The sequence below is a fragment of the Lederbergia sp. B243.17 genome (assembly GCF_057657925.1).
The window spans coordinates 1-48676 of record NZ_JBWBKF010000089.1 but is presented as its reverse complement, the minus strand read 5'-3'; the positions used below and the strand labels follow the sequence as shown (position 1 = coordinate 48676).

Here is a 48676-nt window from a genome sequence, read left to right as displayed (position 1 = left end):
CGGGTCTGTTGTTGATTCCTTCATTTCCTTATATTCTTCCTTTTCGAATTTCTCAGGAGGGAACGGTTTCTTTCCGTTCTCCATACGGTCCAGGTTGAGCTCTTCCTGCAGCTTCTTCTCATAGGCACGGGCCTCTTTTCGTGCCGGCTTTCTTTACCGCTTCGATCTCTTCATCTGTCAGTGGAAGCATCTCCTGGTCAATATAGGATTTCAAAACGGATTCCGCATCTTTTCCGCCGGCAATTTCACCAGCCATGAATTCTGGCGTCCTTTTGGCAGCTTTGATGGCATCCGGATTCCATTTGTACTCGCCGTCCGTTCCAATCGAGAATCCGCCAGTTGAATGGTCCGCTGTTGCAACGACGAGAGTCTGTTTATCTTCTTTGGCAAAATCAATTGCCGCCTTAAATGCTTTCTCAAAGTCTTCCATTTCACTCATTGCCCCAACAACGTCATTGTCATGGCCCGCCCAGTCGATCTGGCTTCCTTCCACCATCAGGAAAAACCCGTTTTCATTTGAGTCCAACCGTTCAATTGCTGCTCTTGTCATGTCTTCGAGTGAAGGTGTGCTTCCGGTCCGGTCGATCATTTTCGGCAGGCCGCCGTCTGCAAACAGACCGAGGATTTGAGTGTTCTTATCCTTTGCCAGATCCTCTTTTGATGTTACATAGCTGTAGCCGTCTTCTGTGAAGGCGGAAATGAGGTCAGCATCCGAACGCTTGAAATTGGATTTTCCACCGCCGAGTAGAACGTCGACCGTATGGTGTCCGTTAATGCGCAAGTTATAGTAATCATCGGCGATCTCATCCATGTTTTTCCGGCTTTCATTATGGGCACCGAAAGCTGCAGGAGTAGCATGGGTAATTTCAGAAGTAGCCACCAAGCCAGTCGCTTTACCGGCTTCCTTTGCCGCTTCCAAAACCGTCTTCACATTTTTTCGTTCTGTGTCAACAGCGATGGCATTGTTATAGGTTTTGACTCCAGAGGACATTGCAGTCGCTGCAGAGGCAGAGTCGGTAATCGTTTCTTCCGGGTCATCCGGATAGGTCATCTGCTGCCCTACGAGATATGGATCGAATTCCGTGAGGTCGACACCGGTTGTTTCTGGATTGTCTTTAAGATAGCGATAGGCAGACGTATACGAAGCCCCCATTCCGTCCCCGATCAGGAAAATTACATTTTTCACCTTTTCCTTGCTTTCCGTTTCTGCCGTGACACTGCCAGATGTCCCTGCCAGACTTGCGGCTAAAGCAGCAGATAGTACAGCAGCTGGCAGTGCCCGCTTGAAAAATTTCTTGTTCAACAACATGAAATCCCTCCTCGTTATATGTACGTTCAATGTAACTGTAACGGGGGCATGTTAAGTTGAAATGAAGAGGGTGTTAGGGAATGGTAATGAGGTGTAAATCTTTTGATAAAGTAAGGGGGGCTGGATTTCCCCCTCAGACCTCAAACTTGCTAAAGGGCTGGAATAGTTTGACGCCCTTGCGGTTCCCCGGTAGCCATTTCATATCGAGGATCAGATGGCTCGCATAGCTAAGCGTGCATGTGAGCAGTACACCGCCGATTTGCAAATCATTCTCCAAGCTGTATGCGATCCAACTGAAAAACAGAAGCCCGATGATTGAATGTGTGAGAGAACGGTGGGGCAGCCGGGAAGCGATGGTTGTATAGATGCCAAACAGCAGCAGCCAGAATAAGTTGAGGTAAAGCCCGGCAGCAAGAATGGCAAGGCCTGACAACAGAAGCATCGTTTTTTGCTTGATCACAAGTGGAGGCACGGTGATCAGGCAGGCGCCGATGAGAATGCCAATCCATCCAGCCTGGGCCGTACCTGCTGAAGTCAGGCTGTATGTAATAAGCAGAATGCCGAACAGCCCCAATAAAAGGGTGAGCCACTTTTTCTTCAGTGTAAGAGTATGGGCCAGCTTTCCGCCGACATCCAGGTCGGGCACGAGACCAGAAAACCCGCCGAGTATCGTAAAAACCGTGCTTTCCGCGAGACTTGCGCCGGTATAACTGGCAACAGCGAACCCGGTCAATCCGCCGGCAAGCAAATGCATTTTTCCATCCATGATGATCTTCCTTTCTTTTGCTAGCTTTCTAGTATATCATGGGAGCATCTGTTTGGGGAGGCGGTTATTTCCTATAGACGGAGCTTGCTCCCGGATGGGCGGGGTTATTCACGGATGGTGAGTGTTATTCTCGGATGGCGAGCGTTTATTCTCGGATGGCGAGCATTTACTCACGGATAGCGAGCACATTCTCGAAAGGGCAGATTTATTCCGGATAGACTGCATTTATTCTACGAAGGATCTAGTTTACTATTGCCAGTTTGATAGTTTTTTCGTTTCAGGGTATAGGGCGAGCAATGGATTTTAACAAAAGGGGGGCCGATTACATGGAGGGCCTGCGTAAGGCAGAGGCGAAGGTTGTTACGGTATTGACGATCATGACGACATTTTTAATGGGATTTATTGATGCTTATACATTTATGGAGAAGAGTGGTGTATTTGTAACGGCACAGACCGGGAATATGGTCGTATTCAGTGTCAAGCTTTTCACCGGTAATTGGGCGGCGGCCGGAGGCCATGTGACTGTTTTCGCCGGGTTCGCTTTAGGAGCTTTTGTCGCTCAGGGTGTCATTGAGCGCTACTCAGAACATGGATTAACGAGGTATCGGTATTTCTTGCTTCTGCAAGCATTTTTGCTTTTCGTTCTGGCATTGTTCCAGCATTCGATGGGGAATTCTTTGATGGTCTTCTGTCTCGGGCTCTTGGCGGGTTATGAACTGACGGTCTTTCGTAAAATTGGATCTACCGCGGTCAATAACGGCATTATGACAGGTAATGCGAAAAATGCGATGAACAATTTGTACAAAGCTGTTTTCAACAAGGATGCGGAGGCGAAAAGAGAATTTTTCAATTTGGTCTCGGGCTTATCTATGTTTGTTATCGGTGCCGGTACAGGTGCTTGGGTCGTGAAGCTAAACCCGCATTATTCATTGTGGGCCTCGTTTTCACTTGTTACGGTTTCTGTTCTTTGGCTGTTTTATACGGAAAGCAGAATCCGTCATCATGCAAGACAGAGGGAATAGCGCGAAGAACTCAGACTGTCCGGTATGCGATGGGGAAAGAAGAGGTTCAAAGCCGCACAAGGCTTGCTTGGATATATAAGTTGTCAGAATAGAATGTGGAGTCGGATTTTTCAAAGGGAGCGGTTTTGCTGAGAGCCTATTTCTATCAACCATGTTCCGGCTTACTTTTTGAATATGAACAAAAAAGAGCCAGCTCCTCAACCAGGGAACTGGCCCTTTCCATATCCGCTTAGGCAGCGGCTGCAAGTTTCACAGTTGTACGCTGCTTCAAAGTGAGCATGACGGCGAAAGACACGATGTACAGGACGCCGAGATAAAGCATTGCTGTCAGCATCGTATAGTTTTGCAGCAGGTACCCGACCATGATTGGGGAGAGTCCGCCAACTGCACGGCCGAAGTTGAAGATCGTGTTTGTTGCAGTGCTGCGGATGTGGATCGGATAGAAGCTGCTAATCAGCGCTCCGTAGCCGGCGAACATTCCGTTTGAGAAGAAGCCGACAATCGCTCCGCCGATCAGAACACCGGCAGCGCCTGTTGCGAACGAGTACAAAAAGACTGCGCTGGCGGAAGCGAGCAGGAAAATCCCGTAGGAACGCTTAGCGCCGAACCTGTCCATGAATTGGCCGAATGTGAGCATGCCGAGAATCATGCCGACCGCTGTGCTAATCGTCCAGATGGCGGAGCTTGAAACGGACAGCCCTTGGGATTGTTGCAGCATTGATGGCAGCCAGATCATCAGACCGTTATATCCGGCGATTTGAACAGTCGCCATCAAGGCAAGTCCGAGTGTGGTGAAGGCAATTCTTGGCGTTTTGAAAAGCTCGCTCAGTTTGCCGCTTTTTTCTTTCATCGTGCCATTTTTCTTATTCTTGGCTGCCACCCATTCAGGGGACTCAGGCAGGTTTTTACGTACAACAAAGGCAAAGATGACAGGGATGATGCCGACAAAGAACAACGCTCTCCATCCGAATGTCGGTAAAATCATCGCGCTTAGCAGGGCGGCAATGATGACGCCGAACTGGGCACCGATTGAGACGTAGGAAGAAGCGCGGCCTTGCTTGTTTTTCGGCCAAGCTTCGGCGACGAGCGCCATTCCGATGCCGTATTCTCCGCCTGCCCCGATTCCGGCAATGAAGCGGAAGATGTACACTTGTTCAATATTTTGAGCAAGGCCTGTCAAAGCAGTTCCGATAGCGAAAAGAAACACAGTATACGTGAAAATCCGGACACGGCCGTATTTATCAGCGAGAATTCCAAATAGGATTCCGCCGAGCAGCATGCCGATGTTGGTGATGGAAGAAATCAGGCCGCCTTTTGCCAAGTCAATGTGAAACTGGGAAATAATCATCGACATGGCGAAGGAGATGAACATGATATCCATGCCTTCCAATGTTAATCCGGATACAGATGCGACGACAGTTTTTTTGCGATAATCCATGCTGTTTCACCCTCCAATGGTATTTTTGCTTGCTGCGTAAACATGCTTTTCTGAGGGAATGGAAGAAGCAGCCATTCTCTTTTCAAGCCTCACAGGACTTTGTTTAAAAGAGTCATGCTTTCTGCAAGCAAAATTGAAAATGCCCTTCTGTCGCAGGAGGACAAAAGGGCATGGGCAGATATGGTCATAATGCAGCCATTGTTTACTCATCCTTTTCGGCCTCTCTGGACCGTAATTAAAGGCAGGTTATTTTTTTAGTATTATATCACGCTGAAAAAACGGATGACAATAGAAGGATGCAAGTTTTTTATAGTCGCAATTTTCACAGTAAAACGTGTTGGTTTTTTCTTTGGTTCACTCGCTTGGGACAAACGATTATAATAGGAATCATCAGCAGTTTTACACGCTAACAACAAGAATAGCAGAGGTGGACGATGGATTTTGATGTGCTGTTTTTATCATTTAACCTAATTGAAGCGGAGGATGAGGAATCGAAAAGATACCGTCATTTTCAGACATTGGATGCGGACGAGTACGAGGAGCATGCGATCAAGGATTTTCTTGACGGGGAGCTGACGAAAATTGTGAAGCGAAAAGCGGACCGGCATCCGAAATCGGAAACGGTACCGACGAAGATCGGCCGCTTTATCGTAGAGGAAGGCCATGCGCTCAGTTCGAATCCGAATTACAATCTGCTCTATAAATTAAAGAATGCACAGACGAAGGAGCTTTTCGAAAAATCGGGCGAAGAGCTGCTCCGTGCCTATCTTGATACGAGCGCTGTCAGGAGCGGGGCGTTCCTGATTGTTTCAGCCAAGCCGGAAAAGTATTTTGATGATCGGTTCCTGTTCATTCTGAAGTGCGACTTTGAGCCGAAGGTCGTGTCAATCACGGACGAATCGACGCTGATCCGCAATGTTGAAATGGCGATTACAACGAAAAATATGAAGTCGATCCAGTATCCGTATATGCAGGAAGAGGGAATGACCGACGAGGCTGAACTGAAAATCCATCAGGCTTCCCATGCCCGCTATTTCGAGGACTTTTTAAAGTTTGTCGAATACGGCGAGTCGATGCCGGAGATTTTGCGCACGCAGGTGAAGACGATGGTGGAGGAGCATTTCCACGAGGTATACGAGGAAAACAGCGAGGAACGGGAACAGTTTGAAAAAGAGATGGAAGTGTGGGAGGTGAGTCCCCAGCGGGAAATCCGGGAACGGCTCACCTTGCCGCAAGTCGTCGAGGCGGCTGCCCAGATCGTTGAGCTTGCGCCGGAAACCGAGCTGAAGATGAAGGTGGGCGATACATCTGTCAAAGGCCGACTTTCTGATTTCGGCGAGACGATTCATCTCGCAAAGGTAAATGACAAATATGTTTTGCTAGTGGAAGCGGATGCCGTCACATTTGAAAAAGGCGTATCACCAATCGAATTCCACAAGCCTGAGACGCTGCAGGCAGTTGTTGATTCGATTGTGAGAAGGAGCAGAACCTGACATTACATATAAAGGGGGAGTGTCATTATGAAAAATAAAGATTTTCAAATTCTAATTTATCATCCGATTCCAGGGGAAGCGGATGCCTATGCGGATATTATCCGGGCGGAGGGCTTTTCTTCGATAAAGACCGCCTTCAGCCGGGAAGAGGCGGAGAGGGAGCTCCCGGGAACGGAAGTGATTTTGGCATGGAAGTTTCCGGTCGACTTATTGCACGGAGCTGGTGCGAAAAAGGTTCGCTGGTTCCAATCGATGGGGGCGGGAGTTGATGACCTCGCAGTCGAAGGAGCAATTCCCGCTACGATTGAGCTGACACGGGTTGTCGGCCAGTACGGGGGCTATATTTCGGAGTATGTTTTTGCGTATTTGCTCTCTATCGAAAAGGATCTTCAGCAAATGAACATGGCCCAGGAAGAAAAACGCTGGGCACCATTTTTGACAGGAACGCTTGAAGGAAAGGTGATCGGGGTAGCAGGCCTTGGGTCAATCGGAGAGGAAGTTGTCCGCAAAGCGCGCGCATTTGATATGAAGGTGCATGGACTCAGCGCGAGCGGCAAGAAAAAGGAGATTGTCGATGTTCACTTTGGGCAAGACCAATGGGCGAAGTTTGTAGAGGAACTTGATTACCTGGTTCTCACCTTGCCGCTGACCAAAGAGACCCGCCATATCCTCAATAGGAAAACCTTACTGAATATGAAAAAAGACGCCTGTCTTGTCAATGTCGGGCGCGGGGCTCTCATTGAAGAAGCGGATTTGGCAGAAGTGATGGCGGGCGGTCATTTGCGGGCAGCTGTGCTGGATGTTTTTGAGCAGGAGCCATTGCCGGCTGACCATCCATTTTGGACCTTGCCGAATGTGCATGTCACACCGCATATTTCCGGCCCGAGCACAGCGGAAGGGGTAGGGCGTTATTTTGCAGACAACTTGAAACGGTATTTAGAAGGACAGCCGCTGAACGGTGTGGTTGACCGGAAACAGGGATATTAAATAAGGAAAAGCCTCCACTCTTTGCTTCAGCGCAGAGTGGAGGCTTTTTTTCATGTCCAGTTGCGGGCGGTAGGGGCTCGAGGTCATAAGGCGAGAAAGGATAAAGGCTGGAAATCGCCTTTTTCCTTTCTCGCCTTATGCTTGTCGCCCCTGACCAACCGCCCTCGCTTTTAGTTAATGAAGTTGATCAGGTTCGGAAATCTGGCTTAGTGCTTCTCCTGCTTCATTGATGTGGATATCTACCGTAGCAAGGTCCCCGATGGCGCAGATGCCGACAAGTTCCCCGTTTTCTACGACCGGAATTCTGCGGATCTGGTTGTCCGACATCAAGCGGGCGCACTCGTGGACATCAGTATCGGGGGAGCAAGTAATGACATTGCGTGTCATGTAATCATGGCAATGAGCTGAGGAAAGATCCTGCCCATCAGCCACTCCGTTAATGACGATGTCGCGGTCAGTAATCATTCCAACGACTTGTTTCCCTTCACATACAGGTATCGCACCACAGTTAATTTGGCGCATCAATTGAGCTGCTTGGACGACAGTGTCATGGGGAGCGCACACTTTGACGTCTTTCGTCATGGCTTCGCGTACAGTTGTCATACATATCACCTTTTTCTCTTGATTTTTACGTCGCTTGTAGCTTTTCACCGGTCGGCAATATTATTCATTCCCCCCCTGGTGTAAATGTCAGAAATCTCTTGACAGCGAAAGATGAAAGGGTTATCTTTTCGTTAGAGAAAACTTTTAGTAAAACTTTACTTAAAGAATCGTCAGGGGGACTTATTTTGAATTTTCAAAGGCTGGAAAAAATGTTTGCAGAACAGTTTGGACAGAAAGCTAATCGGTTTTTCTTTGCGCCTGGGCGGATCAATTTGATCGGGGAGCACACGGATTACAACGGAGGACATGTATTTCCATGTGCTATCACCTTTGGCACATATGCCTTCGCCAAAAAAAGAACGGACAATCGGGTGCGGATGTATTCGGCCAATTTTCCTGATAAGGGCGTTCTCGAGTTCAAAGTCGATGAAGAGCTCCGTTATGAACAGAGCGATGATTGGATGAATTACCCTAAAGGGATGTGCCATTTTTTTAAAGAGGCTGGATATCCGATTTCCTCCGGGCTAGATGTGCTGTACTTCGGTAATATCCCGAATGGTGCGGGGCTATCTTCTTCCGCGTCAATCGAGCTTGTGACGGGTGTTATGCTGGAAGAACTGTTCAAGCTGGAGATTGACCGGATTGAACTTGTGAAGATCGGCAAGAAGGTTGAAAACGAATTTATTGGCGTGAATTCCGGGATTATGGACCAGTTCGCAATCGGCATGGGGAAAGCGGAACGAGGTATTTTGCTTGACTGCAATACCCTCGAGTACCGATACGCGACCCTGGATATGAAAAATCATAGCATTATTATCATGAATACGAACAAGCGGCGTGAACTGGCAGGCTCCAAATACAATGAGCGGCGGAGCGAATGCGAGCAGGCCCTGTCCGAGCTGCAGAAAGTGAAACGGATCGGGTCGCTCGGGGAACTGACCGGGGAGGAGTTCGAGGAACTGAAACATGAAATTAAAGACGAGACCGCGAGGCGCCGGGCAAAGCATGCCGTCTACGAGAACCGTAGGACATTGGCGGCACTTGATGCGCTTCAGTCCGGTGATCTCGAGGAGTTTGGCAGGCTGATGAATGAGTCGCATGTGTCGCTCCGGGATGACTACGAAGTGACGGGAGTCGAGCTTGATACGCTGGCGGAAGCAGCTTGGAAGCAGGACGGGGTGATCGGCGCCAGAATGACGGGAGCAGGGTTTGGCGGCTGTGCAATCGCCATTGTAGAAAATGATGCGGTCGATCATTTTATTGAAGAAGTCGGGGACGCCTATCGAAAGAAAATCGGCTATGAAGCGAAATTTTATGTCGCGAGCATCGGCGATGGGGCCCGGGAAATTACTGAGGAGGAGGCAGCAATATGAGTTTATTGGTATTGGGAGGAGCAGGATACATCGGCTCCCATGCAGTTTATCAGCTGATCGATAAGGGAGAGAAGGTTGTCGTCGTCGATTCATTGCAGACCGGTCATAGGGAGGCGGTCCATCCGGAAGCGGTGTTTTATGAAGGAGACATTCGTGACAAAGCCTTTCTCCGCTCGGTTTTTGAAAAAGAGAAAATCGATGCTGTTATCCATTTTGCGGCCAATTCACTCGTCGGCGAGTCGATGGAAATCCCGCTCGTCTATTTTAACAACAACGTATTCGGCACCCAGGTCCTACTCGAAGTGATGAATGAATTCGATGTAAAGCATATTGTCTTTTCCTCGACGGCGGCTGTTTACGGCGAACCGGAGGCAATCCCGCTTACCGAAAAGATGGCGGCACACCCTGAGAGTGCCTATGGCGAAACGAAGTACATGATGGAGCGGATCATGCACTGGTGCAGCGTGGCATATGGCATCAAATTCGTGTCGCTCCGTTATTTCAACGTGGCGGGTGCGCGAGAGTCGGGGGAAATCGGTGAAGATCACAACCCGGAGACGCATCTTATCCCTGTCGTTCTGCAAGTTCCACTCGGCAAGCGCGAAAAAATCATGATCTTTGGTGAAGACTACGATACGCCTGACGGAACGTGCATCCGTGACTACATCCATGTAGAGGACTTGATCGAGGCACATCTGCTCGCCATTGATTATTTGAAAAATGGCGGAGAGAACAATGTTTTCAACCTGGGTAGCAACCAAGGCTTTTCAGTGAAGGAGATTGTCGAAACAGCGAGAAAAGTGACGGGGCACCCTATTCCTGCTGAGGTAGGGAAACGACGGGCAGGTGATCCAAGCATCCTCGTCGCTTCGTCCGAAAAGGCACAAAGAGTGCTCGGCTGGAAACCGGGCAGAACTGAAATCGACAAAATTATCGAAGATGCGTGGAATTGGCACAAGGATCATCCTGAAGGATATAAACGATAAGGAAGTGGCGGCGACATGGGGATTTTTGATACAATTCGGCAATTGGCGGATGCAGCGGAAGCAGTGCAACTAATTGAAGCGGAAGATAAAATCTATGCAAGAAACCGGATTCTCTCAATTTTACAACTCGACGAATATGTTCCTCAGGGAGAGCAGGAGATCGAACGAGGCGACATCCCAGGCCTTCTCGATGAGATTGTGGCGTATGCAGCGGAGCAGGGGATCATTGGCGATGCAGATTATGAAGAAGAGATGCTGACAAGCCGGATCATGGACTGCTTTCTCTCAAAACCAAGTGAAATCAATCAAGTTTTTTATGAAAAATACAAAGTAGATCCGAAAGCTGCTACCGATTATTTTTATCAGCTGAGTCAAAACAGCACGTACATTCAGATGAGAAGGCTTGCGAAAAATATCCGCTATAAAGTGGGCACGGAATACGGTGAGCTCGACATTACGATCAATCTGTCGAAGCCTGAAAAGGATCCAAAGACGATTGCGCTTGAGAAAACGGTGAAAAAGCTGGGCTATCCAACATGCCTGTTATGCGTGGAGAATGAAGGATACGCCGGAAGAATCGGTCATCCGGCACGGGCCAATCACAGGATGATCCGGGTCAACCTTGAGAGCGGAAACTGGCTATTCCAATATTCGCCATACTTGTACTACAATGAGCACAGCATCCTGCTTGCCGAGGAGCACCGCGACATGAAAATCAGCCGCCGGGCCTTCTCGAACCTGCTTGAATTCACCGGGAAGTTCCCGCACTATTTCATTGGATCAAATGCAGATCTGCCGATTGTCGGCGGCTCGATCCTTTCTCATGACCATTACCAGGCGGGACAGTATACATTTGCGATGGCGGAAGCCGAGGAAGAGCATTCGTTTGCCCTTGATGCTTTTCCGGATGTGCAAGCGGCAACGATCAAATGGCCGATGTCCGTCATCCGGCTGAGAGCGGAAAGCAGGGAAACGCTAGCAGATGCCGCAGAAATGATTCTTGATAAATGGAAAAGGTACAGCGATCCAACTGTTGGCATTGAAGCGTTCACCGGGCAGACGCCGCATAACACGATTACACCGATTGCGAGAATGCGGAATAATTTGTATGAGCTTGACCTTGTGCTGCGGAATAACCGGACAGATGAAGCGCATCCGCTCGGTATTTTCCATCCGCATGAAGATGTCCAGCATATTAAGAAAGAGAACATCGGTCTGATTGAAGTGATGGGGCTTGCTGTCCTGCCGGCGCGTTTAAAAGACGAACTGCGGGAAATCGCCAACATGCTGGCCGGCAAGCAGGCTGACGTCGCCAGTTATCATCTGCCGTGGGCAAAGGAGCTTGCGGAAAAGTATCATGGCATTATAAGTGAAGAAGAGGCCGAGGAGATCATCCGCCAGGAAACAGGCAAGAAATTCCTCAGGGTTCTTGAAGATGCCGGTGTTTTTAAACGGAACGGGCAAGGCTCCGAAGCTTTCCGGAAATTTATTACTGCTTTGAATGGGTGAGGTGGAAGGATGAAGATCAAGAAAGAGCATTTTGGAGAAACAGTGGACGGAATAGTGAAAAAGTATACGATAGAGAATGAGAGTGGTTTTTCCGTTTCCTGCTTGAATTATGGTTGCATTATTACGGAAATTCTTGCGCCTGACCGGGATGGAAAGCTGGAAAACGTGGTACTCGGATTTGACAATATCGAAGATTACGAGCAGCATTCACCATACTTCGGAGCAGTTGTGGGCAGGGTGGCCGGCCGGATTGGTGGAGCGGAGTTCGAGCTGAACGGGAAAAGTTATCATTTGGCGAAAAACGAAGGGGAAAACCAGCTCCACGGAGGGAAGAAAGGGTTTAGTGACGTCATTTGGAATGCGGAAGAGCTTGCCGACGGTATCCGCTTTTCCTATTTCAGTGCGGACGGGGAAGAAGGCTATCCAGGCAATCTGAACATCACCGTTACCTATACGGTTACGGACGGGAACGAGCTGGTCATCCGGTATGAAGCAGAATCAGACGCGGATACATTGCTCAATGTGACCAATCATTCCTACTTCAATTTATCAGGGAGCGCAAAGCGCGATATACTGGACCATGAGATAAAGATTGCAAGCGACCGGTTCGCTGAATTGGATAGGAGCCTGCTTCCGACCGGCAACATGCTGGACGTTACCGGCACCTCATTCGATTTCAGAGAGGGGCGGAAAATTAGGAGCGCCCTATCTTCAGACCACCCGCAGCATGCGATTGCAGGCCGGGGTTATGATCATCCATTTTTGTTGAACAAAGAAAGGGAAGTGGAGATTTCAGTTTCCGACCATGAGAGCGGCAGGATGCTTGAGATTGAGACAGACGAGCCGGGTGTTGTCCTGTATACGAGCAACCAGCTGGAAGATGACTTTTTACTGCAGCAAGGTGTGCAGTCACGGCCATTTCTCGGTATCTGCCTCGAAACTCAGGGGCTGCCGGATGCTATCCATCATCCACATTTCCCATCCTTTATGTTGCCGGCTGGACGCAAGTTCCTGTCGGTCACTAAATATTCGTTCGGGATAACAAACTAAAGGAGTCGTGATACGTGGCAACGATCAAAGATATAGCGGAAAAGGCGGGCGTGTCGATTTCCACCGTTTCGAGAGTGCTCAATTATGATTCGACCCTGTCTGTCTCTGACGAAACGAAGAAGCGGATTTTTGAAGCTGCGGAGGATTTATCTTACAAAAAGCGGAACAATCGACGGACAGAGGCGCAAAAGAAGATCGCTTTCGTCCACTGGTATACAGAGAAGGAAGAACTGGACGACCTGTATTATATGTCAATCCGGCTTGGGGTAGAAAATCGCTGCGAGCCGCATGATGTCCAGCTCGTCAAGTTTTTCCAGGACTTTGAAGACCAAGAGTTGGACAACGTCGAAGGGATCATTGCCGCCGGAAAATTCAGCTCTGAGCAGGTTGAAAGGCTTTCCGGCATTACAGAAAACCTCGTATTCGTTGACTTCTCACCAGAAGATGACGTTTTCGATGCCGTTGTTGTTGATTTTGAAAAAGCGGTCAAAAAGGTGCTAGATTACTTTATCGAAAAAGGGCATCAAAAAATCGGCTATATCGGCGGACAGGAAGTGTTCAAAGGGACGACGGCAAGCATTGAGGATCCCCGGGAAAAAACATACAAAGCCTACTTGCAGGAGAAAGACCTGCTGGATGAGAGATTCATCTACACTGACCGATTTACGGTAGAGGGTGGCTATAAGCTGATGAAAAAAGCGATCAGCGAGCATGGAGACGATTTGCCGACTGCCTTTTTCGTCGGGAGTGATTCAATGGCGATCGGCTGCCTCCGCGCGCTCCATGAAGAAAAAGTGGAGGTGCCTCAACGGGTTTCAATTATCGGGGTCAACGATATTAGTGTTTCCAAATACGTGTACCCGCCGCTAAGCACGGTGAAAGTATACACAGAATTGATGGGGGAAACAGCTGTCGACCTGCTGATGGAAAGAATCAGCGGTGAAAGGACAGTCGCCAAAAAGATATTCATCTCAACCCAATTAGAGATTAGGGAAAGCAGCTAACAGCGGGATGCGGAGTATGTACCGCATTCCTCCTGTTATTTTTAGGAGGGAAAAGAATGGGCTGGCAAGCAGTTTATGAAAAATGGAACACATTCGGCGGTCTCGACCCACTGCTGAAAGCAGAGCTTGATGGTATCGCTGGAGATAACGTGCAGCTTGAAGATCGTTTTTGCAAGGTGCTCGAATTCGGCACTGCGGGAATGCGCGGGGAAATCGGCGCGGGCACGAACCGGATGAACGTATACACTGTAAGAAAAGCGGCTGAGGGGCTTGCGCGCTATATCGAAGCGAACGGCGAGTTGGCAAAGCATCGTGGAGTGGTCATCGCCTATGACAGCCGCCATCAATCCCCGGAATTTGCTCTGGAGGTGGCAAGAACGGTCGGAAAGCACGGGGTGAAGGCTTATTTGTTTGATGGGCTGAGGCCGACGCCAGAGCTCTCTTTTGCTGTCCGTTATTTATATGCTTTTGCCGGTGTTGTCATCACGGCAAGCCATAATCCTCCTGAGTACAACGGCTTCAAAGTGTATGGGCCGGACGGCGGCCAGCTGACACCGGATGTCGCAGATGAACTCGTCCGGTATGTGGACGGCGTGGAAGATGAATTGCTGATCGAAGCTGCAGATGAGGAGGAGCTTGTTTCAAGCGAAGTCCTTACCTATATCAGCGAAAGGGTCGACAAGGCTTACTTGGCTGCATTGAAAACGACACAGCTTGATTCAGAGCTCGTCAACCGGGTCGCCGATTCACTGAAAATCGTCTACACTCCGCTGCATGGAACAGGGAATCTGCCGGTCCGCCAAGGGCTCGAGGCATTCGGCTTTAAAAATGTGGAAGTTGTAAAAGAGCAGGAGCTTCCAGATGCCGATTTTTCGACCGTCACCTCGCCGAACCCGGAAGAACGCGACGCACTGGCGCTTGCAATTGAGTACGGCCACCGGTTTGATGCGGACCTGCTAATCGGAACCGACCCGGATGCGGACAGGCTTGGGGCCGCGGTGAAAAATGCAGAAGGAGAGTTTATCGTACTTTCCGGAAATCAGATCGGCGCCCTCCTGCTCCATTACATCCTTCTAAAAAAGAAAGAAAAAGGAACCTTGCCGGAAAACGGCGTCATGCTGAAAACCATCGTCACGTCTGAACTCGGCCGTGAGATTGCCCGCTCCTTCGGCGTTTCTGTTATCGATACATTGACAGGCTTCAAATTCATTGGTGAAAAAATCGCCGAATTTGAACAAAGCGGCGAGCATGCCTTCCTCTTCGGCTACGAAGAAAGCAACGGATATCTGGCAGGAGACTTCGTGCGCGACAAAGACGCCGTCCAAGCGGCTGTCCTCTTGGCAGAAGCTGCGGCATACTACAAAGATAAAGGGCAAACACTCTATGACGGTTTAATGGAAATCTATGATCAATACGGCTATTACACAGAATCACTGCAATCCTTGACACTGAAAGGCCAGGCCGGAGTCGAGGAAATTGCCCGTATCCTCAACAACTGGCGCGAAAACCCGCCAGCGAGCATTGCAAGTATCGAGATTGCGGTCATGGAGGACTACCTTTCCGGAGAGCGCAAAAACATGCGCACGGGTGAGACGGAAACCATCGATTTGCCTAAATCAAATGTACTTAAATTCCACCTGGAAGACGGCTCCTGGTTCTGCGTCCGCCCATCCGGCACAGAACCGAAAGCCAAATTCTACTTCGCCACCAAAGCCGACTCCCCGGAAAAGAGCCGGGAACTGATAGAACAACTGGAAAAGGATGTAATGGCGTATTAAGTGCGGAGGTGCCTTGTTTAGCCCCGACAAGCATAAGCCGAGCCGGGAAGAAGGCGCTTTTTGCCTTCCTCCCGACTTGGCTTATGACCTCGAGGGGCTAGGCACCGGAGCCGGATAGATTAAGTGCGGAGGGCGGCTGACCAGGAGCGACAAGCATAAGGCGGAAACAGGGGAAGGCGCTTTTGGCCTTTCACTGTTTATGCCTTATGACCTCGAGCCCCTGCCGCCCGGAGCCGGATAAATTAAGTGCGGAGGTGCCTCGGTTAGCCCCGACAAGCATAAGACGAGCCGGGAAGAAGGCGCTTTTTGCCTTCCTCCCGGTTTGGCTAATGACCTCGAGGGGCTAGGCACCGGATCCGGATAGGTTAAGTGCGGAGGGCAGCAAGTGCTTAGACACCTGAAAGATCATCTTTTCGAATTCTTCCGGTGTCAAAGGGTGTGATAGACACGTGAAGTTTCGCCTTTTCGAATACCTCCGGTGTCAAAGCGTGTGATAGACACAGGAAGTTTCGCCTTTTCGAATACTTCCGGTATCAAAGAAGAAAGCAACAATTTTTTTCAAGGTTCCCAAGTCTTTTTATCTCGATCTGGTAACTTTTTCTCCTCTTTCACCGTCAAATAGGGAAAGGAGGGGAGCTTGTGTGAAAAAATGGTGGCTTCCGATAATTGCATTTGTCTTAATTTTTTCACTGGCGGGCTGCAGTTCAAGTGAGTCGAGTGATACAGCGAAAAGCATAGAGATGGATTCAGCTGCAGGTTCCGAGTCTGAGGCGAAACAGGAGATGGCAGCCGATACGGCAGAGACTGTGGAAGACGACCAGGTCGTAGGGAAAGAAAGAATGGTTATCCACCGGGCGACCCTCGAGCTGAACGTCAAAGATTTGGAGAAGGATCGAAAGGAAATCGAAGAAAAGACGGCTGGATACGGGGGATACATTGTCGAATCGAATGTATTCAGAGATGATCGGGAAATGCTCAGCGGCATGATGGTGATCCGGGTTCCAGAAAAGCATTTTAAGCGTCTGCTTGAAGATGCTGAAAAAAGGGCCGAAAAGGTAGTAGGGCGGAATGTTTCAGGCGAAGATGTCACCGAACAATATGTCGATCTCGAATCCCGCTTGAAATCGAAGAAGGCGGTGGAGGAGCGGCTGCTTGATTTCATGAAGGATGCCCAGAAAACGGAGGATCTTCTTAAAATTTCTGCTGATCTTGCGAAGGTCCAAGAGGAAATCGAAGTACTTACCGGTAAAATGAAGTACTTGGAGAACCAGACCGCATTTTCGACCGTAGAAATTCATATGACAGAAACCCGGGTCGTCGTGCCAGGAGTAGATGGGCAGAAATTGGACACTTGGGAAAAGACGAAAAAGCAGCTCGCCGTCTCTTTGAATTTCTTGCTTGCAGCCGCTTCAGGCATTGTCGTTTTCTTCGTTGGAAACTTGCCGATCTTCGTGCTGCTCGGATTGATGGGAGCAATGGTATACGGTTTTGCAAGGAGAAAGAAGAAGAGGAGAGAATAAGAATGAGAGCGGGTGGGATTATGCCTGTCCGCTTCCCCATTTTTGAACTAGGCAACGGGATAGGCGATATTCAAGGTTCGCTTGACGCCGGTGAATTAACAGAACTATTTATTGAATTAATGAAATATATGAAAAAGTATTGAATTTCTTTTGAAAGCTTGTCGGTAAGAGCTTTAGTGGAAGGCGCATATTACATAACCGGGAAAAAATCCTTGGAGAAGGAGAGAATCATTTGAAAAAAGCGCTTGGAATTGATATAGGCGGAACAAAGATTGCTGCGGGGATCGTAACAGAAGAAGGGGAGTTGCTTTATCGCTTTGAAGTGGAGAGTGATCCCTCAGATAAAAATAAAATGTTCGAGAAGGTTGTCGAAGCAGCAGAAAAGTCGCTGCAAGCGGCCTCCCTCTCTTGGCGGGATATCGACGGCATCGGAGCAGGTGTGCCGGGAAAGGTGGACCGACAAGCGGGCATCGCCGTCTTTCAGAATAACCTGCCTTGGGCGGGCTATCCAGTGGCCGAAAAACTGCGTGAATATACTGGGGTCGGCCGTGTTGTCATTGATAATGATGTATATGTGGCCGCATATGCAGAATGGAAGGATGCCAAGGCGGGGCATGACGAGACCTTTGTTTATGTGACGATAAGCACAGGCATTTCCTGCTCGATCATCCATAAAGGGGAGTTTTTCAGGGGAGCAGGATTTGCCGGTGAACTTGGACTTGTGCCCGTGCTGTCCAAAGCGGCCGGAGGAGAAAATCAGCCTCTTGAAAAAGTGGCGGCCGGACCTGCAATTGGCCGGGCTGCGAGTGAATGGACCGGAGAAGCAATTGATGCGAAGGCATTGTTCCGCAGGTTTAAAGAGGGAGACCTTCAGGCAATAGAGGTGGTTCGGGAAGTCGCAGATAACATTGCGCAAGGGCTGTACTCGATCTCCTCCCTGCTCGACCCGCACCAGCTTGTATTCGGTGGAAGCGTCATCGTAAACAACCCTTTTTTGCTCGAAATGATCAAAGATCGTCTAAAAAACTATCAATTGCCTGAACAGCAGCATCTGCTCAACAGGATGAGCATCAGCTGCCTAAAGCAGGATAACGGTGTTGTCGGCGCGGGATTGTCTGTCTGGGCATCAGCAGAATGAAAAGCGGCCAGCCCGTTTTCCCCAGGGAAACGGTTCTGGCCGCTTTTTCGATTATTCGTTATCGTGTTTCCAGTACGTATCTTCATTTTTCACCGGGCAGACCGGAAAGTCTTCGCCGTCTTTGAAAGTCGCTTTTTCTCCGGATTGGCAAATATAAGTGCCTTCTGCCGGCACACCCTGGCCGGTCCGGTACAACCGTTCATCTTCCTTCATTTCCAACCCTCCAATCGTCCTTTTACTATTTGCCTTTTAGCAGATTTTACTCCGTACAATACCCGATATTTTCCCCGTTCAATCCGATTCGTTATAATGAGTGCAAGAGTAAATGGAATAGAAGGGGGAAAGCAGATGAGGATTCTAGTCGTGGGCGCCGGGGCAATCGGCGGTTATTTTGGGGGAAGGCTTGTGGAAAAAGGGGAGGACGTCACATTTCTTGTCCGAAAAAAACGCCGCGAGTCGCTCGAGCAAAAGGGGCTTGTAATCAAAAGCATTAACGGAGACTTTACTTTTCAGCCGAAAATGATTTCAACCGGGGACGAGGCGGATTCGTTCGATGCGGTATTGATTGCTACTAAAGCGTATCATCTTCAATCGGCCATCGATGATATCAGACCATATGTCGGTAAGGAGACGATGGTCGTCCCGCTGCTGAATGGCATAGCCCATATGGACGAACTGATTGCTGAATTTGGTGCTGATCGTGTAATTGGCGGAATGTGCTTTATCGAAACGACTCTCGATGACGAAGGAAGGATTCTGCAAAAAAGCCCGTCCCATGACCTGGTGTTCGGTGAACGGAACGGGGAGTCGACCGACCGCATCAAGGAACTGCGGGCTGCATTCGAAGGAACGAAGGCGAATTTCCGTTACAGTGAAACAATCTTGAAGGATATGTGGGAAAAATATCTGTTCATCGCGACATTTTCCGGCATTACCTCGCTCATGAGGGCGCCGATCGGCCCGATCCGTGCAACAGTTGAAGGAGAGTCGGCCATTAAGGATGTCATCGGAGAGCTGATTGCTGTCATGAAAGTATTGGACGCACCAATCACGGATGCTCTGCAGTCGGCTGTTTTCGACAAGATCAGCAGCATGGGAGAAGAAATGAAATCCTCCATGCAACGGGATATGGAAAAGGGGCTTCCTACCGAAGGAGACCATTTTTATCGATCGCTTCTCGCAGCTGCTGCGGAGAAAGGAATCGGGACACCAAAGCTTGCGCTGATTTATGCTAATCTGAAAGTATATGAGAAGGCCAGATTATAAAAGTTTTAAAAGTTGCAGTTGACTTTTCGGTATTGTCTGACTATACTTCATACTAAGTTCATTTTTCAATTGAATAGCGATTCTTATCAAGAGAGGCCGAGGGACTGACCCGATGACACCTCAGCAACCAGCAAATTATTTGTATGGTGCTAATTTCAGAAGAATACAATCTGTATTCTAAAGATGAGAAACGAATGCCGCATATAGCATGCCGAGCCTTCTCTCATCATACGGGAGAAGGCTTTTTCTATTGGAAAAAATTTTATCGGAAAAGAAAGGATGAGAGCAAATGAGCGAAATCGTCATCATATCGGGAAGCCCGCAACACCAATCAAGGTCTGAGCTTGTACTGAAATTTCTAGGTAAGCTGTTGGAGGAAAGAGGGATCAGCGTAACCCATTTGTCTGTCCGGGATGTGCCGCAATCAGTATTATTCGAGGCGGCTTATGACAGTCCGGTCATCGGGGAGATTGCTGAAAAGATCCGCAACGCCAAAGGGGTCATCGTCGGTTCCCCCGTATACAAAGCGGCGTATTCCGGTGTGCTGAAAGCGCTGGTCGATCTGCTTCCGCAGGACATTTTGGAAGGAAAGCCGATTCTTCCAATCATGACCGGCGGCAGCAAATCGCATCTTCTCGCATTGGAATTTTCGTTGAAGCCATTGCTGTCGACCTTGAAAGGGCAGAATCTGAAGGGCGTCTATCTGACTGATATTGACATCGATAAAGAAAGGCCGATTCCCATCCTCGATGTGGACACATTACAGCGGACGAAGAAGCAGCTCGGCTATTTTTTGGAGATCATTGAAAAGCAGAATCGTGAGATACCGGAATACTATACGATTTGAGAAGGCGCCGGTTTTTAATCAATTATGAGATCGACTGACAAATAAAAAATGTGTTTCCGAAGGCGGAATAAATGGATTTAACAAGGTGCCAGACAATAAAATTGATTTGAATCTTGTGAAGTATGCAGCTTTCTTCTTTCCCCAAAATCGGCATTCATGCTATCCTAATCTAAATTCATATGAAGAAGGGATCGGCATGAAGAAGAAAAAACTGCATAAAACGAATGCGATGCGAATTTTGGATGCAGCACATATCCAGTATGAGGTGCATGAGTATCCGTGGAAAGAGGACCGGCAGGATGAAGAAAATGCAGCAGAGACTGCGGGTTTACCGGTTTTCAAAACGCTTGTTGCAGTCGGTGATAAGACCGGTGTGATTGTCGCCTGCCTGCCTTCAATGAAGGAGATTGATCTGAAAGCGCTGGCCAGGGGAAGTGGTAATAAAAAGGTTGAAATGTTGCCGATGAAGGATCTGGAGAAAACGACAGGCTATATCCGGGGCGGCTGCTCGCCGATCGGCATGCTCAAAGCATACCCGGTTTTTATTGAGGCAGAGGCTGAAAATCTGGAAACAATGGTCGTCTCGGCAGGCAAACGCGGGCTGCAGATGGAGATCGCTCCAGCAGATTTGCAACGGGCAACAGGTGGAATGTTTACTGAGTTTGCGACAGAAGGATAGAGTAAAAGCGGCACTACCCTAGCAGGGGAGGAGCCGCTTTTTTCGTGTAGACCGTGGGCTGAAACTTTCTGCATGCTAAACCGTAAAAGAGGGAAAGAAAGGGGAGAGGAAGATGGCAATCACCAACTTTAAGGTAACCGTTACCCCGTCAGTGGCACGAGATATTATCGAACAGAAGATTTTGGAGCGGAATGTAAGCGGGACACTGGTGGACAGCTATACTCGCAAGACAGGCGAGCATGAGATCCATGTGCTGATCCTGGAAAAGTATTATATGAGATCCAGTAACCGTGCTTCCATCACTGCGACAATTGATAATTTTGATGGAACGACAAATGTCCATGTTGTTGCCGCCGGCAGTTCCGAAGGTGTCTTTTTCCGCTTTGATTGGGGAGCTGGGAAAAACTTTGCCGACAGCGTGCAGCAAGCATTAGAGCCCTATGTAATTTGAGGATAAGAAGGTGGATACATGTTTCAAATACCCGAATCGATTGCAGAACTTGGAAAAGAGAGGATTAAGGGCTTTCCGGTTGAGGGATTTGTCTATGGATCCGGTCCGGAACGGCCGGAAATCATGTTAATCGGCGAAGCGCCTGGGGAATTTGAAATCGTTGAAGGCATTCCCTTTATCGGCCGTGCAGGTAAGGAACTGATGAAGTCGCTGGAGTCAATCGGGCTTACCAGGGAAGATGTGTATATTACAAGTGCGGTCAGAAGCAGGCCATATAAATGGGGGAGCAAGAAAGAGAGAGACGGCACGATCGTAGAACGGAAATACAATCGTCCGCCAACCCAAAAAGAGATCCTGGCCCATGCCCCTGTTCTGGATTATGAAGTGGCCCATGTCAGGCCTAAACTCATTGTCACTTTGGGTAATGTTGGTCTTCAGCGCCTGCTTGGCAAGGAGGCGAAGGTGACGGAATTGCACGGGCAGCTTCTTAAAAAGCCGGTGCAATATTTGAAAGATCTGACGGACGTTGCATTTTCTTGGACAAGCGAACGGCATCTCATCGTTCCCACGTTCCACCCCGCCTCCATTTTTTACCGCCCCTCCCACCGCCCGGCCCTTGAGCAAGATTGGCAAAAAATCGGCGAAATTCTGCGAGGAGACTGACCTAGGGCGGATTGCTGTGGTCAGTCTCTTGAATTCCCTCTTTGAAGGCTCTCTCGCTGGTAGTCAGCGATTTGGCTATAGGATTCGGTCAGGCTGCGGGTGAGGCTTTGGAAGATGGGCAGCAGTTTTTGGTACGCTTCCGCAGTATGTTGTTCGGGTTCGTGCCGGTGGGTAGTGCCAATCATGCTGGCAGCCGCTTCCTCAAGTGAATCAATCTTTCCCGTAGAATAGAGCCCCAGTATACATGCCCCGAGACAGGAACTTTCAAAGCTTTCCGGGACGATCACTTCCAGATTGAAGATGTCAGCCATCATTTGCCGCCAAAGAGCCGAGCGAGCGAAGCCGCCGGTTGCCTGGATTTTCGTAACCGGTTCGTCCATACATTCAACCAGTGCGAGCAAGACAGTGTACAGATTGAAGATTACGCCTTCAAGTGCTGCTCTGATCATATGTTCTTTCTTGTGGGACAGCGTTAGCCCGAAAAAGGAGCCGCGTACATCCGGATTCCACAATGGGGCACGCTCTCCCGCAAGATAAGGATGGAAAAGCAGGCCTTCCGCGCCAGGTTTGACCCGCTCGGCGATCTTTGTTAAAACCTCGTAAAGGTCAATGCCAAGTCTTTTGGCCGTTTCGACTTCAGAAGAAGCCAATTCATCGCGAATCCAGCGCAGAACCATCCCGCCGTTGTTCACCGGACCGCCGATCACCCAATGGTTTTCTGTTAAGGCATAGCAGAAGATCCTGCCTTTTTCATCTGTCCGGGGTTGATCGATGATTGTCCGGATTGCTCCGCTCGTCCCGATCGTGACCGCCACTTCTCCTTTCTTGACAGCATTTACTCCAAGGTTCGATAATACACCGTCACTGGCGCCGATGACGAAAGGAGTCGAAGGGTTAATGCCGATTTGCTCTGCCAGCTCCTTGCCCATATCGCCAAAAACAGCTGTCGTCGGCACCGGCGTCGAAAGCTGATGAGACGTAATCCCTGCAACCGACAGAGCCTCCGCATCCCAATCCAGCTCTTCAAGATGAAACATTCCCGTTGCCGAAGCAATCGAATAATCGACTAGGTAGCGACCGAAAAACCGATGGAAGATGTATTCTTTGATCCCGATGTATTTTTTCGCTTTGGCGGCGATTTCAGGATGCTCCCTGATAAGCCAGGTGATTTTGCTTAAGGGAGACATCGGGTGAATCGGAGTCCCGGTCCTGCGGTAGATGCCATGGCCATCCCACTCATCCTTGATTTTCTGCGCCCATAATTCGCTTCGATTATCTGCCCATGTAATGCAACGTGTCAGCGGTCGGTCTTGCTCATCGATGGCAATCACGCTATGCATGGCACTGCTGAATGAAACAAACGACAGCTTCCCCGAACAGATTGCGGCGGCTGTGCTTTTCATCGCCAAGATGACGGCCTGGAAAATTTCCTCCGGATCTTGCTCCGCTGTAGAAATATCAGGTGTGTAGAGCGGATAGCCGATGTTTTCCTGCGCCGCTACGTCGCCTTTTTCGGTATATAATACGGCTTTTACACTTGTTGTGCCGATATCGACACCCATCATATAGTTCGTCAATTCAATTCCCCTCCCGTGAGTTGCTATCCCGCTGCTCCTATTATTATTCGATCGCTCGCATTAGGCCCATACACAACAGCAAGCTTAATCAACTAAAATGCTTATATACAAGTATGGTAACCGTATTCTCTTTTCGGTGACAGCCTTTTACAAAAGAAAGAAAAAAGAGGCCTGTCTCCCGCCCAGGAGTAGTGCGTTAAATCGGCGGAAAACAGCCCCTTTTATTTAACTTTGTGCCGAAACAGTGGCCCGTCAAATACGAATGTATGGTATTCTCCGGATTCCCCCATCGGGCAGGCGTCTGTTTGGGAGATGTCCTCAACAAACTGCTGATCGAGAATCCGGCCGACCCAATCGGCGGGGAGAATATCCTCTCGCACACGAATCACTTCCGCCTTATAACCTGCATCGATGAATGACTGCAAAGCGGAAAGCAACTTTGTCACATCGGTCCAAAGAGGGTACACAGCCTCCAACTTTGCCGATGAAGCGAGTTTTTCGCCCCAGTCGCGGTGACCCTGCAAATACAGGTCTCCAAAGGCGATTGCATCCAGATTGTATTTTTCTTTCAATACGTTTAATTGAGCGAGGAAATCCTCTGTATAGGAATCATATGTGCATCGAATGATCTCAAGTGGGATGCCGAGTGCTTGTGACTGCTGCTTGATTTTTTCCGTATCTTCGTCATGGGCAAAGGTGCGCCCAGTCTCTTCCGGTACGGTGGTCAGCAGGCATTCAACCTGTTGCCCGTCCTTTATCAGTTGGTGATAGGCCATGCAGCTATCTTTTCCGCCGCTCCATGACAAGGCAATATGTTTCAAATAAATCATCCTCTCACGAAAAAGTATACCGGTGCTTCCGTACGATAACAGGGGAGAAGTTGTTCCCGGTTCTGTTACCCCATTCCCGATAACTGCGAATCAGACCCCGGGCAGGAACCTCGATAGCAAGTAGGCTGTGGTAAATGCAGTAAGCATCGCAGCGGTGAAGATTGCATCCATTTTTGAGTAGGCGGTAGGGTAGAAGTAGGTGCGTTTGGCACCCATCTGGTATTGTTTCGCCTCCATCGCAACTGCAATTCGCTGTGCCCTGCGGATGCTCTGTGCAAACAACGGTACTGTATACAGCTTCAGTCTCTCATAGTAGCCCCGCACTCCGCCGGAAAAATCTATGCCCCGCACCTGCAGCGCATTCTTCCTTGTCTGCAGCTCCTCTGCCACAACCGGCAGCAGCCGGACGGAGGCGATAAAGCTATAAGCGTATTTGGAAGGCAGCTTGAACTGCTGCATCATCGCATAGAAGAAAAGAACAGGACGGGAGGTCAGCAAAAAGGCAAGCCCGAGAAATCCAAAGGAAAGTGTTTTATAGCCGAGCAGCAAACCGTAATAAAAACTCTCCTCAGAAATTTTAATCAGACCCCATGACCACCAAACCGTTTCCCCGCGCCCGAATAGCATCATTGTAACTGCCGAGGAAAAAAAGGAAAGTGCCATTGGCAGCGACAAAAGCAATAGTTTCCGGAAAGCATATCCGCTGTTTCCGTATAAAAGAATTCCATACATGATCATTTGATACAATGCAAAACTGTAATTCTGATTGAAAAGCACAACGAGCAAAAGAAAGAAAAACAACATAAATTTCAAAGCGGGATTTACGCGATATAACCATGTCTCCCTATTAGGTGTAAACCAATCTGCCAGCATCATCCCGCTCCTTTCCCGCCTGCTTTTTCACCAAAGCCAATTTTCCATCTTCAATCGTCCAAATCTCCGTTGCAAAATGTTCAACAATTTGCATATCATGCGTAACCATGACAATCGCGGTGCCGTTCCTGCGCAGCTCCTCTAGCTTTTCTAGCATAAGGAATGTATTCTGCGCATCCTGGCCGAATGTCGGTTCATCCAAAAGCAAGACGTCCGATTCCCGTGCAAAGGCAGTCGCCACGCTCAGCCGCCGTTTCTGGCCTGTAGATAATTGGTAAGGATGCCGCTGCCCGCTTACGGGAAGCCCGAACAGAGTGAGAAGATCTCGTACCTTCCGATCCGTTTCAGCTTCGTTCAAACCGGTCAAACGAAGCGAAACAGCGAGCTCCTCATAGACGGAATTGGCTATAAACTGGAGTTCGGGATTCTGGAAAACGAGCGCCAGTCCTTCGGGCAGTCTCTTTTTCTTTTTCCGCCAAATCAGAGGTTTTCCGTTAAGTTCATACAGTCCCTCTGTCCGCAAGAGCTGCATGAGTGAAAGGAGGAACGTGCTTTTCCCGGCACCGTTATCACCGATAATCGTAATCCACTCTCCTGCATCGATCTCGACATGAGGCACACGGATTTTCTCTGATTTTCCCCTGAATCCGGAAAAGTCCTCCAGCCTTACAACCGTCTTTAACTGTTCTGGGGCTGTGCTGCTTCCCAGTTCCAAGTATCGGGGGGAGTGGATGTAATCGTCCCAGACGCCGGGATACCAGATGCCATACTCAATCAATTCCTGCCTATGTTTGCTGAAAATCGTATCCGGCTCTCCATCGGCAATCACATCCCCATCATGGTTGAACAGCACGACCCGATCAACCCAGTCCGCAATCCTTTCAATCTTGTGCTCAACGATGATGACCGTTTTCTTATGGGTGACGTCTTTAACAGACTTCCATATTTGCTCGGTGCCTTCGGGATCGAGCAATGCCGAAGGCTCATCCAGAAACAATACGTCGGGCTCAAGAAGAAGTACTGAAGCAAGCGCCAGCCGCTGCTTCATCCCTTGGGAAAGTGTCTCGATCGGCGTATGCAGTTCAAGCGAGCCGAGTCCTGTTCGGTCCAATGCCGTTTTGATCAGCGGCTCCATTTCCTCTCTCGGCACTTGCAGGTTTTCAAGCACGAACGCGAGCTCCTCATCCACAAACGGCATGCAAAATTGCGTGTCCGGATCTTGAAAGACAAATCCCCATGAATCCGGCACCATGATCGATTCATATTTTAAAGGCACTTCAATCGAATGGGGGAGGATGCCGCAAAGCACCTGTAGAAGTGTCGACTTTCCGCAGCCGCTCGGACCAAGCAGCAGCACCTTTTCCCCTTGTGAAGCAGCAAAGGAGAGATCCCTAAAAACTAGGGAATCCTCTCCCGGAAATTTCAGCCTCAGATTTTTAACACTGATTTTCCTTTTGTTTTCCAAATTGAACACCTTCTACTTTGCGACCGGTCTGTCAAGAGCCTCATATTCTTCCTTTGCGACAGGCCGGATCAGATTGGTGACGCCCGTCTCTTCAAGTGCACGCACAATCAAGTATGCAAATACGCCGGTGAAGAGGAAGGCACTGACGACGCGCAGCCCATATTTTACAAACAGGGCCCATAGCTCCAAGTTGGCATATCCGTAAAAAAGATCGAGGAAAAAGCCGGCGAAACATGAGGCGATTCCTGCAAAACCGGCAACTGCCATGCCGAACCGCTTATAGCGGAAAGCTGCAAAAAGCAGCTCTGCGCCAAGCCCCTGGACAAATCCATAAATAAGCACTTCAATTCCATGGCCGATAAACGCTGAAAGTCCCGCTGCAGCTATGCTTGACAGCAAGGCAACACCAGGTTTGCGGATCAGCAGAAAGGCAAATGGCGCAACCATGAACCACATGCCATAGATAAGCTGGCGCGCAACGGGCAGCGCTGGCTTGATTACCGTGTATAAATCATCCCAGAATTTCATGATGATACCGAAAACAACACCGATCATGATAGTGATCAATAGATCGGTAAACTTTAACTTTTTCACCCATCCCAACCCCTTTTTCTTTGTTTTCTTACAAAAAAGGCCGTCTGAATGCACAGACGGTCGAGAAGGGGCCCCTTTATGATCAAAAAGATCAATTTCTCTACGCTGGCATTACCCAGATCAGATTAGCGGTCAGCAGCGGATTCATCTGCTATCTCAGCCTGATTCACTCAAGCACCCGGACGGACAATTATGTAATTAGCCCCAGTATATCGGAGTTCTATTGATATATCAATCCCTGTTTATAGTATACTTGCTTGAACAGGGGGGATAGAGAATGAGATATACCATTCGCAAGGCAGCAAAGGAAGATATTCCGCACATTCAGCGAGTTGCACAGGAAAGCTGGGGAGCCACTTATGAGGGAATTATCCCGAAGGAAATCCAGAAGCGATTTTTAAGCTCCGCTTACAGTGATGAATCAATGGAGAGAAGGGTCAGTCATTCCCTTTTGCTTGTTGCTGAAACAAACCGCAGCATCGTCGGCTTTGCCAACTTTTCACCATTGCAGGATGGAGGCAAGGCGGAACTTGGTGCGATTTACCTGCTTCCGGAATATCAGGGAACCGGCATAGGCACTGCCCTTCTTGAGTCAGGAATCGGGCATCTGGAAGGTGTAAAAGAGCTGTTCATCAATGTCGAAAAGGAAAACAAAATTGGCCTGACTTTTTATCATGCGAAAGGTTTCCAGGTCGTCTCAGAGTTTGATGAGGACTTTGATGGACATATGCTGAAGACAATCAGAATGAAAAAACAAATGAAGCACGCTGAAGTGAGCTAAATCTTTTACCGTTAACCCGTTCTTCTGGCATGGTGGATTTAGTAGTTGTAAGTACTTGTGGGGAAAGTGAGGCAGACAGCTTCTGCAGCTGTCCGCCTTTCATTAGGATGGTTGCTTCTTCTCGAAATGGCTTGCCAAACTCAAGACAAAAGCAAGTATAAATATAGCCAGCGAACCTGCCGATACTATATTCCGCTGACCAAAGCCTGTGAAGAAGCTGACAAACAATCCTAGAGAGAAGTTAGCACCCCACATAAGCATAGCCATTGCCAAGCTGCCGGCAACAAATTTAATGAATTGTGTCAATGCGTTCCCTCCTTAAAGCTCAAACGACAAGTTCACTGGCTCCTCTTGAACCTCTCCTTGGATCTCGAGATGGGTAGTCGGAGTTTTTTCATCAACAATGTCAAATTTGCATTCATCAAGCCAGACTGTTCCTTTACCTGAAAGCAAGATCCCGAAAGCAATGATTGAGCTTTTTTCAGGAATATCCAATACAACAGAATGCAGGTTCCAATTGTTCGAGCCGATAATTGGCCGATTGCTCATGTTGTCGAATTGCAGCACGTCTCCAGAAGCATCATCGATCCTCATCCACAAACCGCAAAATCCTTCCACGCCATCCGTCTTTATAAAAGCCGAGAGCTTCAGCCTCTTGCCGATAAACTTTTTCGCCTGGAATTGCTGCATGAGCGTAGCGAACTCACTGTCCTCCAGTACGGTCCGGGACCGAAGGCAGGCAGACCGTTTTCCTTGGTGTACAGTGACAGCATCGAGCTTAGCTTCATAGTTTCCAGGATGACTGCCGGTTAAGAACCAGCCTCTGATTTCGTTTTCCAATTCCATTGAAATTCCTCCTTTATTGTAATGTGTCAGCAGGTTCATCGATCGCCGATATTCACCCGGCGGCATGCCGTACAGTTTTTTAAAAGCACGGGAAAAAGATTCCGGCGTACTGAAACAGCAGTGAAAAGCGATATCGATGATCGGTGTGTCAGTCTCCAGCAACAAGATTGCCGCGTTTGTCAGCCTTCTTGATCTGATATAATCTCCGATCGTCATGCCGACCACTCCCTGAAAGACCCTGAGAAAATGATATTTGGAAAAGCCTGAATGTGCGGCTACGGACTCAAGCGGGAGCGGTACATACAAATTCTCCTCAATAAAATCTATAGCCTTTTGGATATATGGTTGATGGGACACCTCTGCACCTCCTACTTGATACGATACTAAATTTCATCATGCCATTCATGACTTTAATTGCGAAACTGTAAGGTGGGCGGGAGTTTCGTCCTGCCACTTTCGGATGGTTTTCCGAATATTTCCTATATGGGGGAGAGAAATCCGCTATAATCAAGAAAAAAGATAAAGGAGACAGCGAAATGAAAAAGCTTTTATACGGCTTGCTCTGTTCGCTCATCATTATAGCAGGCTGTTCGGCAAAGGAAGAAAAGCCGGTGGCAAAGGCAGACAGCGGCCAGCAGACGCCAGTTCAAAAACCAGAGAAGGTAGAGGCTGCTGCCTATGAGCCGAAAGAGCCGGAGTATTATGAGATAGAAGGACTTGACCGGGAACTGACTGAGATCGAGAAGAACCTGTTGAGGAAACCGGGCCCATATAGCGGAGACCAGTACGATGAGCAAAAGCTCAATGAGGCACTTGATCAGCTTCCGGATGATTTGACTGCAGAGCAATATTTGGAGGAAATGTTGCAATTGCTGTCAGAGGATTATTATGAAGGGATGAATACCTTTCTGTTTTTCGACACTGCAGTAGACGTGGAGGTTGATAGACCGGATGAAAGCCTCGACTCGCCAACATTAAAAACAGCCCATTATGCGATCTTAATAGATGCGAGCGGAAGCATGAAAGCAGCTTCCGGCAACAAGACGAGAATGGAGGCTGCCAAAGAAGCGGTTAAGGAATTTGCCGGACAAATTCCGGAGGACGCAACGGTGTCGCTCCGTGTATATGGTCATAAAGGCTCCGGCAGTGATGCGGATCAGGCCCTTTCCTGCAGCAGCACGGAAAACTTTTACTCGGGGCAGTTCGATGATGCGGGCTTCAAAGGTGCGCTGGACAAGGTGCAGCCGGCTGGTTGGACACCGATCGGTCTGGCCTTGCAGACAGTTAAAGAAGATATTCCGCCTGACGCAACAGAAGCAGTCGTGTATGTAGTCAGTGATGGCATTGAAACATGCGGCGGAGACCCGGTAAAAGAGGCGGGAGCACTCGTTTCCGGAAATATTGAAACCGTCGTAAATATCATTGGTTATGACGTAGACAATGAGGGCCAAACTCTGTTGAAAAAAGTGGCCGATGCCGGGAACGGAGAATTCACGTATGTGAACTCTGAAAAAGATTTGAGACGATATATGCGTGCGCAATATGAGGAAATCCAAAAAAGCTGGTGGGAGTGGAAAGAACAGGGACAGGAGAAATCGATTGAAAAAAAGAAAGAGCTTCAGGCTCTGGCCAAGGGAACAAAAGAGAGCATGCAAGCCAAGTCCTTGCAGGAAAGAAAACGGATGAAAAAGGCACGTGAATACTTAAAGACCCGTTTTCCAAATACGAGCCACGCCATCTATCAGGTCCGAGTTCCACTCATCGAGAATCAGCTTGAAAAATATGACTATATTACGAAAACTGGTCTTGAGCTGTATAGCGAAAGCACAAGAAACGGCCATGAAAACTATAACGAAATTACAAAAGAGGGTCATGAGAAAAGTGCAGAATTTGCGAGGAAGAAGCATAGAGCACCCAGAGATTAGTCCAAGAACCTATTAAGAAGTAAAATAGACCTGCACCCAGGCGTCTGCAGGTCTATTTTATTGGACTGGCAAAGCGGTAATAATATACCGGTCTGGCGCATTCCCGACATAGGTGAACGGATAACAGGTACTGATGACCAGCTCCTCCCGTCCAACATTAGGCTGGATGACAGTCCTATCGTCTGCGCTGACGACCTTCGTGGAGATGACACGGTATGGAAAATTGCCATATGGGAGCTTTACCACCACATGATCACCCTTCTCGATTTCACCCATCCTCCGAAAAACCGTATCTCGGTGGCCGGAAAGAACAATTTGCTGTCCTTGTTGAGGTAAAGCACTCCCTGTATAATGGCCAACCCCTTTTTCCAGTTCCTCTTCACTCGTACCTTCCACAATTGCCAGTTCGGCATCAATTTTTTCAATCGAAAGCAAACCGATTGTTTCGCCAGCTTCCGGCTGGAATTCATCCTTTGTGTTGTAGAGCATGGTAGGCGCAGTATCGGGTTTTGGAGTGATATCAAGCATTCTCTTCGCCTCCTGCAAACTCTCCTGTTGCTCTTTTTTCGCCTGGATAAATTGAATCCCGCCATATATAAAAGCCAGAAGCCCGCTGATGAGAAACAATAAAGATAATCTTTTCACTATCCATTCCCCTCCTCTGATGTTCATTATAATGAACATCTGTTTCTTTAAAAAACACAAGATAGTAAGCAATCAGGAGAGATAACGAGAAAAACAGCGCTTGTTGTTCGTTATTAAGAAAATATCGTTCTATTTGGGGTTTTTCAAATGGAGGACTATTGTCATATACTCGAGTCACAGGGTAGTTCTTAATAAAGAACAAGGCAGAACAAACCTGAGAACGAACATCGGTTGAACCTTCTTTTGCCCAGCAAAAGAATTTCAATAAAAAACAAAAAACAGGGAGGAAACAAAAATGAGCATTAAGAAAAAATTGGGTTTGGGCATCGCATCCGCAGCACTGGGACTTTCACTAGTCGGTGGAGGTACATATGCATACTTTAATGACGTAGAAGTGAATAACAGCAGCTTTGCAGCGGGGACATTGGACATTAACGTTACCGGAAAGGATGCTGAAAACGCGATTATTAATGTTACCAATATCAAACCAGGGGACACCATGCTTAGAAGCTTTAACTTAAACAATATCGGTTCTTTGGATGTATCAAAGGTTCTTTTGACTTCCAAATACACTGTGAACGATGCAAAAGGCGATAACGCCGGGGCCGATTTTGGAGAACATATTAAAGTGAAATTCTTAGTAAACAAGGACAAGAAAACAGAAGTCGTTCATGAAACTACCTTGAAAAAATTGAGTGAGACAGATGTTGTAGAAAGAGACTTGCTTGGATGGATTCTTGGTGGAGAAAATTCTGGACTTAAGGCTGGTACAGTGGATAATTTCTCTGTGCAATACGAATTTGTTGACAACAAAAAAGACCAAAATATTTTCCAAGGCGACTCCTTGAAGCTAGAGTGGACGTTCGATGCCAAGCAAACAAAAGTTGAAGCGAAATAAGACAGCTAGGTGGGGCCCACCCCACCTTTTTCTACATAACCCCCAGCAAAGGAGGGACCCCCAATCCGAAAGTTAAGAATACGAACCTACCGTGATAGAAACAGGAAGCTCCGATTTGCCGGAAAGGCAACTGCCTTTTGGTATGTGGCAATACTGGCCCTCATTTCAATCATCTCACCAACATTTGCAGGCTTCACAAGTCAGGAGGATATAGAAATTGAAATCCAAGCAGACACATGGCCGGTTCCTTGGGCACAGACGGATGTAGTTCTAACAATTGATGGTCAACCTCATGCGGAGAGTTGTGGTGAGGTAGTAACTTTAGAGGCTGTGGTCACTAATATCGGAAAATATGAATCAATTGAAGGAGATATCCATGTAAGCGGGATGGCAGACGATGAGATAACTCAGCTGGAACCCTTTGAGTCTGAGTCAATAACATTTAGTGCAGAGGCGCCTTCGGTTATTACAGTTATGGCTGCTGACTCTGAAGGAAGTGAAATACTATCAGACTCTATTGAAGTTACTTGCCCGCCTCCCCCTCAAGATGCCTGTGGCCAAGAAGGAATATCAGCAGTTGACACAGCAACAACAGAAAACCAACCATCTTCTGTTAATGAAAACGGTGTTGAAGACTCTTCATCCTGCCAGCCTCAATCACCAGAAAGCAGCGACGTTATAGGTGGTGAAGCTGAGGTAAACGAGGACACAGCCCCTGATTCTCCAGATGCAGCAGGAGATGATAAAAAAGCTGAAGCCCCTAAGGAAGATGGCAAGACGGATGACAAAAAAGAAGAAACAAAAAAACCAGAGCCAACCGAACAGCCAGTACCGCCAGTCGACAATCCAACTGAACCGACTCTGCCCGCTACAAATGAACAGCCAAGCCAGCCAAACCCGGAACCAGTCGGGCCAACTCCAGAACCAACTGCCGTAAAGGAAGGTGAATAATATGAAGAAAGCAATGAAGTGGGGGAGCAATCTCCTTACGGGTGTAATGTTCCTCATTTTTATCGTAATGCTGTTCATGGTGATTTCCTCGAAGGCAGCGGGTGGGGAACCGCAGTTTTTCGGATATCAGCTGAAGTCTGTTTTATCGGGATCTATGGAGCCGGGAATCAAGACAGGTTCAATCATCGCAGTGAAGCCGGTCGAGGAAAAGACGAAGTTTATGAAGGGCGATGTTATTACCTTCTTAGAAGAAGACAATATGCTGATCACGCACCGGGTAATTGACGTTGTTAAGAGCGGTGAGTATGTAATGTATACGACGAAAGGGGATAACAACAAAGCCGCTGATATGGATCCTGTCCTCTCCCAAAACGTAGTTGCAGAATATACAGGATTCACAGTGCCTTATGTCGGCTATTTCGTCAATTTTGCCCAATCGAAAAATGGCAGCGTGCTGCTGTTGATCTTGCCGGGACTGCTTTTGCTCGGATATTCGGCGCTGACGATTTGGCAGGCGATTTCCCAAATCGACAAGAAAGCTTCTGAACCGGTGAGCGAGGCAGCCGAAAAGGTCGTATAAATAGCGAAAGATGGGAGCAATCCCATCTTTTCGATAATAAAGGTGGGCAGAACATGAAAGGAATTCGATATATTGCATTGATAAGCGCCTGCACGTTGCTCCTTGCTGGTCTATTTTTCATCAGAGCGCAAACGACTGCAGCCGATGTAAAGACGATCAACTTGTCCGTCCGCCCCGAGAAGGTGCTGTTTAATGTGGAAAATATGGCTCCTGGTGATTGGGCGGTCCGGGACTTGGCCATCATAAACGATGGAGAGTCGGACTTGCGCTATCAGGTAACGATAAAGTACAAATCCGGCAAAAAGCTGTTTAAGGAAATGAACTTGGAAATTAACCAGGGAAGCAACTCCCTATATGGTGGAAAGCTAGCCGATTTCAAGAAATTGGAGCCAAGGCAGCTGCAGCAAAACAGTGAAGAGACCTTAACCTTCCACGCAGAATTCCCGCCTGAACTCGGCAATGATTTTCAAGGAGCGGAAACGAAATTTGATATTGTCATTAGTGCTGAGGAGATAAAGGGCGGAGGCGGAGGTACACCAGGCACGAATCCTGAACCGCCGAAGACTGGCGCTCCAACCGATCCAAGCACACCGACAAATCCAACGAACCCGACAACCCCTACTGATCCAACAGATCCAAAACCTGGCGAACCTGATCCGGATAATCCGGACACAGAAACGCCGTCCGTCCCAGATGATGGAGACCCAGACGGAGAAGGCCAGCCTGGGCAAGATCCTGATGAACCTGAAAAGGATGGCGACGATCAGGGCGATGATAAGACCGCGTTGCCGGGCAATAACAGCGGCGACGGCGGAAATTCTGGAGTTGGAACAGGTGGAAGTGCCACTGCCGCAGCAGGCACAGGACAGCCATTGCCGAATACAGCGACAAATATGTTCAATTACATGCTTGGCGGCGGAGTGCTTATCTTGCTTGGTCTCGCCTCATTGATACTTGCGATGCGAAGGAAAGCAGGAGGCAAAACATTATAAAAGAGAATTGGCGGCGATCAGCCGCCATTTTTTAATTCAAATAAGAAGAAAAGGATGAGGGCATTGGCAGTGCGCGCAAATAAAATCTTTTTTTTTCTGGCGATACTTAACTTTTTCGATGGGGTAGCCACCTATTTCGGCCTGCAATCCTCTATAATAGAAGAAAGCAATCCGCTTATGCTTATGGTCTACAATGCCGACCCGTTTTTCTTTCTCGTCTTTAAGACAAGCTTTTCCCTGATTGTGCTGCTGTTTATGTTTATTGACAGGTTAAAGAACAGCACGTGGGTCGTCGGCCTGGCAGCTGCAGCCTCGCTGTTTTATTCAGTCATTGCTGTGCTCCATGTTTTTTGGATCGGAAGTTGTTTTACATAAAGTCGAAGAGGGGGTTGTCCGTTTGAAAAAAATCATCATGATTGCGGCCGCGCTTTTGCTCGTTGGCTTTGCATTTTCACAAAAGTCGGCAATGATGGCTGCAATAGAATCCGGCAGAGGGACAGCTATCCTGATCAGCATTGTATTTGTTGCTTTGCTTGTATTCTTTCCAGTCGTTCCTTTCGCTGTGATTGCAGGATTGATCGGCTCGGTGTTCGGTGTGCTTCAAGGGACAGGCATCAGCTTAGCGGGCGTCATGCTTGGTTCCATTGCAATGTTCTGGATGGCAAGATACGGCTTTCAGGAATGGATGGAAAAAATCCTACGGAAATATCCGAAGGCAAGTGAATATGAGGGGTATTTCGAGGAAAATGCTTTTCTCAGCATTCTTGCACTAAGATTGGTCCCAGTTGTTCCTGCCCCGCTGCTGAACGTATTAGCAGGGATGAGCACCGTCCGCAGCCTCACATTTTTTGTCGCGTCTCTGCTTGGGAAAATTCCGGTTGTCCTCATCTTCACACTGGCGGGGAGTGTGTTTACGGACAGCAAATGGAGTGCGATCGCCATCTATGGTGTCTATTTTTTATCAATCATGATATTGATGACAATCTATTTCTACCGCAAACAAGATGAGGCAAAATAGAAAACGTTCTGTGGCGAAAGGGCCGACAGAACGTTTATTTTTTTTCTAATTTCCATTTATTGAACTCAATGAATTCCTTGAACTCCTGCTTGGATACGCCTGAATTCATCGCTTCCAGTACTAGTCGTTTCCATTCAAAGTCTAGCTCATCTGGAGCAATCACTTCTTCATCCAGTAGGACATTTACAGGTACATCCAGCACCTCAGATACCTTCTCTAAAAAATGAATTGAAGGATTTTGTTGTATGTTGCGCTCAATTGAACTTAAATAAGATTTGGCAACCCCCGCTTTTTCTGCTAGCTCTGAAAGCGACAGCCCTTTCTGCAGTCGATACTCCCGAATCCGTTCACCGATCATATAGAACACCTTCCTTCGCCTGAATTATAGCATATAACGAAGAGTATGTTCCATTTGCAGAACAGAAAAACATCCGTCTACTCCTTGCTCCTGATAGAATGACTGCGAAAAAATTCTTGAATCTCCTTTGGATCCATCCCAGCCTGCATAGCTTCAACGATGAGCGCAACCCACTCTTGGTCTAACCCTTCCACAGTAATTGCGACGACGTTCTCCATATGAACCTCCCGAATGTGAAGTGCATATTCAGGCAACCCAGCTTCCCTGGCTGCAGTTTGCAGCTGTAGGCCTGTGGCTTTGCGCATCCGCCTTTCGGTCAGAATTGCCTTTATTCTCAATACCGCCTTCGAATAGTTGTTGACCCCATTCTAAATGAAACCCAGTCAGTAAAACGTAGAAATTTGTCGTGATGAATTAAACAAATAGGTTGCTTTTTCAGCAAAATCTATATGAACGGGTGTCGAAAACTTTTATAATAAACTGAATATTAAAATACAAGTGAAAACAAATGTGAGTTCATGAAGAATTCAGTTTGTTACTGTCGAACATTTGGTTAAGAGAGGAGGTCAGTCTGTGAAAAAGGAGGCTTGGCACGGGAGCATGGTGAGGAATCTCTATGTCTGCAGGTGCAGTCTCTGTATGGGGTATCGAGATCGGTTTAGGCCTTGCAATTACTTTGATAATTGAAAGCAGGGCAATCTAGTATCAACATTTGTTACATAGTTGAGGGGGGGGAACAAGGACATGCGATCTAAGATTTTTATTACTTTCTCGTTGCTTATTTTGATACCACTTCTAATTATAGGGGCTGCTGTCCACCAAATATTTGCAGTATCGAAGGTTGAGGAGGTTACAAGTAATACGGAAAGTTCTATAAGACAGTTAAACAATAATCTTGATTTAATGATAGAGGATGCATCCAGATCGACTTTATCAATTCTTTATAACACACAATTGATCCAAATTTTAAAGCAACATCAATCCGCAGAGGATAAAACATACCGAAATCATGACCAGCAGACAGCATTTTCTTTGTTTCTTTCAGGAATGGTTTATAAGAAGGAGCAATTTAATGGCGTTCATGTGATTGCAAATAATGGCCAGGTTTTCAGCCATATGGGCGAAACGAAGGTGAAGGGGCAGATTAATCTGCAAAAGCAGAGTTGGTTTAGACAGGTGTTGGAAAGAGATGGGGCTTGGTCCATCTTTCCTGAAGATAATCCTGATTATTATCTCAATGAATCTAACAAATACATCAGTTTTATGAGGCTGTTAAAGGACCCTGCTAATCACGAAATGATAGGCATTGTAAAGGTGGACTTTTCAGCGGAGTATATGGATCGCCTAACATCTCAATTGCCAAGTGCCCATTGGCAAATCCTGCAGGAAGGGCAACCGCTGTTCAACAATCCGATGCATGATCTGGTTACGGTCTGTGGCATGGGCGATGGCTGGATTAAGAATGATGTAACCAAGGAGCAGTATCTATGTATGAGTGATGTCTCTACAAAAACAGGAATAGAGATTAAAACAACCATACCTAAGAGCTATATTTATAAAGATGTTTGGAATTTTGACCGTCTATTGGGATTCATCATTCTTGTCTGTTTACTCGTCTCATTGGTTTTGTCGTATTTTGTGTCAAACCATTTAATGCGCCCATTAGAAAATTTCAAGACGCAAATATTAAACCTTCAAAAGGATAAGCCTACCGGGAAGCTGGGTGTAAGTTCACATAAAGATTTTGCGTTTTTAGGCGATGCCTATAATGATATGTTGATTGAAATTCAGCAACTTGTAGAAAAAGTATATGTGCTAAATAAGAAGAATGCAGAATCGGAGTACAAAGCTTTGCAATTCAGAATGGATCCTCATTTTATCTTTAATTCACTTGAAAGTATTAATATGGCTGCTCTGCAGAAAAGGGAGTTTGAAATTTCGGACATGGTATCTGAACTCGGCAAACTAATCAGGTATCGGTTGAGAAGCGATAATGAGTTCGTCCTATTAAAAGAGGAGCTTGATTTTACAAAAACCTATGCCTCCATTATGCAGAAACGTCTGGCTGAAAACTTATTTGTTCTCTGGAATATTGATGAACAAGTTCCGTCCTATCAAGTTCCAAAATACATTTTGCAGCCTCTCATAGAAAATGCAATTTTACATGGGTATGAAAACGGAAAAATGACGATTATTGTGGATGCAGTAGAGAATGCAGGCCGCCTATATATTCAAATACAGGATAATGGTTCAGGAATCTCCAAAGAACGATTAGCTGCTATAAAAGAGACATTTGTTTCCCTGGTATCTACTAAAACTGACGATGGGAACAGCATTGCATTGGAGAATATATTTCAACGGATTAAATTGATTTATGGAGATTATGGAGAAATGCATATTGAATCGGATGCAGGTAAAGGTACAACAGTTACGCTCATAATACCAATATTGGAAGGTGGAAATTATGAAAAAGGTCATGTTGGTTGAGGATGAGAAAACGATCCGGGCAGGTCTGAAGATCTTGTTGGAGGAAGTGATAACTGGCTACAGGGTTTTATGGGAAGCCGAAAATGGAAAGCGGGCATCGGAGATTATTGCTATCGATATTCCCGATCTTGTAATAACTGATATTAGGATGCCGGAGATGACTGGATTAAAGTTCATCACACTCTTGAAAACAAAATATCCACAGGTTCCAGTCATTGTGATCAGTGGCTATGATGACTTTGCGTATGTCAGAGAAGCACTGAAATTAGGGGTGAAAGATTATTTGCTGAAGCCGATTAATAGAAAAGAGCTTGCTGATATCCTCGGAGTTCTTTTCAATGAGGGAAATGTGAATCGGACTCCGGAGGACTTGGGGAGCGAGCCTTTATTAATTAGAAACATCAAAGAGTTGATCCATAAGAACCTGGGCAACGATCTGTCGCTAAATTTTATCTCAAGTGCCTTGAGTATGCACCCGAATTATATCAGCCAACAATTCAGCCTGCATACGGAGATGAGGCTTTCCGACTACATCGTAAATCAAAGAATGGAGGCTGCAAAGCATCTTCTCGTAACAACAAATTTAAAAATATATGATATTGCTCATCTTACAGGTTATAAAAATCCTAAGCATTTCTCATCTGTTTTTAAAAAGGTAAATGGAAGAACACCACAAGAATACAGAGAAGGTCCTCATTAGTATTCTCTAATATGAAGTTTAGAAACCATTTCTGAGGATTGATGTATATTAAAACGCTTTCACACCTTATACACTGAGAATAAAGAAAGGGGGAAAAACATGAAAAAGTACCTGATTGTTATTCTTGCTTTATGTTTATCCGTTTTAGTAGGTTGCAGCAGCGATAAGGCAAGCAAAGACAAAAAAGTCGAGCTGACCTTCACCACTTGGGGCGGAGACCAGCATATCGCGATGTATGAGGAACTGCTGAAAGACTTTTATGAGGAGCATCCCAATATTAAAGTAAACGTCGAATCAATTCCTCATGGAGATTATCAACAGAAGCTATCCGTATTAGCGGCAGGAAAGGAACTTCCGGATGTAGGGTGGGTTGCTGAGCGGATGGTGCCGCAGTTTGTGAACAATAATATTCTCACGGATCTGTCAGATGTCGTAAAAGAAAAAGACTTCGATTTTGACGACTACATTCCGTCTACATTGGATTTATGGAAACATGATGATAAATTGCTGGGACTTCCATTCTCGACCCCGCCGATGATTATGTACTATAACAAGACGATGTTTGATGAAGCGGGACTTGAAACACCAACAGAGCTTGCACAAAAGGATGAGTGGACGTGGGAGCAGTTTGAGGATAGTGCAAAGAAACTATCTTCAGGAAGCGGCTCGAATAAAAAGTTCGGTGCAAGATTATTTAACGAATGGACCAATTTTGCGACGATGCCTTCACACACGCTATCATATGGAGGAAAAATCTTTTCAGATGACATGAGTGCATTTGAGTGGAATTCCCCTCAAGGTGTGAAAACATTTGAAATGCTCGACAGAATGATGTTTACAGACAAATCACATGTGCCTCCGGGCGAAAACATTAACTTTGAAAGCGGAAACGTTGGAATGTTTACGTTCATGTACAGCTATATTGCCAACGTCCGAGATATTACGGATTTTGAATGGGATATCGCTCCGCTTCCAAAAGGGCCTGAAGGAAGGGTACCGTTGCTGGGGCAAGCTGGAATCGCAGCATTTACAGGCAGTAAGCATCCTGACGAGGCAAAAGAATTACTCAAGTTTTTGAGCAGCAAACAGGGAATACAAGCGCAATCCGCTTTCTTTGTCCCACCAAGGAAGAGCGTGCTGGAATCAGAGGAATTTATTAATGTGCCGAATAACCCGCCAAAGGAGTCAATCCAGTTGGCTGTTATTGACCAGATGAATAATGGATTTACCTACCCGCTGCATGAGGATTGGACAAAAATCGAGGGTGAGATTGTAAAAGGATTCGATAAATTGTTCTCTCACTCCGCCTCTCCGGAAGAAATACTGAAAGAGATGGAAACAAAAGTAGATGCCATCTTACAAAAATAACAAGCGGAGAACGGAACTATCCGTTCTCTATCATTTTATGAGGTGATTTCAATTGGATACGAGCCTGAAAAGTTTAATTGAGGAAAAGGATATGGCGATCATTGTTAGCTTGCCTGAAAATCGAGTTGATTTAGCGGAAGCAGCCATCGAGGCAGGGGCAGATGCAATTAAGCTTCATATTAATGTCGACCACCGGGCAAGCGGGAATACGTTTCATGGATTGGAAGAGTACAAGGATACTTTTCATGCAATCAGACAGCTTTATACTGGCCCGCTTGGGATTGTACTAGGCGATAATGTCAATGAAGTAAATCAAGTAGATACCAGTAAATTAAAGAATATTGGCTTTACGTACTTCTCTTTATATTCAAAGGATATCACCTCTGATCTATTGCTTCAGAACAACCTTGAAAAAACTGTGGCAGTGGATCATTTGTTCAAACCGGAGATAGGCAAGGTCATCGAAAACTTTGATATTCAGGCTGTGGAGCTGTCGGTCGTTGAAAAAGAGGATTACGGAAAACCGCTCAACTTTAATGACCTTATTTTATATAAAAAATATAGGCTTGTTACAGATCTCCCGCTAATCATACCATCCCAAAAGAAGCTGGTACCGAATGATATGAGACCCTTGATGGAGGTTGGAGTAAATGCGGTTATGCTCGGCGCTGTGACGATCGGAACGACTGCGGAATCCATCAGGAAAACCGTCAGTGACTTCCGGAAAGTCGTCTGAAACTAATATACGCTAGGAATGATGATATGAAGAGCTTGAAACTAACCAAAAGTGGCTGGAAAGATGCCTTGACTGGCTGGTTCTTTATCGCTCCGATGTTTTTAGGATTTACAGTTTTCATGTTCGGCCCACTTGTATACTCTTTTTTCATGAGCCTGCACGATTGGCCGTTACTGGGAGAATCGACTTTTATCGGCTTAGAGAATTACCGCAACATGCCCAGCGACCCGTCCTTTGTAAATTCTCTGATCGTTACCTTTTTGTTTAGTCTGGGTCTTGTTCCTCTGAACATCATCCTCGCACTTCTCTTAGCAGCTTTATTAAAAGATAAGTTTTTTGGCATATCTTTTTTCAGAACTGCCATTTTTGTCCCGGTTGTCACATCCCTGATTGTTTGGGCAATCGTGTGGAAGTACCTTCTTGCTCCTGAGCTTGGGTTTATCAATCAAGCTTTAGGCGCATTTGGTATTCAAGGTCCATCCTGGCTGCTAAACAAGTCGACAGCACTGCCGGCGGTAATCATTATTAGCGTTCTGAAGAATGTCGGATTGAATATGATCCTGTTCTTAACAGCCATGCAGCAGGTTCCTGATGAATTGTATGAGGCTGCAGAACTTGATGGAGCTTCTCCGGCGAAAAAGTTTCGGACGATCACACTTCCACTCATCACCCCTACTGTGTTTCTAACGCTGATCATTACCACGATCGGGGCAATGAAAATTTTTGGGCAAGTGTATGTCATGACAAAGGGCGGTCCGAATGAGTCTACAAAAGTATTGGTCTATTATATCTGGGAAACTGCCTTCAAGCTGTTTGATATGGGCTATGCCTCTGCGTTGGCGTTCGTTCTGTTCTTTTTGCTGCTGATTTTCACATTGATTTCCTGGGTCGTAAGGAAGAGGTGGGTGTTCTATGAAGAATAGGAAAGCGATTGTCATTAAATACGTCATATTAGGCCTTATTACTATCCTGATGTGCGGACCTTTACTATGGATGCTGTCCACTTCATTAAAAGAGCCAACAAGGATATTCACTCAGTTTTTTCCGAATCCAATCAGATGGTCAAACTACTTGGAGGTTATTCAGCAGGGAACATTTCTAAAACAGTATTGGAACAGTATTTATATTGCTGCAATCGTAACCGTATTCGTTTTGTTATTTTCCTCAATGGCTGGTTATGCATTTGCGAGGATAAATTTTCCGGGAAGAAATGTTCTGTTCATCCTTTTGCTGAGTGTGATGATGATTCCACCAGAGGTGACGATTATTCCGCTGTTCTTGTTCATGAGGGATTTGGGGATCATTAACACGCATATCCCGTTGATTATACTTCCGATTTTCGGAGCACCGGGTGCGTTCGGGATTTTTTTGATGAGACAATTCTTCTTGCCGATACCGAAGGAGCTGGAGGAGGCAGCCATCATGGATGGCTGTTCGAAAATCAGAATCTATTGGAACATCACGCTGCCGCTGGCTGTGCCTGCATTGGCCACCTTGACAATATTCACCTTTTTGACGAATTGGGATGAGTTCCTGTATCCGCTGATTTTTATAAACAGCAGAGACTTAATGACGCTGCCGATCGGTCTTTCATTGTTTACGGATGAGACAGGAACAGCATGGCATCATTTAATGAGTGCTACCACTTTAGCGACAATACCGTTATTAATCATTTTCTTTTTTGCCCAAAAGAAATTTATTGAAGGTCTGACAGCAGGCAGTGTGAAATGAAGAAGCATAGGAGGAAGGAGAAAATGAGTTTGGAGAACCTGTATTATTACCGGCGAAGTAAAAAGGTTGGAGATTCAAAGATTATTCGGGATGTTATCATTTATGGAGCCACAGCCGCTGGGATAGCTGCAGCTGTCCAGGCAAAAAGGTCAGGGTTGTCTGTAGCGGTTGTTGAATTTGGCAGGAAAATCGGCGGGATGTCAGCTAGCGGACTCGGGGCGACCGATCTGGGTGCTGAGGAAGCGGTAGGCGGACTTTCACGGGAATTTTACCGTGAACTCGGAAAATATTATGGAAAAGATGAACAGCATAAATTTGAACCTAAGGCTGCACAGTATGTCTTCCAAAAGTGGGTACAAGACCATCAGATAGAGGTATATTTCAATCAGCATCTTGCAAATGTGTCATTGGAAAATGGAAAGATCTCCGAAATTACGATGGAAGATGGGTCTGCCTATAAGGGGCAGGTTTTCATTGATGCCTCGTATGAAGGAGATGTAATGGCAAGAGCTGGGGTCTCCTATTTTGTCGGAAGGGAGTCAAACGCAACTTATAAGGAAATATACAATGGGATTCAATTCGGCGGGCCCCATCACAAATTTGAAAAATGGATAGATCCTTATGTCGTCGAGGGCGTGCCATCAAGCGGGCTTCTCCCCGGTATCGCGGAAGTTGAGACACTTGGATTTAACGGTATGGGGGATAAGACCATTCAGGCTTATAATTTCCGGATTTGCTTGACGAAAGAAGAGGACAACAAAGTACCTTTTCCAAAGCCGGAGAACTATGATGCAAATCAGTACATGCTCCTTCTAAGATATATTCACGCAGGCTATTGGGATGCGATGAATCTTCATACTATGCTACCGAACGGAAAGTCGGATTTAAACAATTTCGGAGGAATTTCAACAGATCATATTGGAATGAATTATGAATGGCCAGATGGCGATTATGAGAAGCGGGAAAAGATCTTCCAAGAACATGTTACTTATAACTTAGGTATGTTATATTTTCTTGCGAATGATTCGCGTGTTCCACACGACATAAGGGAAGAGGTCTCACAATGGGGGCTGCCTAAGGATGAGTTCACAGACACTGGGCATTGGCCGCATCAATTGTATATCCGAGAGGCTAGGAGAATGCTCTCTGATTATGTGATGACGGATCGAAACTGCCTCGGGCAGGAAGAGGCAGAGGATTCGATTGGTCTGGCCTCTTATCAGATGGATTCCCATCACTGCAGACGTGTTGTTATTGATGGCAGGGTTGTGAATGAAGGGGACGTTCAGATTCCAATCTCGCCTTACCCTATCTCCTACCGCTCCATTCGGCCAAAAGCGGAGGAATGTACAAATCTGCTTGTCCCTGTATGCGTTTCAAGTTCCCATATAGCGTATGGATCGATCCGGATGGAGCCGATTTTCATGATATTGGGACAGTCCGCCGCAGTGGCTGCGGAAATAGCAATAAAAAACCGGATCAATGTACAAGAAGTGAAGTATGATGAATTAAAAGAAGAGCTGATCAAAAACGGACAGGTTGTTGAATGGGACAGTTCCATTCAATACAATCCTGTTGAAAAAATGAAAGAGACATTTGGAAAAGAAACCACCATCAGAAAATAACAGTGAATTATAAGAAACCTGGTATGAAGTCCAGGTTTCTTTTTTATTAGATTGCGTAGTAAATTGAAATCTGCCCTAGACAACCCAGGTATATCCATGATATTCTATTATAGTTACTTAGGGTAACTAATTATAAGGGCGTGAGGATGATGAACCTGCAGGAAGATCTGTTTTTTTATTATAAAGAGATGTACCGGCCGTACATAAATCGGCTGAATGGCGTGCTGGCACAGTTTGAACTGTACAGTTCGCAGTGGCTCATTTTGGATCTTGTCAGAGCGAAGGGCCCGCTTGCGCTTGTCGACATTGCTGAAAAGCGCGGTGTTGAGAAACCAACAGTGACGCGAATGATAAGACGTCTTGCGGAACTGGGGCTTGTAGAGTTTGTTGCCGGCAAGGACAAAAGGGAAAAGATGACGCAGGTAACTGCAAATGGAGAAAAGCTATGCGCGGAAATCCGGCTGAAGATCGAAGAGATGCAAAATGAAGCATTGATCGGGATCAGTGAGGAAGAACAAAGAGAAGCTGGCCGTGTACTCGCTCGGATCCGTAAAAATCTAATAAAGTAAAGAAGGTCTAGTATGGAGAAAGAAAAACTTTGGACAAAGGATTTTATCATTATTTCAGCATCGAACTTTTTTCTAATGCTTGTTATGTATTTGCTCATTGTAACAATCGGCCCGTATGCGACGGAGCAGTTCGACGCACCGACGAGCATGGCGGGTCTTGTCTCCGGAATCTTTATCATTGGTACATTGCTTGGCCGGATCATGACCGGGCGGATTATTGAAGGTATCGGCAGCAAAAAGATTTTGATGGTAGGCTTAGTATTCTTTTTGATTACTACGTCTTTTTATTTTTTCGCCAACAGTTTGCCAACCTTGCTCATTACACGGCTTTTGCATGGTTTCGGGCTCGGAATCAGCACGACTGCAACAGGTACGATTATTGCGCAAATCATCCCGCCGACAAAGCGTGGAGAAGGTATCGGCTATTTCAGCCTGAGCACGGTTCTCGCTACGGCAATCGGTCCATTCCTCGGGATTCTGCTCAGCCATTCGGCGGGCTACCGCGTCATCTTTGTATTTTGCCTAGTTCTTGCTGCAATCAGCTTTGTCACATCAATCCTTGTAAAAATGGAACATGAAGCAGCAGCTGTTCCAAAAGTTGCACAGGAGAAAAAGAAGGGCGGCCTTTTGTCCAGCTTTATCGAACCAAAGGCACTGCCGATTGCGATTATTACGCTTATTGTCGCGTTCTGCTATTCAGGGGTGCTTTCTTTCGTCGCCTTCTATGCTGAAGAAATCAAGCTGGTAGATGCAGCGAGCTTCTTTTTCCTTGTCTATGCGATTGCTGTACTGTTCTCCAGGCCGTTCACCGGCAAATTGATGGATGCAAAAGGTGCGAATGTCGTGGTTGTACCGGCGCTGATCATTTTTGCTGCGGGCATGTTCATCCTGAGTTCGGCAAGCCATGGTGCGACTTTGCTGCTTGCAGGGGCGGTCATTGGTCTTGGGTTCGGCAATTTCCAATCATGTGCACAAGCGATTGCCATTAAGGGAATTGATCCTCATCGCCTCGGCTTGGCAACATCGACATTTTTTATTTTCTTGGACAGTGGTTTTGGATTTGGCCCGTATCTCTATGGCCAAATTTTGCCGCATACCGGCTACAGCCATTTATACTTTGCCATGTCCTTTGTGATTCTTGGCGCACTTGTCCTTTATTATTTCCTTCACGGGAAAAAGGAAAGAACAATCAGAAAATCTGTGCTTCAAGAAAACGTTGGTCAGTAATAAAAGGCTCCCTCTAACAAGAGGGGGCCTTTTTTGCTGATTTCTTCCATGTTCATTATTTCACTTAAAAGATGAATGGAGATGCCGATAAAAGAGGAGAAGAAATCTGAACAAGGGCGTGAGAGAATGGGGAAGAGCCGGAAGGTCAGTACAAAAATAGTGATAATGTTAGTGCCGGCACTGTTGTTTTTATTCTTGGCAATAGTTGTCTGTATGTATTTCAATACAAAAATTTCTGTTGAAAGAACAATCGGTGAACAGGCTGTTCATCTAGCGAATCATGCAGCTTCTTTCATTGATCCGGATGAATATGGGGCTTTTACTGAAAGCCTGGAGGAAGGAAAGATCTATAATGATTTGCAGGACCAGTTGAATGATATACGGGTCAAGTCGAACGTCCTTTATATGTATACAGTTGGTTTTCAAAATGATCAGCCCGTAGTGTATGTTGATGGGATGGAGGATAAGGATGCCTCAGAAACCGGTGAAGTGCTTACTGGGATTTCAAAGGAAGATCTTCAAGACGTACTAAAAGGAAAAAGCAAGACCTATCCAATCATTGATGATCCGGTTTATGGAAAATCAAAATCTGTTTTAGTGCCGATTAAAAACGGAAATGAAATAATTGGTGCTCTCGGTGTCGATGTGGCTGCCGGAGAAATAGACAAGGTAACAGGAACGGTTATGAAATCATTGATGCCGATTTTCAGCGGGATCATATTGATCATTATTTTTTCTGTCTTATTCTCTTTAAGGATATCTATCAATCGGATTTTGCGTCCGCTCGGACCGCTTAAGGAAAGTGTTGAGCAGCTTGCAGACGGACAGTTGTCCCGTTCAGAGGAAACATTGGCAGCACTTGATGTTAAAAGCAAGGATGAGATTCAGGATTTTGCCGTTGCATTCAAAGGTTCTCTTATGAAGCTTTCAGAGATGATTGAGAACATGAACCGTATGGCGGAACAGCTTTTGGATGTATCAGGGCAGTTGCAGCAATCCTCAGGAGCCGTCCGGGAGGAAAGCGGAAAAATAACGAGTGACATTAATAAAATTGCACGACGGGGCGATGCGCAAAAAGAATCGATGATCGAATCTGTGAAAGCACTCGAGGAGATGACAATCGGCATTCAGTCAATTGCAGATTCCTCTACAAATGTCGCGGCCGCCTCAAACGATATGACGGAAAAGGTGCAGAAGAGCAGCAGTGAAGCGGCAGTGGCCATTGATCAAATGAAGGACATTGAAAAGTCTGTTCTCTCGACAGACCAGTATGTAGAGGAGCTGGCAGAAAGCTATAGTCACATCGAGACGATGGCAGAAACGATAACCAGCATTACGGAACAAACAAATTTACTCGCGTTGAATGCTGCCATAGAGGCTGCGCGTGCGGGAGAAGCGGGCAAAGGGTTTTCCGTCGTGGCAAGCGAAGTGAGAAAGCTTGCTGAAATTTCCCAGCAATCTGCGGGTGAAATAACGGAACGTATTCAATCCTTTAAAGAGCTGACAGGAAAAGCCGCAAAGGAAATGGCAGAAAGCAAAGAAAAGACAAAGCTTGGCACGGAGCTGATCGGAAAAATCGATCAATCTTTAAGGGACGTCTCTCTTTTGACAGAAGAAGTGAATGGCAGAATTCAAGATGTATCCGCCGTGACCGAAGAGATGTCCGCCAGTTCTGAAGAAGTGCTGGCGGCAATGGAGCAGAATGCAAGCAGCATTGAGGAGACTTTTCAAGAAACGCAGACTGTTGTTCAATCAACTACTGTCCAAACGAAAACGGTTGATGGCATGGCAGAAATGGTTGTCAGATTGAAAAAAGCTGCCCATGCGTTGGAAGCCTCTTTGAGCCATTTTCAAAAACAGGACTAAACAATCGGAATGAGGCTGGGACATAACTAGTCTCTAACCAAGAGAAAGGTGAAATTGAGCAAGACAATTTCACCTTTCTCTTTTTATTGTGTATAAATTTAGGATCCACTTGCTGTGTTGGCCGTAAACTTACGTAAGTTCACGGCCATTAA

At 46.8% G+C, this 48676-nt stretch carries 50 protein-coding genes, 1 pseudogene and 3 riboswitches; of the genes and pseudogenes, 35 read left to right on the top strand and 16 right to left on the bottom strand.

The window, feature by feature from the left end; genetic code table 11:
* The 3 genes and pseudogenes from AC0TWI_RS18865 to AC0TWI_RS18855 all read right to left on the bottom strand — a co-directional run.
* Window positions 1-153: pseudogene (locus AC0TWI_RS18865) on the bottom strand (IS5/IS1182 family transposase); the annotation flags it as partial.
* The gene (locus AC0TWI_RS18860) at window positions 119-1309 is read right to left on the bottom strand and encodes an alkaline phosphatase (protein WP_488127888.1); all 1191 of its coding nucleotides are present in this window, start codon (window positions 1307-1309) and stop codon (window positions 119-121) included. The pseudogene AC0TWI_RS18865 and the gene AC0TWI_RS18860, both read right to left, overlap by 35 nt.
* A 133-nt stretch (window positions 1310-1442) precedes the next feature.
* Window positions 1443-2075 (bottom strand): metal-dependent hydrolase, encoded by a 633-nt coding sequence (locus tag AC0TWI_RS18855; protein WP_488127887.1) that lies wholly within the window; start codon window positions 2073-2075, stop codon window positions 1443-1445.
* Window positions 2076-2401: 326 nt separating this feature from the next.
* On the opposite strand from AC0TWI_RS18855, the gene AC0TWI_RS18850 reads away from it, so the two are divergent.
* Window positions 2402-3097: a YoaK family protein gene (locus AC0TWI_RS18850; protein WP_488127886.1), complete on the top strand. Its 696-nt coding sequence runs from the start codon at window positions 2402-2404 to the stop codon at window positions 3095-3097.
* A 229-nt stretch (window positions 3098-3326) separates the two neighbouring features.
* Here the strand turns inward: AC0TWI_RS18850 and AC0TWI_RS18845 are convergent, their stop codons facing one another.
* Complete coding sequence (locus tag AC0TWI_RS18845; RefSeq protein ID WP_488127885.1) at window positions 3327-4535, bottom strand: MFS transporter; 1209 nt, start codon at window positions 4533-4535, stop codon at window positions 3327-3329.
* 434 nt (window positions 4536-4969) lie between these two features.
* Here AC0TWI_RS18845 and AC0TWI_RS18840 point away from each other — a divergent pair, with 434 nt between their 5' ends.
* Together AC0TWI_RS18840 and AC0TWI_RS18835 are read left to right on the top strand one after the other, a co-directional pair.
* The gene (locus AC0TWI_RS18840) at window positions 4970-6028 is read left to right on the top strand and encodes a DUF3900 domain-containing protein (protein ID WP_488127884.1); all 1059 of its coding nucleotides are present in this window, start codon (window positions 4970-4972) and stop codon (window positions 6026-6028) included.
* A 27-nt stretch (window positions 6029-6055) separates the two neighbouring features.
* Window positions 6056-7015: a D-2-hydroxyacid dehydrogenase gene (locus AC0TWI_RS18835; RefSeq protein ID WP_488127883.1), complete on the top strand. Its 960-nt coding sequence runs from the start codon at window positions 6056-6058 to the stop codon at window positions 7013-7015.
* A gap of 174 nt (window positions 7016-7189) precedes the next feature.
* On the opposite strand, the gene AC0TWI_RS18830 is transcribed toward AC0TWI_RS18835, so the two are convergent.
* Window positions 7190-7618 (bottom strand): CBS domain-containing protein, encoded by a 429-nt coding sequence (locus tag AC0TWI_RS18830; protein WP_488127882.1) that lies wholly within the window; start codon window positions 7616-7618, stop codon window positions 7190-7192.
* 185 nt (window positions 7619-7803) lie between these two features.
* Here AC0TWI_RS18830 and AC0TWI_RS18825 point away from each other — a divergent pair, with 185 nt between their 5' ends.
* The 9 genes from AC0TWI_RS18825 to AC0TWI_RS18785 all read left to right on the top strand — a co-directional run bounded on the left by AC0TWI_RS18825 (window position 7804) and on the right by AC0TWI_RS18785 (window position 17976).
* On the top strand, window positions 7804-8991 hold the full coding sequence (locus tag AC0TWI_RS18825; RefSeq protein WP_488127881.1) for a galactokinase: 1188 nt from the start codon (window positions 7804-7806) through the stop codon (window positions 8989-8991).
* Entirely contained in the window at window positions 8988-9977 is a 990-nt protein-coding gene (galE, locus tag AC0TWI_RS18820) for a UDP-glucose 4-epimerase GalE (RefSeq protein ID WP_488127880.1), read from the top strand. Before AC0TWI_RS18825 ends, galE begins: the two co-directional genes overlap by 4 nt.
* A gap of 15 nt (window positions 9978-9992) precedes the next feature.
* Window positions 9993-11486, top strand: a complete 1494-nt coding sequence (galT, locus tag AC0TWI_RS18815) for a UDP-glucose--hexose-1-phosphate uridylyltransferase (protein ID WP_488127879.1) — start codon at window positions 9993-9995, stop codon at window positions 11484-11486.
* 9 nt (window positions 11487-11495) lie between these two features.
* Window positions 11496-12536 carry an aldose epimerase family protein gene (locus AC0TWI_RS18810; RefSeq protein ID WP_488127878.1) on the top strand — a complete coding sequence of 347 codons (1041 nt, stop codon included), beginning with the start codon at window positions 11496-11498 and terminating at the stop codon, window positions 12534-12536.
* 14 nt (window positions 12537-12550) lie between these two features.
* Window positions 12551-13540, top strand: a complete 990-nt coding sequence (locus AC0TWI_RS18805) for a LacI family DNA-binding transcriptional regulator (protein ID WP_488127877.1) — start codon at window positions 12551-12553, stop codon at window positions 13538-13540.
* A 56-nt stretch (window positions 13541-13596) separates the two neighbouring features.
* Window positions 13597-15318: a phospho-sugar mutase gene (locus tag AC0TWI_RS18800; RefSeq protein ID WP_488127876.1), complete on the top strand. Its 1722-nt coding sequence runs from the start codon at window positions 13597-13599 to the stop codon at window positions 15316-15318.
* Between the two features lie 641 nt (window positions 15319-15959).
* Window positions 15960-16838: a DUF4349 domain-containing protein gene (locus AC0TWI_RS18795; RefSeq protein ID WP_488127875.1), complete on the top strand. Its 879-nt coding sequence runs from the start codon at window positions 15960-15962 to the stop codon at window positions 16836-16838.
* A 2-nt stretch (window positions 16839-16840) separates the two neighbouring features.
* Window positions 16841-16981 carry a hypothetical protein gene (locus tag AC0TWI_RS18790; RefSeq protein ID WP_488127874.1) on the top strand — a complete coding sequence of 47 codons (141 nt, stop codon included), beginning with the start codon at window positions 16841-16843 and terminating at the stop codon, window positions 16979-16981.
* Window positions 16982-17070: 89 nt separating this feature from the next.
* Window positions 17071-17976 carry an ROK family protein gene (locus AC0TWI_RS18785; RefSeq protein ID WP_488127873.1) on the top strand — a complete coding sequence of 302 codons (906 nt, stop codon included), beginning with the start codon at window positions 17071-17073 and terminating at the stop codon, window positions 17974-17976.
* A 51-nt stretch (window positions 17977-18027) separates the two neighbouring features.
* Here the strand turns inward: AC0TWI_RS18785 and AC0TWI_RS18780 are convergent, their stop codons facing one another.
* A complete protein-coding gene (locus AC0TWI_RS18780; RefSeq protein ID WP_488127872.1) occupies window positions 18028-18189 on the bottom strand; it encodes a hypothetical protein in 162 nt (53 codons plus the stop codon).
* Between the two features lie 135 nt (window positions 18190-18324).
* Between AC0TWI_RS18780 and AC0TWI_RS18775 the strand changes: the two genes are divergently transcribed.
* From AC0TWI_RS18775 to AC0TWI_RS18755, 5 genes are all read left to right on the top strand, one after another.
* Window positions 18325-19242 (top strand): ketopantoate reductase family protein, encoded by a 918-nt coding sequence (locus AC0TWI_RS18775; RefSeq protein ID WP_488127871.1) that lies wholly within the window; start codon window positions 18325-18327, stop codon window positions 19240-19242.
* Window positions 19243-19322: 80 nt separating this feature from the next.
* A riboswitch (SAM riboswitch) is annotated at window positions 19323-19432 on the top strand.
* Window positions 19433-19531: 99 nt separating this feature from the next.
* A complete protein-coding gene (gene ssuE, locus AC0TWI_RS18770) occupies window positions 19532-20089 on the top strand; it encodes an NADPH-dependent FMN reductase (RefSeq protein WP_488127870.1) in 558 nt (185 codons plus the stop codon).
* Between the two features lie 196 nt (window positions 20090-20285).
* The gene (gene ybaK, locus AC0TWI_RS18765; RefSeq protein WP_488127869.1) at window positions 20286-20768 is read left to right on the top strand and encodes a Cys-tRNA(Pro) deacylase; all 483 of its coding nucleotides are present in this window, start codon (window positions 20286-20288) and stop codon (window positions 20766-20768) included.
* A gap of 112 nt (window positions 20769-20880) precedes the next feature.
* Window positions 20881-21219, top strand: coding sequence for a DUF6054 family protein (locus tag AC0TWI_RS18760; protein ID WP_488127868.1), 339 nt, complete (start codon window positions 20881-20883; stop codon window positions 21217-21219).
* A gap of 18 nt (window positions 21220-21237) precedes the next feature.
* A complete protein-coding gene (locus AC0TWI_RS18755) occupies window positions 21238-21882 on the top strand; it encodes a uracil-DNA glycosylase (protein ID WP_488127867.1) in 645 nt (214 codons plus the stop codon).
* Window positions 21883-21902: 20 nt separating this feature from the next.
* Here AC0TWI_RS18755 and gntK read toward each other — a convergent pair whose 3' ends face one another.
* The 5 genes from gntK to AC0TWI_RS18730 all read right to left on the bottom strand — a co-directional run bounded on the left by gntK (window position 21903) and on the right by AC0TWI_RS18730 (window position 27221).
* Window positions 21903-23459 (bottom strand): gluconokinase, encoded by a 1557-nt coding sequence (gntK, locus tag AC0TWI_RS18750; RefSeq protein WP_488127866.1) that lies wholly within the window; start codon window positions 23457-23459, stop codon window positions 21903-21905.
* Window positions 23460-23680: 221 nt separating this feature from the next.
* Window positions 23681-24280 (bottom strand): Dph6-related ATP pyrophosphatase, encoded by a 600-nt coding sequence (locus tag AC0TWI_RS18745; RefSeq protein ID WP_488127865.1) that lies wholly within the window; start codon window positions 24278-24280, stop codon window positions 23681-23683.
* A 99-nt stretch (window positions 24281-24379) separates the two neighbouring features.
* Entirely contained in the window at window positions 24380-25162 is a 783-nt protein-coding gene (locus tag AC0TWI_RS18740; protein WP_488127864.1) for an energy-coupling factor transporter transmembrane component T family protein, read from the bottom strand.
* Window positions 25137-26636 (bottom strand): ABC transporter ATP-binding protein, encoded by a 1500-nt coding sequence (locus AC0TWI_RS18735; protein ID WP_488127863.1) that lies wholly within the window; start codon window positions 26634-26636, stop codon window positions 25137-25139. Before AC0TWI_RS18735 ends, AC0TWI_RS18740 begins: the two co-directional genes overlap by 26 nt.
* A gap of 3 nt (window positions 26637-26639) precedes the next feature.
* Window positions 26640-27221, bottom strand: coding sequence for an ECF transporter S component (locus AC0TWI_RS18730; protein WP_488127862.1), 582 nt, complete (start codon window positions 27219-27221; stop codon window positions 26640-26642).
* Between the two features lie 79 nt (window positions 27222-27300).
* A riboswitch (TPP riboswitch) is annotated at window positions 27301-27413 on the bottom strand.
* Window positions 27414-27498: 85 nt separating this feature from the next.
* On the opposite strand from AC0TWI_RS18730, the gene AC0TWI_RS18725 reads away from it, so the two are divergent.
* Complete coding sequence (locus tag AC0TWI_RS18725; protein WP_488127861.1) at window positions 27499-28002, top strand: N-acetyltransferase family protein; 504 nt, start codon at window positions 27499-27501, stop codon at window positions 28000-28002.
* A gap of 102 nt (window positions 28003-28104) precedes the next feature.
* Here AC0TWI_RS18725 and AC0TWI_RS18720 read toward each other — a convergent pair whose 3' ends face one another.
* Together AC0TWI_RS18720 and AC0TWI_RS18715 are read right to left on the bottom strand one after the other, a co-directional pair.
* Window positions 28105-28308, bottom strand: coding sequence for a hypothetical protein (locus AC0TWI_RS18720; protein WP_488127860.1), 204 nt, complete (start codon window positions 28306-28308; stop codon window positions 28105-28107).
* Between the two features lie 12 nt (window positions 28309-28320).
* Window positions 28321-29205, bottom strand: a complete 885-nt coding sequence (locus tag AC0TWI_RS18715; protein WP_488127859.1) for a helix-turn-helix transcriptional regulator — start codon at window positions 29203-29205, stop codon at window positions 28321-28323.
* 179 nt (window positions 29206-29384) lie between these two features.
* On the opposite strand from AC0TWI_RS18715, the gene AC0TWI_RS18710 reads away from it, so the two are divergent.
* Window positions 29385-30773: a vWA domain-containing protein gene (locus AC0TWI_RS18710; protein ID WP_488127858.1), complete on the top strand. Its 1389-nt coding sequence runs from the start codon at window positions 29385-29387 to the stop codon at window positions 30771-30773.
* A gap of 57 nt (window positions 30774-30830) precedes the next feature.
* Here the strand turns inward: AC0TWI_RS18710 and AC0TWI_RS18705 are convergent, their stop codons facing one another.
* Window positions 30831-31418, bottom strand: coding sequence for a class D sortase (locus AC0TWI_RS18705; RefSeq protein WP_488127857.1), 588 nt, complete (start codon window positions 31416-31418; stop codon window positions 30831-30833).
* Window positions 31419-31713: 295 nt separating this feature from the next.
* Between AC0TWI_RS18705 and AC0TWI_RS18700 the strand changes: the two genes are divergently transcribed.
* From AC0TWI_RS18700 to AC0TWI_RS18675, 6 genes are all read left to right on the top strand, one after another.
* Complete coding sequence (locus tag AC0TWI_RS18700; RefSeq protein WP_488127856.1) at window positions 31714-32316, top strand: TasA family protein; 603 nt, start codon at window positions 31714-31716, stop codon at window positions 32314-32316.
* A 144-nt stretch (window positions 32317-32460) separates the two neighbouring features.
* The gene (locus AC0TWI_RS18695; protein WP_488127855.1) at window positions 32461-33267 is read left to right on the top strand and encodes a hypothetical protein; all 807 of its coding nucleotides are present in this window, start codon (window positions 32461-32463) and stop codon (window positions 33265-33267) included.
* 1 nt (window position 33268) lies between these two features.
* Complete coding sequence (gene sipW, locus AC0TWI_RS18690) at window positions 33269-33847, top strand: signal peptidase I SipW (protein WP_488127854.1); 579 nt, start codon at window positions 33269-33271, stop codon at window positions 33845-33847.
* 53 nt (window positions 33848-33900) lie between these two features.
* Complete coding sequence (locus AC0TWI_RS18685) at window positions 33901-34839, top strand: LPXTG cell wall anchor domain-containing protein (RefSeq protein WP_488127853.1); 939 nt, start codon at window positions 33901-33903, stop codon at window positions 34837-34839.
* Between the two features lie 69 nt (window positions 34840-34908).
* Window positions 34909-35214, top strand: a complete 306-nt coding sequence (locus tag AC0TWI_RS18680; protein WP_488127889.1) for a DUF5658 family protein — start codon at window positions 34909-34911, stop codon at window positions 35212-35214.
* A gap of 22 nt (window positions 35215-35236) precedes the next feature.
* The gene (locus AC0TWI_RS18675) at window positions 35237-35857 is read left to right on the top strand and encodes a TVP38/TMEM64 family protein (RefSeq protein WP_488127852.1); all 621 of its coding nucleotides are present in this window, start codon (window positions 35237-35239) and stop codon (window positions 35855-35857) included.
* Window positions 35858-35891: 34 nt separating this feature from the next.
* Here the strand turns inward: AC0TWI_RS18675 and AC0TWI_RS18670 are convergent, their stop codons facing one another.
* Entirely contained in the window at window positions 35892-36215 is a 324-nt protein-coding gene (locus AC0TWI_RS18670) for a helix-turn-helix domain-containing protein (protein ID WP_488127851.1), read from the bottom strand.
* A gap of 77 nt (window positions 36216-36292) precedes the next feature.
* Window positions 36293-36433: an anti-repressor SinI family protein gene (locus AC0TWI_RS18665; protein WP_488127850.1), complete on the bottom strand. Its 141-nt coding sequence runs from the start codon at window positions 36431-36433 to the stop codon at window positions 36293-36295.
* Window positions 36434-36461: 28 nt separating this feature from the next.
* Window positions 36462-36552: riboswitch (cyclic di-GMP riboswitch) on the bottom strand.
* 407 nt (window positions 36553-36959) lie between these two features.
* Here AC0TWI_RS18665 and AC0TWI_RS18660 point away from each other — a divergent pair.
* The 10 genes from AC0TWI_RS18660 (at window position 36960) to AC0TWI_RS18615 (ending at window position 48524) form a co-directional block, all read left to right on the top strand.
* On the top strand, window positions 36960-38702 hold the full coding sequence (locus tag AC0TWI_RS18660; RefSeq protein ID WP_488127849.1) for a cache domain-containing sensor histidine kinase: 1743 nt from the start codon (window positions 36960-36962) through the stop codon (window positions 38700-38702).
* Window positions 38680-39402, top strand: coding sequence for a response regulator transcription factor (locus AC0TWI_RS18655; protein ID WP_488127848.1), 723 nt, complete (start codon window positions 38680-38682; stop codon window positions 39400-39402). The genes AC0TWI_RS18660 and AC0TWI_RS18655 overlap by 23 nt, the downstream gene beginning before the upstream one ends.
* A gap of 99 nt (window positions 39403-39501) precedes the next feature.
* Window positions 39502-40770 (top strand): ABC transporter substrate-binding protein, encoded by a 1269-nt coding sequence (locus AC0TWI_RS18650; RefSeq protein WP_488127847.1) that lies wholly within the window; start codon window positions 39502-39504, stop codon window positions 40768-40770.
* Window positions 40771-40861: 91 nt separating this feature from the next.
* Complete coding sequence (locus AC0TWI_RS18645) at window positions 40862-41506, top strand: hypothetical protein (protein WP_488127846.1); 645 nt, start codon at window positions 40862-40864, stop codon at window positions 41504-41506.
* Window positions 41507-41532: 26 nt separating this feature from the next.
* A complete protein-coding gene (locus tag AC0TWI_RS18640) occupies window positions 41533-42429 on the top strand; it encodes a carbohydrate ABC transporter permease (protein ID WP_488127845.1) in 897 nt (298 codons plus the stop codon).
* Window positions 42419-43237 carry a carbohydrate ABC transporter permease gene (locus AC0TWI_RS18635; protein WP_488127844.1) on the top strand — a complete coding sequence of 273 codons (819 nt, stop codon included), beginning with the start codon at window positions 42419-42421 and terminating at the stop codon, window positions 43235-43237. Before AC0TWI_RS18640 ends, AC0TWI_RS18635 begins: the two co-directional genes overlap by 11 nt.
* Before the next feature lie 23 nt (window positions 43238-43260).
* Window positions 43261-44862, top strand: a complete 1602-nt coding sequence (locus tag AC0TWI_RS18630; protein ID WP_488127843.1) for an FAD-dependent oxidoreductase — start codon at window positions 43261-43263, stop codon at window positions 44860-44862.
* A 146-nt stretch (window positions 44863-45008) separates the two neighbouring features.
* Entirely contained in the window at window positions 45009-45431 is a 423-nt protein-coding gene (locus AC0TWI_RS18625; RefSeq protein WP_488127842.1) for a MarR family winged helix-turn-helix transcriptional regulator, read from the top strand.
* Between the two features lie 12 nt (window positions 45432-45443).
* Window positions 45444-46658, top strand: a complete 1215-nt coding sequence (locus tag AC0TWI_RS18620) for an MFS transporter (protein WP_488127841.1) — start codon at window positions 45444-45446, stop codon at window positions 46656-46658.
* An 81-nt stretch (window positions 46659-46739) separates the two neighbouring features.
* On the top strand, window positions 46740-48524 hold the full coding sequence (locus AC0TWI_RS18615) for a methyl-accepting chemotaxis protein (RefSeq protein WP_488127840.1): 1785 nt from the start codon (window positions 46740-46742) through the stop codon (window positions 48522-48524).
* Window positions 48525-48676: the final 152 nt, after the last annotated feature.

What these genes read in the sequence shown, in the direction of transcription:
- AC0TWI_RS18860 (WP_488127888.1), bottom strand. Translation starts at nt 1,309, where the DNA reads ATGTTGTTGAACAAGAAATTTTTCAAGCGGGCACTGCCAGCTGCTGTA.
- AC0TWI_RS18855 (WP_488127887.1), bottom strand. Translation starts at nt 2,075, where the DNA reads ATGGATGGAAAAATGCATTTGCTTGCCGGCGGATTGACCGGGTTCGCT.
- AC0TWI_RS18850 (WP_488127886.1), top strand. Translation starts at nt 2,402, where the DNA reads ATGGAGGGCCTGCGTAAGGCAGAGGCGAAGGTTGTTACGGTATTGACG.
- AC0TWI_RS18845 (WP_488127885.1), bottom strand. Translation starts at nt 4,535, where the DNA reads ATGGATTATCGCAAAAAAACTGTCGTCGCATCTGTATCCGGATTAACA.
- AC0TWI_RS18840 (WP_488127884.1), top strand. Translation starts at nt 4,970, where the DNA reads ATGGATTTTGATGTGCTGTTTTTATCATTTAACCTAATTGAAGCGGAG.
- AC0TWI_RS18835 (WP_488127883.1), top strand. Translation starts at nt 6,056, where the DNA reads ATGAAAAATAAAGATTTTCAAATTCTAATTTATCATCCGATTCCAGGG.
- AC0TWI_RS18830 (WP_488127882.1), bottom strand. Translation starts at nt 7,618, where the DNA reads ATGACAACTGTACGCGAAGCCATGACGAAAGACGTCAAAGTGTGCGCT.
- galE (WP_488127880.1), top strand. Translation starts at nt 8,988, where the DNA reads ATGAGTTTATTGGTATTGGGAGGAGCAGGATACATCGGCTCCCATGCA.
- galT (WP_488127879.1), top strand. Translation starts at nt 9,993, where the DNA reads ATGGGGATTTTTGATACAATTCGGCAATTGGCGGATGCAGCGGAAGCA.
- AC0TWI_RS18810 (WP_488127878.1), top strand. Translation starts at nt 11,496, where the DNA reads ATGAAGATCAAGAAAGAGCATTTTGGAGAAACAGTGGACGGAATAGTG.
- AC0TWI_RS18800 (WP_488127876.1), top strand. Translation starts at nt 13,597, where the DNA reads ATGGGCTGGCAAGCAGTTTATGAAAAATGGAACACATTCGGCGGTCTC.
- AC0TWI_RS18790 (WP_488127874.1), top strand. Translation starts at nt 16,841, where the DNA reads ATGAGAGCGGGTGGGATTATGCCTGTCCGCTTCCCCATTTTTGAACTA.
- AC0TWI_RS18780 (WP_488127872.1), bottom strand. Translation starts at nt 18,189, where the DNA reads ATGAAGGAAGATGAACGGTTGTACCGGACCGGCCAGGGTGTGCCGGCA.
- AC0TWI_RS18775 (WP_488127871.1), top strand. Translation starts at nt 18,325, where the DNA reads ATGAGGATTCTAGTCGTGGGCGCCGGGGCAATCGGCGGTTATTTTGGG.
- ssuE (WP_488127870.1), top strand. Translation starts at nt 19,532, where the DNA reads ATGAGCGAAATCGTCATCATATCGGGAAGCCCGCAACACCAATCAAGG.
- ybaK (WP_488127869.1), top strand. Translation starts at nt 20,286, where the DNA reads ATGAAGAAGAAAAAACTGCATAAAACGAATGCGATGCGAATTTTGGAT.
- AC0TWI_RS18760 (WP_488127868.1), top strand. Translation starts at nt 20,881, where the DNA reads ATGGCAATCACCAACTTTAAGGTAACCGTTACCCCGTCAGTGGCACGA.
- AC0TWI_RS18755 (WP_488127867.1), top strand. Translation starts at nt 21,238, where the DNA reads ATGTTTCAAATACCCGAATCGATTGCAGAACTTGGAAAAGAGAGGATT.
- AC0TWI_RS18740 (WP_488127864.1), bottom strand. Translation starts at nt 25,162, where the DNA reads ATGCTGGCAGATTGGTTTACACCTAATAGGGAGACATGGTTATATCGC.
- AC0TWI_RS18725 (WP_488127861.1), top strand. Translation starts at nt 27,499, where the DNA reads ATGAGATATACCATTCGCAAGGCAGCAAAGGAAGATATTCCGCACATT.
- AC0TWI_RS18710 (WP_488127858.1), top strand. Translation starts at nt 29,385, where the DNA reads ATGAAAAAGCTTTTATACGGCTTGCTCTGTTCGCTCATCATTATAGCA.
- AC0TWI_RS18700 (WP_488127856.1), top strand. Translation starts at nt 31,714, where the DNA reads ATGAGCATTAAGAAAAAATTGGGTTTGGGCATCGCATCCGCAGCACTG.
- sipW (WP_488127854.1), top strand. Translation starts at nt 33,269, where the DNA reads ATGAAGAAAGCAATGAAGTGGGGGAGCAATCTCCTTACGGGTGTAATG.
- AC0TWI_RS18685 (WP_488127853.1), top strand. Translation starts at nt 33,901, where the DNA reads ATGAAAGGAATTCGATATATTGCATTGATAAGCGCCTGCACGTTGCTC.
- AC0TWI_RS18670 (WP_488127851.1), bottom strand. Translation starts at nt 36,215, where the DNA reads ATGATCGGTGAACGGATTCGGGAGTATCGACTGCAGAAAGGGCTGTCG.
- AC0TWI_RS18665 (WP_488127850.1), bottom strand. Translation starts at nt 36,433, where the DNA reads ATGGAGAACGTCGTCGCAATTACTGTGGAAGGGTTAGACCAAGAGTGG.
- AC0TWI_RS18660 (WP_488127849.1), top strand. Translation starts at nt 36,960, where the DNA reads ATGCGATCTAAGATTTTTATTACTTTCTCGTTGCTTATTTTGATACCA.
- AC0TWI_RS18655 (WP_488127848.1), top strand. Translation starts at nt 38,680, where the DNA reads ATGAAAAAGGTCATGTTGGTTGAGGATGAGAAAACGATCCGGGCAGGT.
- AC0TWI_RS18650 (WP_488127847.1), top strand. Translation starts at nt 39,502, where the DNA reads ATGAAAAAGTACCTGATTGTTATTCTTGCTTTATGTTTATCCGTTTTA.
- AC0TWI_RS18645 (WP_488127846.1), top strand. Translation starts at nt 40,862, where the DNA reads ATGGCGATCATTGTTAGCTTGCCTGAAAATCGAGTTGATTTAGCGGAA.
- AC0TWI_RS18640 (WP_488127845.1), top strand. Translation starts at nt 41,533, where the DNA reads ATGAAGAGCTTGAAACTAACCAAAAGTGGCTGGAAAGATGCCTTGACT.
- AC0TWI_RS18635 (WP_488127844.1), top strand. Translation starts at nt 42,419, where the DNA reads ATGAAGAATAGGAAAGCGATTGTCATTAAATACGTCATATTAGGCCTT.
- AC0TWI_RS18630 (WP_488127843.1), top strand. Translation starts at nt 43,261, where the DNA reads ATGAGTTTGGAGAACCTGTATTATTACCGGCGAAGTAAAAAGGTTGGA.
- AC0TWI_RS18625 (WP_488127842.1), top strand. Translation starts at nt 45,009, where the DNA reads ATGATGAACCTGCAGGAAGATCTGTTTTTTTATTATAAAGAGATGTAC.
- AC0TWI_RS18620 (WP_488127841.1), top strand. Translation starts at nt 45,444, where the DNA reads ATGGAGAAAGAAAAACTTTGGACAAAGGATTTTATCATTATTTCAGCA.
- AC0TWI_RS18615 (WP_488127840.1), top strand. Translation starts at nt 46,740, where the DNA reads ATGCCGATAAAAGAGGAGAAGAAATCTGAACAAGGGCGTGAGAGAATG.